The organism is Serratia sp. J2 (assembly GCF_046269175.1).
In the GTDB taxonomy this organism is placed as follows: domain Bacteria; phylum Pseudomonadota; class Gammaproteobacteria; order Enterobacterales; family Enterobacteriaceae; genus Chania; species Chania fonticola_C.
The window spans coordinates 1-56397 of the sequence record NZ_JBKABN010000020.1 but is presented as its reverse complement, the minus strand read 5'-3'; the positions used below and the strand labels follow the sequence as shown (position 1 = coordinate 56397).

Below are 56397 nucleotides of genomic sequence, written 5' to 3'. Positions count from 1 at the left end.
ATGGTTTTGCCATAGACATCGGCATAGATCTCTACCGGTTGTTCGATGCGAATATCACGCAGTTGAGCCTCAGTGAAATTAGCCTCGATCCAGACTTTATCCAGTGGCACGACGGCCATCAGCGCTTCGCCTGGCTGTACTCTCTGGCCCAACTGCACCTTACGTTTGGCGACATACCCCGTGACTGGGGCGACGATGGTGGTGCGTGAGCGATCGAGGAAAGCGATACGCAATGCCGCTATTGCTGCCAGCACTTCGGGGTGTGAAGTCAGGCTGGTGTTATCAACTAATGAGAGATTTTGCTGGTACTGTTGCTCGATAGCGTCGAGCGCGCTCTGTGCTTCCAGAAAGGCGTTGTTGGCATGGGCTAATTCCTCTTTAGATATGGCACCAGAAAGGGTAAGGGCACGGCGTCGTTGGTAATCGGCGCGAGCTTTGTCCCGCGTGGCTTGGCGGACAGCGATTTCGGCCTTGGCACCGCTGACCGCGCTATACAAACCACGTACTTTTCGCACCACATTAGCCAGATGGGCCTCGGCATTGTCCAGTGCCAGTTGGCTGTCACCAGGATCAAGCTTAATCAGCGTATCGCCAGCGAACACCAATTCGCCATCATCGACGTTGATGGAGACCACGGTGCCATGAAACTGTGGCGTGATCTGTACGACATCCCCCTGAACATAGGCGTTATCGGTGCTGGCATACCAGCGACCATACGCACCATACCATCCTCCCCAGAGGATAGCGGTAAGCAGACAGGCTGCCCCCAGTAAATACAGTAGCCAAGGGCGTTTATTGCTCGCAGGGGTGGGGGGAGTGGTCTTAACATCGTTCATTAGGGGGCCTCTGGTTGGTCAAAGAGCGGAGAAAGTATGAATAATGGACAACTGTCGAAAAGTTGGATAACGTTATTTATGCTAAAAATAATGAGAAACAATCATGACGGTAGCATTGCTTGCCAATCATCCATCCGACCTCAGTGAACGTGCCGATGGCCCTTCACTGATCGCTATGTGGGGTGAAGACGATCCGGGTCTTGAGTTTCGTCTGGGGACGCGTGAATACGATTGGCACCAGCATTTGCGGGGGCAGCTGTTCTGCGTGGAGAACGGCTTGTTGCATGTTCGCACCAGGCAAGGCTCCTGGCTGTTACCACCGAATCGTGCCGGCTGGATACCTTCACACGAGCCGCACAAAGTCAGCATCAGCGGCGTCATGAGCGGCTGGACGGTGCTGATTACGCCTGATGCGAGCAAAGACTTGCCCGATCAACCCTGTGTGATTGGCATCAGTGAGTTGATGAATGCGTTAGTACGCCGTGCGGTGTCTTGGTCGTTTGAAGAGACTTTGCAAGTTGAACAGGAGCGAATGATTGCTGTGCTGTTGGATGAAATCCGGCGTTCGCCTCATCAGCCGCTGCATTTGAGAATGCCTACCGACCGGCGCTTATTGCGGATCACCAATGCGATCCTTGCCGCGCCTGATGACACCAGGACCTTGCAAGCCTGGGCGGCTTGGGGAGGGCTTTCGCCTAGCACCCTGTCGCGTTTGTTTATGGCCGAGACGGGCAACAGCTTTGCACAATGGCGTCAACAGGCAAGGTTGTCCCACGCGTTGGAAATGCTGGCTAATGGTATGGCTGTGAGCAGTATTGCTGATGCTCTGGGGTATGCGACCCCCAGCAACTTTATCGCGATGTTCAGACGGTGTTTTGGCGATTCACCCGCCCATTATTTTTCCAAGCGTAAGTCGCTGTGATTCGATCTATTGGTCGTTCACACCGTGATGAGGGACCAAATCCTGACCTTGGTTGCCCGCAAAGCAGGTTTTTACCTATCCCGGCATGAAAATTCACCATTTCGGTGCTTAAAGCAGCAATCAGACAAAATTCGCGTTTTTTTGCTTTCAGGGGCTTGCGGCGAAAAGGATTTCTCGTATAATGCGCACCCCGTACCGATGAAGAATTTCGTTCCATTCACCATCGTTACGCCGGGCGGGAATAGCTCAGTTGGTAGAGCACGACCTTGCCAAGGTCGGGGTCGCGAGTTCGAGTCTCGTTTCCCGCTCCAAATTCAACAATGCTGCTTGATGTAGCATGATGAAGAAAAAGTAGTTAAAGTAGTACCCATGCGACGCGGGAATAGCTCAGTTGGTAGAGCACGACCTTGCCAAGGTCGGGGTCGCGAGTTCGAGTCTCGTTTCCCGCTCCAAAAATTTCAAAGGCCATGTTGTTCATTGTTGGCCGGATGCTTCAAGCATATCAATGCGGGAATAGCTCAGTTGGTAGAGCACGACCTTGCCAAGGTCGGGGTCGCGAGTTCGAGTCTCGTTTCCCGCTCCAATTTTATCTCCAGTTTACATTCAATCCTACGCCGCTTCCGGTGTGACTTTCGCTCGGTTATACATACTCAGAAAATATGTTGTGAACAGAGTTATCCACAGTTTCTGTACATAATACCTTCTGTGCAAAATTGCAACGTTGCACAAATGAAATTTATATCTCATTGATAATCATCAATATTTATTTCTTATAAAACGTTATCTCGATCACTTGCTCTTTTTGTGACGCTTGAAAGACAACGCATTTTTATTTTTATGCACAAATCCACAGGGAGAGTCTGAGGGTTTTCTAAGCATCCCTCGGTAATCCTTTCTCGACCGCCCGAATTAAACGTTTTTTCTGCGTAGTCTGCACCTCAACCGCCAGGGCTTCACGGCGTGCAAGCTGTTGAGCCAGTGCCCAATTGATGTGCTCGTCCAGCATCGGATCCTGACCTTGCCGAGTCTGCAAGCTGATAACGATCTGATCCAGATAAGGGGCGTTGCCGAGTGCTACCGCGATATTGCGTAACCAGCGCAAATGGCCGATACGTCGGATGGCAGAGCCTTCGGTGATACGGAGAAACTTCTCCTCATTCCAGCCAAACAGCTCGATCAGTTGCGGAGCATGCAGCGCAGTGCGGGGGCTGAAATCGTCTTCATCCGTCAACTGCGAGAAGCGGTTCCAAGGGCAAATGAGCTGGCAATCGTCGCAGCCGTAGATTCTATTGCCCATCAGAGGGCGGAATTCTTCTGGAATAGCGCCTTCCAGCTCGATGGTCAGGTAGGAGATGCAGCGCCGGGCATCGACGGTGTAAGGGGCAACTATCGCACCGGTGGGGCAAGTGGTGATGCAGGCGACACAGCGGCCACACTGCTCTTCCTGCGGCTTATCCACCGGCAGGGGCAAATCGATTAACAACTCGCCCAGGAAAAACCAGGAACCAGCGTCGCGGTTGAGGATCAGTGAGTGTTTACCAACCCAGCCGATGCCGGCTTTTGAGGCCAAGGCTCGCTCCATGATGGGGGCCGAATCCACAAAGGGCCGGAAATTCAGTTCACCGCAATAAGCCTGGATTTGATCGCCGAGTTTTTTTAGCCGTTGGCGAAGCAGCTTGTGATAATCACGCCCCAGCGCATAACGGCTAACGTAGCCCAACTGCGGGTTTTTTAACGTACTGGCGAACGCGGCTTTCGCGGGCAGATAGTTCATGCGCACGCTGATCACCCGCAGCGTGCCGGGTAATAATTCATGTGGCCGTGCACGCATCATGCCGTGGCGTGCCATCCACTCCATCTCGCCGTGGTATTGCTTATCCAGCCACGCCTGCAATCTGGGTTCTTCCGCGCTGAGATCGGTATCGCAGATCCCCACTTGCTGGAATCCTAGCGATTGCCCCCATTGCTTGATATGTTGGGCGAGTTGATCGAGATCGAGGGGGTGTGTCATGACGGGCCATAGTGAGAAACAATACTGTTCCAGTTTACCACACTCTGTTTGGTCTGCAGACTGGATCCGCCAGGCAGAACCTGCTGCTGCCGCAACGCTTGGCCTCTCTTTGTATTCGTTAATGCAGCGTGCCGGTGCGGCGGCTTATGAGCTGGCGTGCGACCGCTATCCGGCCAGCAGGCATTGGCTGGTGCTGTGTGGGCATGGCAATAACGGTGGCGATGGTTATGTGGTTGCTCGTCTGGCCCGTGCTGCGGGCATCAAGGTGACGCTCATTGCCTGCGAAGGCGTTCGTCCATTGCCACCAGAGGCCGCCACTGCCCGGCAAGCCTGGCTGGAAAGCGGCGGAGAAGTCCTGCCCGCGACCAGCCGTTGGCCAGAGGATGTTGATCTCATCATTGATGGATTGTTAGGCACCGGGTTGGGGGCGGCCCCCAGAGCGCCCTATGATGCGCTGATCGAGGCGGCCAACCGAGCCGATGCGCCAGTGGTGGCTTTGGATATCCCTTCAGGCCTGCTGGCTGAAAGCGGAGCCGTGCCGGGAGTCTCGATCCGTGCGGCCCATACGCTGACTTTTATTGCACTCAAACCAGGGTTGCTGACCGGGCAGGCGCGTGATTGGGTGGGGCAACTGCATTACAGTACGCTAGGACTGGTGGATTGGTTGGCAACACAGTCTCCACAGATCGAGCGTATTACGGCTGGCGATTTGGCCAGGTGGCTGAAGCCTCGCCGTCCTTGTTCTCATAAAGGGGATCATGGTCGTTTACTGTTGGTCGGTGGCGATCACGGTTTTGGCGGAGCTATCCGCATGGCTGCGGAAGCCGCACTGCGTGCCGGGGCTGGACTGGTGCGAGTGCTTACTCACAGTGAGAACATTGGGCCGCTGCTGACCGCCCGGCCTGAGTTGATGGTGCAGCGCCTGAGTGACGATATTCTGCAACAGGCGCTGGATTGGGCTGATGTGGTCGTGATTGGCCCGGGGCTTGGCCAGGGCGATTGGGGCCGCAATGCGTTGCAACAGCTGCAAGCCAGTGATAAACCAACATTATGGGACGCTGATGCGCTTAACTTACTGGCATTACACCCCGAGAAGCGTCAGAATCGTATTATTACCCCGCATCCTGGTGAAGCCGCGCGATTATTGAGCTGCCGCACCGCTGATATTGAGAGTGATCGCTTACTTGCAACCCGCAGGTTGGTCGCGCAATACGGCGGCGTTGTGGTGCTGAAAGGCGCAGGGACCTTGATCGCTGATGAGCATGGACAGATGGCGATCGCCGACGTTGGCAATGCTGGCATGGCATCCGGTGGCATGGGAGATGTGCTGTCGGGTATCATTGGCGGTTTGTTGGCGCAAAAGCTGCCGCTATATGATGCTGCCTGCGCGGGCTGCGTAGTGCACGGCGCAGCGGCGGATCATGTTGCGGCAAAACAAGGAACAAGGGGATTACTGGCCACCGATCTGCTGGCGGTGATCCCTCATTACGTTAACCCTGAGTTGGCAAAATAGACATTATCGAATGAAAGAACTCGTTTTACCGCTGCCGGATGAGGCAGCCACAGTCGCACTGGGGGCCGTCCTGGCCCAGGCGTGCGATCGTGCCAGCGTGATTTATCTTTATGGGGATTTGGGTGCCGGTAAAACCACCTTCAGCCGCGGCTTTTTGCAGGCGTTAGGCCATCAGGGCAATGTGAAAAGCCCAACCTATACGCTGGTGGAACCTTATGCGCTGCAACCGCTGGCGGTCTATCACTTTGATCTTTATCGCCTGGCTGATCCGGAAGAACTCGAATTTATGGGTATCCGCGACTATTTTGCCCAGGACTCGATTTGCCTGGTGGAGTGGCCGCAGCAGGGTACCGGCGTGCTGCCCGATCCCGATCTGGAACTGCATCTCAGTTACCAAGACGAAGGGCGTCAGGCGAAGCTCCAGGCGGTTTCCGCCTATGGCGAACAATTATTGGAAAGTATTCAGAGGCAACAAGGATGACGCAGCAATGATGTATGGGTTAAGAAGATTTGCTGTGATTGCCTTGCTCGCGTTGCTGGGGCCGTTTGGTGCCTGGGCGGCATCGTCCCTCTCCGACGTCAAAGTGACCAATGCTCAGCGTGAAGCCACGGTGTCAGTGAGCTTTACTGGCCCTCCCTCGTATAGCTTCTCAACCATACATGGTCCAGAACGGGTGGTCCTGGACGTGAATCAAACGGGCAAAGTGGGCGGCCTGCCGTTGAACTTCAGCGGCCAAAACCTGGTAAAAAGCATTCGTTCCAGTAAGCCGAAAGATGCACAAAGCGTACGCTTGGTGTTTGATTTAACCCAACGTGCCAAAACCCGTGTGGCGACGCGTCAAGAGGGCAACAGTTACATCGTCGTCTTCACCATCACCTCAGAAGCCAAAACGACGACAAACACTGTCCGTAAGGCACCGGTGCCTGTGCCGGTGGTGACTGAGCCAGTGCGTAAAGCACCGGTTACGTCGAGTAACGCCAATCCATTTACTCCGAAGTCGGCTGCGGTATCAGGCACGGCAACCAGCATTACCCCACGTAGCAGCCGAGTGTCGGCCGGTTCTGGCGATCGGGTGGTGGTGGCGATCGACGCAGGCCACGGTGGGCAAGATCCTGGCGCTATCGGGCCAAACGGTCTGAAAGAGAAAAACGTCACTATTGCCATCGCGCATCGCCTACGTGCGTTGTTGGATGCCGATCCGATGTTTAAAGCGGTGATGACGCGTAACGGGGATTACTTTATTTCGGTGATGGGCCGTTCAGACGTGGCGCGCAAGCAGGGGGCCAACGTGTTGGTGTCTATCCACGCGGATGCCGCGCCGAATCGCAGCGCCAAAGGGGCTTCGGTTTGGGTATTGTCCAATCGCCGGGCTAACAGCGAGATGGCCGGTTGGTTGGAACAGCATGAGAAACAGTCCGAACTGCTGGGTGGCGCGGGCGATCTGTTGGCCAACAGCCAGGCCGACCCTTATCTGAGCCAGGCGGTGCTGGATCTGCAGTTCGGTCATTCGCAGCGCGTCGGTTATGACGTGGCCGTTAAGGTCTTGCAACAGTTACAGGTCGTAGGTTCATTGCACAAACGCCGTCCGGAACACGCCAGCCTGGGAGTGCTGCGTTCACCGGATATTCCATCGCTGCTGGTGGAAACCGGGTTTATCAGTAATAGCACGGAGGAGCGACTGCTGGGCAGTAGCGCATATCAGGATAAAATTGCACGGGCGATCCACAACGGCCTGCGCAGTTATTTCCTGGCGCATCCGCTACAAGCCGACCCAAAGGTGGAAAACCGCCCGCTGGACGTCGCAGCGGCGGTTAACTCCACAACAGACGATCTCAGACAGCCTGAGCCGGTGACCAGCCCGGCCAGAAGTAGCGCCAGCGTAGGAAAAACGCAGATCCATGTGGTGAAGCGGGCGGAAACGCTTTCCGGCATTGCCGATAGCTATGGCACCAGCATGGCGGCGCTACGTGAGCTGAACAAGCTGAAAAAAGACGGCGTCTGGGTTGGTCAGCGTCTGAAGGTCCCCGCTGGGAAAACGGCGGCAGTACCGGTTCAGGCCAAGGCAAAAAGCACCAAACCGAGCAAACATAAGGTGACTCGCGGTGATACGCTGTCATCCATCGCCGCGCGATATGGCGTCAGCGTCAGCGAGCTTAAACGGGTTAACAAATTAAAGTCGGATGTTGCGCCGCTGGATCGGACGCTGATCATTCCGTAGGCTTGATGCCAACAACAGAGGGAGCCCCATGTCTATCCAGGTGTTACCGCCACAGCTAGCCAACCAGATTGCCGCCGGAGAAGTGGTCGAACGGCCTGCGTCGGTGGTCAAAGAGCTGGTAGAAAATAGCCTGGATGCTGGGGCAACGCGGATTGATATTGATATCGAACGCGGCGGGGCCAAACTGATCCGCATCCGTGATAACGGCTGCGGCATTGCCAAAGCCGACCTGGCCTTGGCCCTGGCGCGCCATGCCACCAGTAAGATCAGTACGCTTGACGATCTGGAGGCCATAGTCAGCCTGGGCTTTCGCGGCGAAGCGTTGGCCAGTATCAGCTCGGTGTCCCGTCTGATGTTGACCTCACGCACGGCGGAACAGAGCGAAGCCTGGCAAGCCTACGCGGAAGGGCGCGATCAGGCGGTCACCGTCAAACCGGCAGCTCATCCGGTGGGCAGCACGCTCGAAGTGCTCGATCTGTTTTACAACACCCCCGCACGGCGCAAGTTCATGCGCACCGAAAAAACCGAATTTGGCCATATCGACGAAGTGGTGCGGCGCATTGCGCTGGCGCGTTTCGATGTGGCGATCAACCTCAGCCATAACGGCAAGCTGATGCGTCAGTATCGCGCGGCAAAAGAAGAAAGCCAGCATGAGCGGCGTCTGGCCAGCATTTGTGGCCCCGCCTTCTTGCAGCATGCGTTGGCGATTTCCTGGCAGCATGGCGATCTCAGCATCCGCGGCTGGGTGGCGGATCCGCAAGGGGCGCGCCAGCTTGGCGAAATGCAGTATTGCTACGTCAACAGCCGGATGATGCGCGATCGGCTGATTAATCATGCCATTCGTCAGGCGTATCAGGATCAGTTGAAAGACGATCAGTTGCCTGCCTATGTGCTGTATCTGGAAGTGGATCCGCATCAGGTGGATGTCAACGTCCATCCGGCCAAGCATGAGGTGCGTTTTCATCAGGCTCGGCTGGTACATGACTTTATCTACCAGGCGGTTACTACGGTGTTGCAGCAGGCGGGTAATGTCGCGTTGCCATTGGCTGAAGAGTCCTCAGAGCAGGAGGCTCCCGTTTGGCAGCCGGAGAACCGCGTTGCCGCCGGTGGCAACCACTTCTCCCAGCCTGCGCCACAGCGTGAACGTCAGCCTGCTGAACCCTCCGCTGCCCGTGAGCGTGCCCCGCAGCCAGCCTATCAGGCCGGTGCGGGTTACCAAAAGCGTGAAGGCGAGCTGTATGGCAAGCTGTTGCAGGCTACGCCGCCAGCAGAAACGGTAAAACAGCCGCTGTTCCCGCCGGTTAACGCCGTGCAGGAAACACCGCTCGCCGGTAGTCAGCACAGTTTTGGCCGCGTTCTGATGATTTGCCCGCCGAGCTATGCGCTGGTGGAACAGCGTCAGCAGTTGGCGTTACTGAACCTGACCATGGCCGAACGTTGGCTGCGTCAGGCTCAGCTTTGCCCGCCTGAAGAGGGATTACGGCCACAGCCGCTGCTGATCCCGATTAAGCTGACGTTGAATAAAAATGAAGCGGCCGCCTGCGTGCAACATCAGGCGCTGCTGGTCAAAATGGGGTTGGAGCTGCAATCCGATCACGGTCGTGTGACTTTGCGCGCAGTACCTTTACCATTACGCCAACAAAATTTACAAAAGTTGATACCCGAGCTGTTAGGCTATCTGGCCGAACATCAGGAGATGTCGCCAACGGTGCTATCCATCTGGATCGCCAGCCAATTAGGCAGCGAACATGAAGTGTGGAACAGCTCGCAAGCGATACAATTGTTGACAGAAGTTGAACGACTTTGCCCGCAACTGGTCAAATCCCCTCCTGCCGCTCTTTTACAACCCGTTGATTTGCAGGCTGCATTGGCAGCGCTTAAGCATGACTGAAATTGAAATGACCCCTCGTCCCCCAGCCATTTTTATCATGGGGCCAACGGCCTCAGGCAAAACCGCCTTGGCGATGGCGCTGCGTGAGCGCTTGCCCGTCGAACTGATCAGTGTCGATTCCGCCCTGATTTATCGCGGTATGGATATCGGCACCGCCAAACCCTCGGCGGAAGAGTTGGCCCTGGCGCCACACCGGTTGATCGATATCCGCGATCCTGCGCAAGCGTACTCGGCAGCCGATTTTCGTGCCGATGCGCTGCGCGAAATGGCTGATATTACTGCCGCTGGGCGTATTCCGCTGTTGGTGGGGGGCACAATGCTTTACTTTAAGGCGTTACTCGAAGGTTTATCGCCGTTACCTTCTGCCGATCCCGCCGTGCGCGAGCAGATTGAGCAGCAGGCAGCGGAACACGGTTGGGAGGCTTTGCACCGCCAATTGCAGGCGATAGACCCGGTTTCCGCGTTACGTATTCATCCGAATGATCCACAGAGACTCTCCAGAGCACTGGAAGTTTTTTTGATTTCGGGTAAAACTTTAACTGAACTGACTAAAATTTCGGGTGAATCGTTGCCGTATCATGTTCACCAATTTGCGATCGCGCCAGTCAGCCGGGAGTTGTTGCATCAACGTATCGAGCTGCGGTTCAATCAGATGTTGGCGGCGGGTTTTGAGGCGGAAGCGCGTGCACTTTTTGCACGGGGTGATTTGCATACGGATTTGCCTTCCATTCGCTGTGTCGGTTATCGCCAGATGTGGTCATATTTTTCTGGCGAGATTAGTTACGATGAGATGGTTTTTCGAGGTATTTGCGCAACACGTCAGTTGGCCAAACGCCAGATGACCTGGTTACGGGGTTGGGAGTCGGTTCGGTGGTTGGACAGTGAAAAGCCGGGAGAGGCTTTAGACTCGGTAACACAGGTTGTTAGTGCATAGGTTGAGTGATTGTGTACAATTGATGAGTATTCAGCGCGCAAATTTTTTAGGTCGTTTATTTTGAGCCGACAGGTTCTTGGTTAAAAACAACAAACAAATAAGGAAAAGATAGAATGGCTAAGGGGCAATCTTTGCAAGATCCGTTCCTGAACGCATTGCGTCGTGAACGTGTTCCGGTTTCTATTTATTTGGTGAATGGTATTAAGCTGCAAGGCCAGATTGAGTCTTTTGACCAGTTTGTCATCCTGTTGAAGAACACGGTGAGCCAGATGGTTTATAAGCACGCTATCTCTACCGTTGTTCCATCGCGCCCGGTATCGCACCACAGCAACACCCCGAGCAGCGGCGGCACCAGCAATTATCACCATGGTAACAACCCGTCTGCGCCGCAACAGCCGCAGCAGGAAAGCGATGACGCTGAATAAAGCGCGTTGCGAGTCAACCATGACGGGGTGCATAAGCAGCGCAGTGCTGTTTATGTCCCCCAAACTCGCGGTTTTGTTCCGTTTGAGAGGTTGCACGCTTGTTTGACCGTTATGAAGCCGGTGAGCAGGCCGTCCTGGTTCATATCTATTTCTCGCAAGACAAAGATACAGAAGATCTCAGTGAGTTCGAATCGCTGGTATCCTCTGCGGGCGTTGAGGCTTTGCAAGTGGTTACTGGTAGCCGCAAAGCACCTCACCCAAAATACTTTGTCGGTGAAGGAAAGGCCGAAGAAATTGCAGATGCGGTGAAAGCCAGCGGCGCGTCTGTTGTCCTGTTTGATCACGCCCTTTCCGCAGCGCAGGAGAGAAATCTCGAACGCCTGTGTGAATGTCGGGTGATCGATCGCACCGGGTTGATTCTCGACATCTTTGCCCAGCGTGCCCGTACCCATGAAGGTAAGCTGCAGGTAGAGTTGGCGCAATTGCGTCATATTGCCACTCGTCTGGTTCGTGGTTGGACTCACCTTGAACGTCAGAAAGGGGGGATTGGCCTGCGCGGGCCGGGGGAGACCCAGTTAGAGACTGACCGTCGCCTGCTACGCGATCGTATCAGCCTGATCCTGCGTCGCCTTGAGCGGGTAGAGAAGCAGCGCGATCAAGGGCGACGAGCACGTACCCGTGCCGATGTGCCAACCGTATCGCTGGTGGGTTATACCAACGCCGGCAAATCAACCCTGTTTAACCGAATTACGTCTGCCGGAGTGTATGTGGCGGACCAGCTATTTGCCACCCTGGATCCTACCCTGCGGCGCATTGACGTGGCGGACGTAGGCGATACCGTGTTGGCGGATACCGTAGGTTTTATCCGGCACTTGCCGCACGATCTTGTTGCCGCGTTCAAAGCGACACTGCAAGAGACGCGCCAGGCCTCTCTGTTGTTACATGTGATCGACGCTGCGGATACCCGGGTGGATGAAAACATTGAAGCGGTGAACTCCGTGTTGGCAGAGATTGAGTCGGATGAGATCCCTACACTGTTAGTGATGAACAAAATAGATATGCTGGATGACTTTGTCCCGCGTATCGATCGCAACGAGGAAAATTTACCGATCCGAGTGTGGCTGTCCGCCGCCAGCGGTGAAGGTATCCCGTTGCTATTTCAGGCGTTGACGGAGCGCTTATCGGGGGAAATCGCGCATTATGAGCTGCGCTTACCGCCACAGGCTGGCCGTCTTCGTAGCCGTTTCTACCAGCTTCAGGCGATCGAAAAAGAGTGGAATGAAGAGGACGGCAGTATCGGCGTGGTGGTGCGTATGCCGATCGTGGAGTGGCGTCGCCTCTGCAAGCAGGAACAGGAACTGATTAACTTTATCGTATGATCATATCCTGTTACATTTGTGTGCCCTCTCAATAGAAGAGTGGGCTAAGCATTAGCCTGAAGTACCCAATCACAGAATAATGGAGCTAAAACATGGCGTGGAATCAGCCCGGTAATAACGGACAGGACCGCGACCCGTGGGGGAGCAGCAATAATAATGGCGGCAACTCTGGCGGTAACAATAAAGGCGGTCGCGATCAAGGACCACCGGATTTAGACGATATCTTCCGCAAGCTGAGCAAGAAATTGAGCAGCCTGACCGGCGGTGGCAAAGGCTCCAACGGCAATAACAGCGGTGGAACGGGTTCAATCGGGCCGGGCTTCAGTGGCAAGATTGTCGGCATTGCTGCGGTTGCGGTGGTGGTGATCTGGGCCGCCAGCGGTTTCTATACCATCAAAGAAGCCGAACGTGGTGTGGTCACTCGCTTTGGTAAATTCAGCCATCTGGTGCAGCCAGGTCTGAACTGGAAACCGACGTTTATCGATCAGGTTCGCCCGGTTAACGTGGAGTCGGTCCGTGACCTGTCCGCGTCCGGTGTGATGCTGACTTCCGATGAGAACGTGGTGCGCGTCGAGATGAACGTGCAGTACCGCGTTTCCGATCCGGCAGCCTATCTGTTCAGCGTAACCGATGCCAACGACAGCCTGAGACAGGCGACAGACAGCGCATTGCGTGGTGTTATCGGTAAATACACCATGGACAAGATCCTGACCGAAGGCCGTACCATCGTCCGTAGCGACACTCAGCGTGTACTGGAAGAAACCATCCGTCCGTACAAAATGGGGATCACTCTGCTGGACGTCAACTTCCAGGCTGCACGTCCGCCGGAAGAGGTGAAAGCCGCGTTTGATGATGCGATCGCCGCACGTGAGAACGAGCAGCAATCCATTCGTGAAGCAGAAGCTTACGCCAACGAAGTTCAGCCGCGTGCCAACGGTGCTGCACAGCGCCTGCTGGAAAATGCGCGCGCCTACCAGGCCCAGACCGTTCTGGAAGCCCAGGGTGAGGTTGCTCGTTTCGCCAAGCTGTTGCCGGAGTACAAAGCCGCACCGGAAATTACCCGTGAGCGTCTGTACCTCGAAACCATGGAAAAAGTGTTGAGCCACACCCGTAAGGTGTTGGTGGCAGACAACAAAGGCAATAACAGTCTGATGGTGCTGCCACTGGATCAAATGCTGCGCGGTGCCGGTAAGCCGGTTACCGAAGGCAGCAAAGATGCCGGACAGAACCTTCTCGCCCCTGCGCCAGCCTCGACTCCTTCATCGGATGCGAGCACTAACAGTTCCAGCAGTGGTTCCATCATGGACCAACGCCGGGCTAATGCGCAGCGTAGCGACAACACACGCGTAGGGAGAGAATAATCAATGCGTAAGTCTTTCATAGTTATCCTCGCGGTGGTGTTGGTAGCCCTTTACGCCTCAATGTTTGTGGTTCAGGAAGGCGAGCGCGGCATCGTGCTGCGTTTCAGTAAAGTTCTGCGCGACAGCGAAAACAAACCGCTGGTTTATGCACCGGGTCTGCACTTCAAGATCCCGTTTATTGAAACCGTGAAAATGCTGGATGCCCGTATCCAGACCATGGACAACCAGGCCGATCGCTTCGTGACCAGCGAGAAGAAAGACCTGATCGTCGACTCCTACCTGAAATGGCGTATTAGTGATTTCAGCCGCTACTACCTGGCGACCGGTGGTGGTGATGTTTCTCAGGCGGAACTGCTGCTGAAACGCAAGTTTAACGACCGTCTGCGTTCCGAGATTGGCCGTTTGGACGTGCGTGACATCGTGACTGACTCCCGTGGCCGTCTGATGGCAGACGTGCGTGAGGCGCTGAACACCGGTACCGTGGGTGACGGCGAAGAAGCCGCCGCCAGCGAAGCCGATGACGCTATCGCATCTGCCGCAGCCCGTGTTGAGCGTGAAACCAATGGCAAACAGCCAGCGGTTAACCCGAACAGCATGGCAGCACTGGGTATTGAAGTGGTGGACGTCCGTATCAAGCAGATCAACCTGCCTGCGGAAGTGTCCGATGCGATCTTCCAGCGTATGCGTGCAGAGCGTGAGGCGGTAGCCCGTCGTCACCGTTCACAAGGTAAAGAAGAGGCTGAGAAGCTCAAAGCGACCGCCGACTACGAAGTGACTCGTACCATCGCGGAAGCCGAGCGTCAGGCACGTATCACTCGCGGTGCGGGCGATGCGGAAGCGGCCAAGCTGTTTGCCGATGCCTTCAGCCAGGATCCGGATTTCTACGCTTTCATCCGTAGCCTGCGTGCTTATGAAACCAGCTTCGGCCCTGGCAATCAGGACGTGTTGGTGCTGAGCCCGGACAGCGATTTCTTCCGCTACATGAAGTCGCCTGTTGCTACGCGCAACAGATAACGTCAGCATGATGGCGATCCCCGATAGCTTTCAGGCCATGGTTTGAAAGAGCAGGGGGAGAACCAAGGCCCGTTTAAACGCGGGCCTTTCTTTTTTGGGGGAAGGATGAATTCGACAATCTGGCTGGCGCTTGGGTTGGTTTTGGTGCTGGAAGGGCTGGGGCCGATGCTGTTCCCACAGGCTTGGCGTAAAATGGTCCAGACGATGTCGCAACTGCCCGATGCCACACTGCGGCGTTTTGGTGGGGGATTAGTGGTTGCAGGCTGTGTGATCTACTACATGTTGCGTGCACGCACGGGGGTTTAAAGTTTAGCCGAAAAAGTACGCAATCGTATGCTAAAAGTGCTGAAACTGAAGAATTAGGGTGGTAGAATCCATTTTTAAGCAACCTGGTGATTTTAAAATGGGTAAGAACGTCGTCGTACTGGGCACCCAATGGGGTGACGAAGGTAAGGGTAAGGTCGTAGACCTGCTGACTGAACGGGCTCAATATGTTGTGCGCTACCAAGGTGGCCATAACGCTGGCCACACTCTGGTTATCAACGGTGAAAAAACCGTTCTTCATTTAATTCCTTCAGGTATCCTGCGTGAAAACGTGACCAGCGTCATCGGCAACGGTGTCGTTCTGGCGCCAGACGCGTTGATGAAGGAAATGGGTGAACTCGAAGCGCGCGGCATCCCGGTACGCGAACGTCTGTTACTGTCTGAAGCCTGCCCGCTGATCCTGCCTTATCACGTCGCTCTGGATAATGCGCGTGAGAAAGCGCGTGGCGCCAAGGCCATCGGTACCACCGGTCGTGGTATCGGCCCGGCTTACGAAGACAAAGTTGCCCGTCGCGGTCTGCGCGTTGGTGACCTGTTCGATAAAGCCACCTTCGCCACCAAGCTGAAAGACATCATCGATTACCACAACTTCCAGCTGGTTAACTACTACAAAGTAGAAGCCGTCGATTACCAGACCACCCTTGACTATGTGTTGTCGATTGCCGATATCCTGACCGGGATGGTAGTAGACGTCTCCGAACTGCTGGACGGTGCGCGCAAGCGTGGCGATCTGATCATGTTCGAAGGTGCACAGGGCACTCTGCTGGATATCGATCACGGTACTTATCCGTACGTGACCTCTTCCAACACCACCGCTGGTGGCGTAGCAACCGGTTCTGGCATTGGCCCACGTTATGTGGACTACGTGCTGGGCATCGTGAAAGCCTATTCTACCCGTGTAGGTGCAGGTCCGTTCCCAACCGAACTGTTCGACGAAACCGGCGAATACCTGTGCAAACAGGGTAATGAGTTTGGTGCCACCACTGGCCGTCGCCGCCGTACCGGCTGGTTGGATGCGGTTGCCGTTCGTCGTGCCGTGCAGATCAACTCCCTGTCTGGCTTCTGCCTGACCAAGTTGGACGTGCTAGACGGCCTGAAAGAAGTGAAGATCTGTGTGGGCTATCGCATGCCGGATGGCCGCGAAATGACCACCACGCCGCTGGCTGCAGAAGGTTGGGAAGGTATCGAGCCAATCTACGAAACCATGCCGGGCTGGAGCGAAACGACGTTTGGTGTGAAAGACTACAGCAAACTGCCACAGGCAGCGCTGAACTACATCAAACGCATCGAAGAGCTGACTGATGTACCGGTAGACATTATCTCTACTGGCCCAGACCGTAGCGAAACCATGATCCTGCGCGATCCGTTCGACGCATAATCTGTTTGCTCTACTGTCACCAAACAAACCGGGCCAAGTCCCGGTTTGTTTGCCTCATGTATCCTCCCGATGGCGTTTTCACCTCACAAAATCCTTTCGTTGCTCCGGTTGAGAGTCGGCTATGTACTAAATAATTAGCTGCGAACTCTCTGGCTGGTTTATCATCCAATAAGATAGTAAAGAAAATCGCCGAAAATCGGCAGATACCCAGAGGTAAACGTGCAGTTAACAAGTTTTACTGACTATGGCCTACGGGCATTGATCTATATGGCATCATTGCCTGCGGACAAAATGACCAGCATCTCTGAGGTTACGGAGGTGTACGGGGTTTCCCGTAACCATATGGTAAAAATTATCAATCAGCTGAGCCGTGAAGGCTTTGTAACCGCCGTGCGGGGTAAAAACGGCGGTATACGCTTGGGTAAACCGGCTGAGAGCATCCGTATTGGCGACGTGGTGCGGGCGCTGGAGCCGCTTTCGTTGGTTAACTGCAGCAGCGATTTTTGTCATATCACCCCAGCCTGCCGTTTGAAGCAAGTGCTCCAGCAGGCGGTAAAGAATTTCCTTGAGGAGCTGGATAGTCACACATTGGCCGACATGGTCGAAGACAATTCACCGCTCTACAAGCTTTTGCTTGTCGAATAAAGCGTTACTGAGAAGACAAGGCTCAGCGACACCCTGCTGATGACAACGGAGGAACCTCAATGTCACAAGATCCATTCCTGGAACGAGAAGCAGAAAAATATGAATCCCCAATTCCTAGCCGCGAATTTATTCTGGCCCATTTGGCGAAACGTGAAACGCCGGCCAGCCGCGAAGAGTTGGGCAATGAACTGAATTTATCCGGCGAAGAAGCGCTGGAAGCCCTGCGCCGTCGCCTGCGTGCGATGGAGCGTGATGGCCAGTTGGTCTTTACCCGCCGCCAGTGCTATGCCCTGCCGGAGCGTCTGGACCTGCTGCGTGGCACGGTGATCGGCCACCGCGATGGCTTCGGCTTCTTGCGGGTTGAAGGGCGTAAAGACGACCTTTATCTCTCCGCCGAGCAAATGAAAATGGCCATCCACGGCGATGTGGTGTTGGCTCAACCGCTGGGCGAAGATCGCAAAGGCCGCCGTGAAGCGCGTATCGTGCGCGTGCTGGTACCCAAAACCAGCCAGATTGTTGGCCGCTACTTCACCGATGCCGGTACCGGCTTCGTGGTGCCGGATGACGGCCGCCTGAGCTTCGATATTCTGATCCCTGCCGACTCGGTCAGCGGGGCGCGGATGGGCTTTATGGTGGTGGTCGAGCTGACCCAGCGCCCAACGCGCCGCACCAAAGCCGTGGGCAAGATCGTCGAGATCCTGGGTGATAAAATGGGGACCAGCATGGCGGTGGATATCGCATTGCGTACCCATGAGATCCCGCATACCTGGCCACCTCAGGTGGAGAAGCAGGTTGCCGACCTCAGTGAGCAGGTGCCGGAAGCCGCCAAGAAAGGGCGTGTGGATCTGCGTCACTTGCCGCTGGTCACCATTGATGGCGAAGACGCCCGCGATTTTGATGATGCCGTGTACTGCGAGAAAAAACGCGGTGGTGGCTGGCGCCTGTGGGTCGCGATTGCCGATGTCAGCTACTATGTGCGCCCGCGCACGGCGCTGGATGACGAAGCCCGTAGCCGCGGCACCTCGGTCTACTTCCCATCGGAAGTGGTACCAATGCTGCCGGAAGTGCTTTCCAACGGCCTGTGCTCGCTCAACCCACAGGTCGACCGCCTGTGTATGGTGAGTGAGATGACCATCTCCGCATCGGGCCGTCTGTCTTCGTTTAAATTCTACGAAGCGGTAATGAGCTCCCATGCGCGCTTAACCTACACCAAGGTCTGGCATATCTTGCAGGGCGATCAGGAGCTGCGCGAGCAGTATCATCCGTTGGTCAAACACCTGCAGGAGCTGCATGCGCTGTATAAAGTGCTGGATCAGGCTCGTGCCGAACGCGGTGGTATCGCCTTCGAAACCGAAGAAGCCAAGTTTATCTTCAACGCTGAACGCCGTATTGAACGCGTAGAACCAACGGTACGTAATGACGCGCACAAACTGATCGAAGAGTGCATGATCATGGCGAACGTTGCGGCGGCACGCTTTGTCGAGAAGCATAACGAACCCGCGCTGTTCCGCGTGCACGATCGTCCAAGTGACGATCACATTTCCGCATTGCGCAGCGTGTTGAGCGAGCTGGGCCTGACGCTGGGTGGCGGCCTGAAGCCGCAGCCGAAAGATTACGCCACTTTGATGGACGAGGTATCTGAACGCCCGGACCGTGAAATGCTGCAAACCATGCTGCTGCGTTCGATGAAACAGGCGATCTACGATCCGGAAAACCGTGGCCACTTCGGCTTGGCGTTGGCCTCTTATGGCCACTTTACTTCACCGATCCGTCGCTACCCGGACCTGTCACTGCACCGCGCCATCAAGTACGTGTTGGCGAAGGAGCATGGCGAACAGAAAGAGCGCTGGACGCCAACCGGAGGCTGGCACAGCGATCTGGAAGAGATGCTGCAACTGGGTATGCACTGCTCGATGACCGAGCGCCGTGCCGATGAAGCTACGCGTAACGTGGCGGACTGGTTGAAGTGCGACTTTATGCAGGATCACGTTGGTGAAGTGTTTAGCGGCGTTATTGCCAGCGTCACCGGCTTTGGTTTCTTCGTCCGCCTGAGCGATCTGTTTATCGATGGTCTGGTACACGTGTCCACGCTGGATAACGATTACTATCGCTACGATAATATCGGCCAGCGTCTGATCGGCGAATCTTCCGGCATGGTCTATCGCCTGGGAGATACGGTGGAGATCCGCGTTGAGGCCGTGCATATGGACGAACGCAAGATCGACTTCGCCCTGGTTTCCAGCACCCGCAAACCGCGTGGTGAAGGAAAAACCGAGCGCGAACGTGCCAAGAATGGCGGCCAGCGTACGCTGCGCGACGGTGCCGGAGCGGGCCGCAGTCAGGCTCAACGTAAACGCCGTGGCGGCAAGACGCCTGCCAACTTTGAACCAGACAGCGCCTTCCGTAAAAAAGATGGGGCCAAGGCCAAACCTGCAGACAAGGTGAAGCCAGACCCGAAGGCGAAAGCGAAAACCGATCCGAAGGCAAAAGCCAAAAAAGCGTCTGATAAAACCAAAAAGATAGCGGCCGCGACCAAAGCCAAGCGTGCCAGTAAGAAGAAAGGTGCCGAGCAGGGTTAACCTGCCGCACGTTATTATCCCCGGCCGGGTCATCCCGGCCGCACAGTTAAAAGAGCATCATGAGCGAAATTATCTACGGTATTCACGCTGTCAAAGCCCTGCTAGACAACGATCCACAACGTTTCCTGGAAGTGTTTATTCTCAAGGGGCGTGACGATCGCCGCTTACAGCCTTTGATTGCCGAGCTGGAAGCGACCGGTATTGTGATCCAGGTGGCTAACCGCCAATGGCTGGATGAGAAGGTCGAAGGGGCCGTCCACCAGGGCATTATTGCGCGGGTGCGTGAAGGGCGGAAATATCAGGAGAACGATTTGCCTGGGCTGCTGGAAAGCGTTGAAACGCCATTCCTGCTGGTGTTGGACGGCGTTACCGATCCCCATAACCTGGGGGCTTGCCTGCGTAGTGCCGATGCTGCCGGTGTCCATGCGGTGATCGTCCCACGCGATCGCTCTGCCCAACTGAATGCGACGGCGAAGAAAGTGGCCTGCGGTGCGGCCGAGAATGTCCCACTGATCACCGTCACCAACCTGGCTCGTACCCTGCGTTTGCTGCAAGAGATGAACATCTGGATCGTGGGCACGGCGGGTGAAGCCGACCACACGCTGTATCAAAGCAAAATGACCGGCCCGATGGCGTTGGTTATGGGCGCGGAAGGCGAAGGTATGCGTCGTTTGACCCGTGAACATTGCGACGAACTGATCAGCATTCCGATGGCCGGTACGGTTTCCTCGCTGAACGTCTCGGTAGCGACCGGTGTCTGTCTGTTTGAAGCGGTGCGCCAGCGCAGCTGATGATTTAATAGGGGTGAAACCTGTCACCCCTACCTCTAATCTCCTATCTTGTGATCCCGCCAGCGGCAGAAATCCAGCTAATGACCATAATTACCCCTGAAGCGTTAATCAGGGAGCAAATTCATGGTCTGGACTACGCATACCGTCTTTAACCAACCCAAGCCCTTGGGGAACAGCAACCTTTTCCTGTCCGATACGCCGTTACGTGAAGCGCTGCAGCGCGAGTTGGCAGGTTGGGATAGTGACGTTCTGGCCTCGCTTGGGCAGCAGTTAGGCACGCAGGAGTCGCTGGAGTTGGGGCGGCTGGCCAATACCAACCCACCAGAGTTGCTGCGCTATGACGCTACCGGGCAACGCCTGGACGACGTGCGCTTTCATCCAGCCTGGCACATCCTGATGCAAGGGCTGGTCGCTAACCGGGTGCATAACCTGCCGTGGCAGGAAGATGCCCGTATTGGCTCCTTGGTGGCCCGCGCCGCCCGCTTTGTGTTGCACGCTCAGGTGGAGGCCGGCACGCTCTGCCCAATCACCATGACCTTTGGCGCTATCCCACTGCTACAGCGTTCCCTGCCAAAGGAGTATCAATCCTGGCTAACCCCGTTACTTTCCGATCGTTATGACCCTCATCTGTTGCCCGGTGCACAAAAGCGCGGGCTGTTGATCGGCATGGGGATGACGGAAAAGCAGGGCGGTTCGGACGTGCTGAGCAATACCACCACCGCCGTGCCGCTCGCCAGTCGTGGCAATGGGGAGGCTTATCGTCTGGTGGGCCATAAATGGTTCTTTTCGGTGCCACAGAGTGATGCCCATCTGGTGCTGGCGCAAACGGAAGGCGGGCTGTCCTGCTTCTTTCTGCCAAGGATCTTACCTGATGGCACGCGCAATGCCATCCGCCTGGAGCGGCTTAAAGACAAGCTGGGCAACCGTTCCAATGCCAGTAGCGAAGCCGAGTTTCAGGACGCCACGGCCTGGCTGTTGGGTGATGAAGGAGATGGCGTCAGGCAAATCCTCAAGATGGGCGGTATGACCCGCTTCGATTGTGCTTTGGGTAGCCATGGGCTGATGCGCCGCAGCCTTTCGGTGGCGTTGTACCATGCTCTGCAACGGCAGGCGTTTGGTAAATGCCTTATTGAACAGCCATTGATGCGGCAGGTATTGGCCCGTATGGCGTTACGGCTTGAAGGGCATACCGCCTTACTCTTTCGTTTGGCGCGAGCCTGGGAAAGTCGGGGGGATGCAGGAGAAACCGTTTATAGCCGCTTACTTACTCCGGCCGCGAAATACAGCATTTGCCGTCAGGGGGCACCATTTATCGCTGAAGCGATGGAGGTGTTAGGGGGTATTGGTTATTGTGAAGAGAGTGAGTTGCCGCGGCTTTATCGTGAGGTTCCGGTTAACAGCATTTGGGAAGGTTCAGGCAACATCATGTGCCTGGACGTGATGCGCAGCCTGCATAAGCTGCCGGGTGCGTTGGAATTGCTGCAGCAGGAGCTGTTGCCGGTGCGCGGGCAGAATCGGTTGTTCGATCGCGCTTGGCGGCAGTGGCAGCAGCGTATGCGCCAGCCGCGTGAAGAAATGGGGCGTTTGTTAACCCAGCAGTTATTCGATCTGTGCTGTGCCGCCCAACTGCTGCAACATGCCAGCCCGCCAATTGGTGAGGCCTGGTGCCATTTAACGCTGGATTATCGTGGGGATAGAATGCTGCCTGCTGAGGTGTGCGATACGCTGCTTCAGCGGGCTATGGGGAACTAAAACAGGAGCTCGGGCTTATCGTCTAGAGAGAAATGCCATCAGATAATATGCTGATGGCATTGGATGTATAATTTCCTGTCTGACTTCAGCTCGAATGATTAATTATAGAAATATCTCGCATGATATTAATTTCGTGTGAGCGCCTAAGATGTGTTCTGCTGTAATTTTAAGGATGATTCTCGTTAATGTGTGGGATATGCCCTTTTTTGGGTTCTGCTTAACTAATTGGCTGAGTGGGTAACAGGTTGTATGTTACATTTTTAATGTAATGGAGACTAAGCACGGCTCGTGAGTGCCAATCTGTGCTAATTATTTATTTGGGGAAGTCTTATTTTTATTGCGGCTTGTTCGCGGCAATCTACTGACTTTCCTATTGTGTAAAAGGAATTAACAGCATGACATATAGTAATCTCTCGTCTACAACCGAATTATCGATACGTAAAGAAAAGAGCAGCTCATCTCTGCAGATGAATCTTTCGCCACTCTACTTTGCCGGGCTGCTGGCTTTTGGCTGCGTCTCCGTGGCTAATGCGGCTATCGTTGCCGATGCCGGGCAGGCATCTAGCCCTGCGGTTAATGCCGGGGCGAATGGTTCGACCGTGGTGAATATCAACGCTGCGGGTAAAGGGGGTGTTTCACATAATATCTTCAACCAGTTCAATGTTGATAAAAACGGTGTGGTGCTGAATAACAGTGTTGACGGGGCTAATAGCCAACTGGCGGGGAGTCTCGCGGGTAATGCGAATTTAAGCGGTGGGGCGGCCTCGGTGATCCTTAATGAGGTCAACACTAATCGGGCCAGCGTGTTAAATGGCATGGTGGAAGTTGCAGGCCAGCAGGCTCAGGTAATTATTGCCAACCCGGCAGGTATTACCTGTAGTGGCTGCGGCTTTATTAATGCCGGCAGAGCAACGCTGACCACCGGTACTGCCCAGATTGCCGATGGTGCCATACAGGGATATAAAACGGAAAAAGGCACCATTGTTATTAATGGCAGTGGCCTGAACAGCGGTGACAGTAATTATACCGATCTGATTGCTCGCTCGGTGGTGATTAATGCCGGCGTCTGGGCCAAGGATTTGAAAGTGACCACTGGCCGTAATAACGTCAATGCGGATAACACCCAGGCGACTGCACTGGCCTCGGCGTTGGGCAGACCTGGCGTTGGGATTGACGTTGCTGCTTTGGGGGGGATGTATGCCGGCAAGATCACCTTGGTGGGGACAGAAAGCGGAGTAGGCGTTCGAAATGCCGGTACCATCGCGGCTTCCACTTCAGATCTGGTGATGGACGTTAATGGTGTGCTGGATAACCGTTCAGGGACCCTATCCGCCGCACGTGCCAACAAGCTGAACACCACCGGCACTATTAATAATACCAGGGGGAAAATCACCGGCGGGAACGGTGGTATCACTATCAATACCCATAAAAACCGCCTTACCAATACCAACGGCAACATAGCGGCCATCGGCTCTGTGAGCATCAATAGCGGGCAATTGAACAATACCAACGGTATGGTGCAAGCCAGTTCACAGGTCACTATCGATACCAATGGGCAGTTGCTGACCAATACTGGCCGCAATAATGACACCGGCATTTACAGCACCTTGGGTATAGTGCTGAAAACGGGTCAGTTGAACAATAACAATGGCCTGATCACCACCAGTGGTAACTCCACTATCATCAGCGGTGAGTTGGATAACCGTAATGGGCAGATTTTTGCCTTTGGCTCTTCGTTGTCCGATCTGTCGATGACCGTTGGCGGCACGCTTGATAACCGTGGTGGCGAAATAGCGGCTCAACATCACGTAAATCTGTCTACCAGCGGTACGTTGAATAATAGCGCTAACGGTAAAATGAGTGCCGGTGACGATTTTAAGCTGACGACAAACAAAGCAGCGCTCAATAACACCAACGGTTTGATTGAGTCGGCTGGGGCGTTGGATATCAACAGTGGGCTACTGACCAATAGAACCGGTAGTTTGCAAGCGACCAAGATGCTGAACGTAAACACCAACGGCAGTAACCTGCTCAACGAGAGTGGGCAGATCTCTGCCATGGGGGATATCCAGCTCGCCAATATCAACGCCATGGACAACCGGGATGGCAGTGTTAGCGGTGAGGGCAAGCTGTTGCTGCAGGCAAACAGCCTGGATAACCGCACGGGTGGGTTAACCCTGGACAAGGGCAATGACGTTCGCATCCAAAATGCCCTTAATAACAACTATGGCGTGATCCGTAGCGAGCTGGGTAGCACGGAGCTATACGCCAGCACGGTCAACAACAATGCGGGCATGTTGGGGGGGCAGGAAGTTCATGTGCATACCGATACATTGCGCAATGACGAGGGGCTGATTTTTGCCGAGAAGACGGCAGAAATAAAGGCGGCGACTCTCTATAACCGTAATGGTGAAAATTTTGGTCGAGTGATGGGCGTGCATATCGATATGCCGGAGGACACTCAGGGGGGCATTATCAGTATGGGCGATCTGAGCATGACCGGTAACCGGGTGTACAACAGTCGGGGTCTGATTGCTGCCAGCGGTGGCAACTTGAACATGAAGTATGCCGGCAACGTGGATAATAACCGCGGCACCCTTTCAAGTGTGGCTTATCTGTCGCTGCTGGCTAACCGCCTGGATAACGGCAATGGCACGATATCTTCAACAGGTAGCAGTAGAGTAGAAGTGGCTTCAGCCTTTACCAACAGCGGCCTAGTCCACGGTAGAGAAGTGCTGGATATTCGCGTTAACGGGGCATTGACCAACAGCGGTCAATTGTGGTCCGACAAGGTCACCACGATCAACAGCCAGAATTTAACTAACCGGCGCGGCGCGGTGATCGGCGGCCTGGAAGGGGTAAAACTGAACCTGACGGGGAGATACACCAATAACGGTGATGTAACTGGGCCGGTAATCAAAGAGTAATCGCGGAAATATCTTTTACGGGTGTCTATTCGGGCACCCGTTTTTACTTATCTCTCAGAGCCCGCACTACCGATAAAGTATCGCCTGTGAATACCACTGGCCCGGCACGATGGTTTCGCTGTTCATGATGATCATGTAATAGCGTGCCCCGCTGGCGTTAGCTTTGCGCTGGATCTCGGCTTCCACGTTCATCGGGCTGCCATGCACTAGCGCGCTGATCGTCCCCATCTTCTCCAACTCGGTGGTTTGGGCACGGGTGATCTCCTGTGCCTGAGCGGTAGGCGGCGGTGGGGGTTTGGGCGTGGTTTTAAATACGCTGCAGCCGGATAACAAACCAAACAGCAATAGGGTGATCAACGAACGGGAAAGATTCATGCTGGCCTCATCGCTATTTAGCATAGAGTAGAACGGTTTGAACTACGGTTTCGGGCCGATATTTGCCATCATAGAGAAGATTGGGCACAGGGGGAATACATGATCGAGATCCATGATGAGCGGGTGGGTGACGTTGCGGTGATCCATGCGGTGCCAGCCGGGCGCTATGAGCAGCCGTTACCCACGATCTTTTTCTATCACGGCTATACCTCATCGAAAGAGGTGTACGCTTATTTTTCCTATGCGCTGGCCAAGGTCGGATTCCGGGTGGTGCTGCCCGATTGTGCGATGCACGGTGAGCGGTTTGATGGTGATGAAGCACGGCGGCTGGCGCATTTCTGGGAAATCCTCAAAAGTAACGTCGATGAGTTACCCGCGCTCAAAACGCACTTTGAGCAGCGTGGGCTAATTGCCGGGGATCGCATTGGCGTGGCGGGCGCTTCGATGGGGGGAATGACCACCTTAGGGGCATTTACCCGTTACCCTTGGGTGAAAGCTGCCGCCAGCCTGATGGGGTCGGGCTACTTTACTTCACTGGCGCAGACGTTGTATCCGCCATTGGATGCGCATGGTCAAGCGCTGGAGCAGTCCGCGCTCAAGGCACGTCTTGCGCCCCTGGTCGCTTATGAGGTTGAACATCATTGGGAGAGTTTTGCCGGGCGGCCACTGCTGTTATGGCATGGTGAAACCGATGATGTAGTACCAGCGTTGGAGAGTGAGCGCTTGGCCGGTGAGTTACGCCGGCGAGGCCTGGATCGTCGGTTGACCTACCTCACTGAAGCGGAAGTACGCCATCGTATTACCCCTGGGGCTTTGAACGCTACCGCCGCCTTTTTCCAGGATTCGCTGTAAAAAGCCCCCGAGGGAGGGGGCAAGGCCTGGCTGTTACTGATCGACCGCCTCTTGGTGCGGCTGGGTTCCCTGGTGCTGCATTTTCGGTTAGCGATAAAGCTCGGCGCTGACGTGGATAGACGCGGTGCTGCCTGGCTCATGTAGCGCAACAATCCGGTAAGCGCTGGCGCCGCGTTGATCGGCAATCTTGTTGATTTGGGACGTTGCGTCGTCGGGCGAAACCACTTCCTGATCGAGGCTGACGAAGCCAATGCTTTGGCGCTCTGCGGCCTGGTGTGCGGTGATCTCAGTGGCGGCCATGGCGTTGGCGGAAAGCAGCAACGCGATAGCGGTAGCGATGGTGATACGTTTCATAGACACCTCTCTTAACCCTTTGCTACGGCGGCGTGTCACTTGGCCCACCGCCGATATACTGTTCATTAAGCAAAAAGTTATTTATCAATCTTGAATAACTGCAACCCTTTATCGCTGCGCTTTCTGCGGCGGATAATTTAACTTTAGTCCGATAGTCAGGATTAAAAAGGGTGAGATTTTGATGGCCTTATTCAAAAAAAATGATAATGATTTCCAGTGGGCTGATGATTTTGTTGAAGGATTTTTAAAACCTATGGATCGGCATACATCGCTTTTTCTGCCAGCAAATCGTGCTATTTCTCGTGGCCTTACGCATAAACCTCAATAAATCCTACTCAGTCCTTGAGTTCCCCCCCTTGCGCCGGTATGATTACGCGTCATTTTTCAGCCGCACACATACACACGTTCCTTGCTTCCATGGGCCGCGGTTGACCCTGACAGGAGGCTGAATAATCCGTAAGGAGCAATTCGATGCGTCATTACGAAATCGTTTTTATGGTCCATCCTGACCAAAGCGAACAGGTTCCGGGCATGATCGAGCGTTACAGTGCTACCATCACTAACGCGCAAGGTCAGATTCACCGTCTGGAAGACTGGGGCCGCCGTCAACTGGCTTACCCGATCAATAAACTGCACAAAGCCCACTACGTTCTGCTGAACGTTGAAGCTCCGCAGGAAGCGATCGATGAGCTGGAAACTAACTTCCGCTTCAACGACGCCGTTATCCGTAGCATGGTTATGCGCGTTAAGCACGCGGTAACTGAAGCATCTCCGATGGTTAAAGCGAAAGACGAACGTCGTGGCGATCGCCGCGAAGACTTCGCTAACGAAACCGCAGATGATGCAGATGCTGGGGATTCTGAAGAGTAATTGCTGTCGTGACGGCTAATCGTCTGGTGTTGTCTGGCACAGTGTGCAAGACGCCGGTGCGAAAAGTGAGTCCTTCCGGGATACCCCACTGCCAATTTGTGCTTGAGCACCGATCGTCGCAGATGGAAGCCGGATTCAGCAGGCAAGCATGGTGCCGAATGCCCGTGGTTGTCAGCGGACAACAGTCACAAGCTTTAACTCAAAGATTAACGGTCGGCAGTCAGGTTACCGTTCAAGGCTTCGTTAGTTGCCATCAAGGGCGCAACGGGCTGAACAAATTGGTCCTGCATGCCGAGCAGATTGAATTGATAGATTCTGGAGACTAGCCAAATGGCACGTTATTTCCGTCGTCGCAAGTTCTGCCGTTTCACCGCGGAAGGCGTTCAAGAGATTGACTATAAAGACATCGCTACGCTGAAAAACTACATCACTGAAAGTGGTAAAATTGTCCCGAGCCGTATCACCGGTACTCGTGCAAAATATCAGCGCCAGCTGGCCCGTGCTATCAAGCGCGCGCGCTACCTGTCTTTGTTGCCGTACACTGATCGTCATCAGTAATCGGCCACTGTCCATTAACGACTTTGAGAGGATAAGGTAATGCAAGTTATTCTGCTTGATAAAGTAGCAAACCTGGGCAGCCTGGGTGATCAGGTTAACGTTAAAGCGGGTTATGCCCGTAACTTCCTGGTACCACAGGGCAAAGCTGTTCCTGCTACCAAGAAAAACGTAGAGTTCTTCGAAGCACGCCGTGCTGAACTGGAAGCCAAACTGGCTGACGTTCTGGCTGCTGCTGAAGCTCGCGCAACCAAGATCAACGAACTGGGTTCAGTCACCATCGCGTCTAAATCAGGCGACGAAGGTAAACTGTTCGGCTCTATCGGCACCCGCGACATCGCTGACGCAGTTACTGCGGCAGGCGTTGAAGTTGCCAAGAGCGAAGTTCGTCTGCCGAACGGCGTTCTGCGTACCACTGGTGAGCACGAAGTGCACTTCCAGGTACACAGCGACGTGTTCGCACAGCTGAATGTAGTTGTGGTTGCTGAAGCTTAATCGGCTTTAGTACACCAAGTTAAAACGCCAGCCTAGTGCTGGCGTTTTGCTTTTCAGCGCCGGGTAAAACGCGCTACTCTGAGGCTATCTGTTGGCAAGGAGAGGCGAAAATGGCAGAAGTTATCTTACAGCGAGTCTACGATTTCAGCGGCCCGGCACCGGAGCACTGCTATCTGACTGACCGGCTATGGCCGCGCGGTGTGAGTAAGGAAAGGTTGCAGGGCGTCATCTGGCTTAAGCAGGTGGCACCGGATACGGCGTTACGCCAGTGGTTTCATCAGCATACTGACCAGTGGGATGAGTTTGTTGCACTCTATCGCCAACAGCTGGCCACTAATGATGCCTGGCAGCCGCTGGTGGCGTTGTTAAGGAAAGGAGAACCGTTGACCCTACTGTATGGCAGCAAGGACACACAGCACAACCAAGGGGTTGTACTGCGTGATTTTCTGCTGGATCAGCTTCAAGATTAGCGAATGCGCAGGTAGCTGCCATCGCTCTGGCGGCGAAACAGGGCTTCACTGTTATCCACGGTGGTGACTGAGAGCGCGGTGATCACACCGTTAGCATTGCGTTCGATACGCACTTCTTGCCCGGCCTTCAGATTGCTGAGCGGCTTATCGTTGCCTTCAACCCGCGCCATGGCAAACACCTCGTTCACCGGCAGGTTGTTGTCACGGAACAGCTGCGCCAGGGTTTGGCCTGCCTGGATCTGATATCGCTGCCAACTATCGCTTTCGCCTGCCGTTTGCTGGCCGTCGTTTTGCAACTGAGCCTGTAACGGTATCTGGTTTTCCTGGCTGGTGACCGGGAACGGACGCGCGTTATCGTCGGAATACGGCCAAAGCAGCGACAGTAGCAGGATAGCACCAAAAATAATCACCCAACGGCGGTGAAAATACGGCAAAGGTTCCATCCAGTGGAGGCTGTCCGGCAGGTGCCATATTTTCAGCAACAACGCTTTGAGCCTTTGCCCCTTGCCGCTCTGCTGTGGCGGTGGTGAGTCTGGCTCATCGGTGGTTGCTGGCGTTTCCGGTGCCGGACCAGGCTTCAGGCGTTGGCTCAGATTCAGCCAGGTGCGTAGCAATGGCTGGTAGACACGGGTGGTTTTCCTTCTCCTGGGCGCGATTCTGCCCATGGTGACCTCTCTTCAACTGCGTAAAATTGTCACTTTACAAAAAGTGTATCGCTGACCCCAGTATACCCTATGGTTTCAAGCCGCAGTGCACTTGTGCACCGTCAGGGGCGAATAGTCTCTGCACTGCGCCACTTCGATGCCAGCCTTGAGCCGTACCGGGTCTATATCGCTAACTGTTTGAAGCGATTGGTAGCCGAGAGAATAATGACACCAAACGTTAACAGCAGGTTATTGTTTCTTTTTCTACGACAAAAGTCATCATTCTCCACACAAGATTTTACCCGGCTTTGCCGCGCTGTTATGCTGCGCTTTCGACTTTTTACAGACTAAAGGAAAACCCCATGACAACCCCTTCTTTTGATAGCGTTGAAGCGCAAGCAAGTTACGGGATTGGTTTACAGGTCGGTCAGCAACTGCAAGAGTCCGGCCTGCAAGGTTTACAACCAGAAGCTCTGCTGGCTGGCCTGCGTGACGCGCTGGAAGGGAATGCCCCGGCGGTTCCGGTAGATGTGGTCCATCGTGCGCTGCGTGAAATCCACGAACGTGCGGATGCTGTGCGTCTTGAGCGCCAGCAGGCGATGGCCGTTGAAGGCCAGAAGTTCCTGGAAGATAACGCCAAGCGTGACGAAGTGACGCTGACCGAGTCTGGCCTGCAGTTCTCCGTGCTGGAGCAAGGCAATGGCCCAATCCCATCACGTCAGGATCGCGTGCGTGTGCATTACACCGGTCGCCTGATCAACGGTGATGTGTTCGACAGCTCCGTTGAACGTGGTCAACCCGCCGAGTTCCCGGTCAGCGGCGTGATCCCCGGCTGGATCGAAGCTCTGACGCTGATGCCGGTTGGCTCAAAATGGCAGCTGTATATCCCTCACAACCTGGCCTATGGCGAGCGTGGTGCAGGCGCATCCATCCCGCCATTCAGCGCGCTGGTGTTTGACGTTGAGCTGCTCGAAATTCTGTAATCTACGTTGTGTCCCTCTCCCTTTGGGAGAGGGTTTAGGGGGAGGGGCTATTTGCCGCTCAGTGCGCGTGGGAACAGTAGGTTGTTCTCCAGATGGATATGCTCCATCAGATCGCTGATAAACGTATTGATACCACTGTACAGCGCCTGCCAGGTATTGCATGCCCCATCAGGTGGCGTGACGTTGTTGGTGAGGAATTTCACCACCTCCAACTGCTCGCCAGCCTCATCATGTTCATGTTCCATCACCGAAATCGGCCCTGCCGCCTGTTGCCCCATGCCTTGTTTAATCAGCGGGAACAGGATCTGTTCTTCCTTCATCATGTGATTTTCCAGATCGAGCCGGATCAGGTTTAGCTGCTTGGCCAGTCCGCGTGGGCAGGTGGGCTTGTCGCCGTGAACGCGTTCAACCTTTTCCGCCATCAACACCAGTTCTGACAGCTGTTCACGGTGGCGTTGGTGGAAGCGTGGCAGGATGTAATCGATGATCTCAGCCAGCGGAGCCCGGCGCCAATCGCGGGTATCCACCGGGTCTGCCGCCAGCGCGGCCAACTCACTTTCCAACTGATCCAGATCCAGTTCTTTGCGGCTGGCAGCGCGCTCCAGGGTTTGTTTACCCCCGCAGCAGAAGTCCAGATCGTAGTCGCGGAACAGCTTGCTGGCACGTGGGATCGCGATGGCGAGTGCGCCTAGGGATTGGTTACGGTAATCCATGATGATGCCCCTTTAAAGTAAGAAAACTATAACATGCATTTTAAATGCAGTTTAAAGGGTGCGCCATGGTTAAAAAGGGGTAGAGGCTAAAAGGCGCGCCGTAACGCGCCTAACGCGCAATTATTTGGCTTGTAGGTCGATCTTATACAGCTCAAAGCCGATGCTGTCGTTACCCGCCGATTTCATAGGATACTGGGCGTTATCCTTAATAAATGCAGCAGCCTTCTCGCTAGGGGAGGTCTCAAAGCGGATATCCAGCGGCTGTGGGCTGTGGAAACTGGCCAAACGCCAGTTATTGTCCGCCTGTGGATGCACCGCGCCGTGTTTCTGGGTTTCTTCGCTGATGTAGGCCGCCAATACCGCGCGGTTCTCATCCGGTGAAGCAAAGGCAATATGCTTATCGCCCGTTCCGGCAAACTTGCCGCCGTAGGCACGGTAGTTGTTGGTCGCAACCAGGAACTGGGCGTCAGGATCGATCGGCTTGCCCTTAAAGGTCAGCTGCTTGATACGCTCCGCCTGGTCATTGATCAGCGTACACTCTCCGTCGTAACGTGCCGGTTGGCTGACGTCGATTTGATAATTGACGCCGTCGATCACGTCAAAATTATAGGTGCGGAAACCGTCCCAATTGATCAGCCCCTGCGGTTTGCTACTGTTAACGTCAATTTGGTTGAACTGCCCGGCGGAGCACTCCAGCCACTCTTTCACTTCCTTACCGCTGGCTTTAACCACCACCAAGGTATTCGGGTAGAGATAGAGATCGGCGGCATTGCGGAAGGTGAGCTGGCCTTTTTCCACCTCGACAAAGCTGGCGGGATCGTTCTTGCGGCCGCCCACTTTGAACGGTGCTGCAGCGGCCAATACCGGCAGATCGGCCAGATCCGGATCGCCTTGAATATAACGCTCGACGTAGGCTCTTTGCGCATTGTTGACGATCTGCACGGTAGGATCGTCCTGGATCAGGGCCAGATAGCTGTACATATTGCCGTCGGACTTGCCGATAGGCTTGCTGACGAACTCACGCGTTCCCTTATGATCTTCCTCTAACACCTTGACCAGCGCGGGATCTTCCGCTGCCAACGAACGCTTGTTCTCTTTGTCATAAACCGGCCTGGCTTGCGCCTTCGCTGCGGTAACCTTCCAATTTCCCTCATCGTTATTCAATTGCAGATCCACGATGCCGAGATGATCGCCCCATTGGCCGGGCATCACCGCAGGTACGCCGTTCAGCAGGCCTTTATCGATATCCGCGCCTTTGATATTGGCGAAATCCTTGCTGGGGAACACCGCGTGCGCATGGCCGAACATGATGGCATCGATGCCTGGAACCTGGCTGAGGTAGTACACCGAGTTTTCCGCCATGGCCTTATAGGGATCGCTGGAAAGGCCAGAGTGGGGGATCGCGACGACCAGATCGGCACCTTGTTTGCGCATTTCCGGTACGTAGCGTTTGGCCGTTTCGGTGATGTCGTTTACGGTCACTTTCCCCTGCAGGTTGGCTTTATCCCATACCAGGATCTGCGGCGGCACAAAGCCGATATAGCCGATACGTAAAGTATGAGCTTGGCCATCACGGTCTTTTACCGGGGTATCGACAATAATGTAGGGAGTGAACAACGGTTTTTGCGTGGTGGCATCAATAACGTTGGCGTTGACGTAGGGGAATTTGGCACCGGCCAGGGCATTCTTCAGATAGTCGAGCCCGTAGTTGAACTCGTGATTACCGATATTGCCCACCACATAATCCAGGGTATTCATCGCCTTGTAGACCGGGTGGGTATCGCCAGGTTTCAAGCCCTTGGCGGCCATATAGTCAGCCATTGGGCTGCCCTGGATGATGTCACCGTTATCGACCAGCACGCTGTTGGTCACCTGCTGGCGAGCGTGTTGGATCAGGCTGGCGGTGCGCACCAGGCCGAATTTATCGGTGGGCTTATCCTTGTAATAGTCGAAGTCCATCATATTGCCGTGCAGATCGCTGGTTTCCAGCACGCGCAGGTCAACCGTGGCTGCCTGCGTTGAGGCGCAAACCAGCAGGGCCAGGGCAGATAGTCCCAAAGGGCGCTTGATCATGGTTATCTCCATTGGATTAATCTTAGAGTGGCATCTCAAAGGGGTATGTAATTACCACTCTCTTTATCAGCAAACTGTGAAGTCTGGCATAAATTGGCCGAATGTAACGGACAGATATGCAAAGTTGTGACAGAGAAGACTTGAATAAATACCGCAGCTTAGCGAGTTGAGATGGATATTCCGCCCAAAAAAAACTAGGCTGCAAGCTATAGAAAGGGGAAATGTCCCACGGAACTTAATGTCTGAGGTGCACTATGTTGGAGCAGATTTGCCAGCTGTCCCGCGAGGCGGGTACGGCGATCATGGCGGTATATCATGGTGAACAACCGCTTGATGTGGCGCAGAAAAAAGATGATTCACCGGTGACTGCCGCGGATTTGGCCGCGCACCATATTATCAAACGAGGTCTGGCGGCACTGACGCCGGAGATCCCACTGCTCTCAGAGGAAGACCCTCCTGCCTGGGAAGTCCGCCGTAACTGGACGCGTTACTGGCTGGTCGATCCGTTGGACGGTACCAAAGAGTTTTTAAACCGTAACGGTGAGTTCACGGTCAATATCGCGCTGATCGAAGAGGGTGAGGCGGTAATGGGAGTGGTCTATGCTCCGGCGATGGACGTGCTGTATCTGGCCGAACGCGGCAAGGCCTGGAAGGAAGAGGGGGGCCGACGTCGTGAGATTAGCGTCAGTAATGCCGAGCTACCGTTGGTAGTGGTCAGCCGCTCTCATAGTGATGAGGAATTACAGGATTATCTGCAACAGTTGGGCGCACACCAAACCATCTCTGTAGGTTCGTCACTGAAGTTCTGCCTGGTGGCGGAAGGGCGGGCGCAGCTTTACCCACGGTTTGGGCCAACCAATATCTGGGATACGGCGGCAGGGCACGCGGTAGCGGTAGCAGCCGGGGCTCAGATCCACGATTGGCAGGGCAAGCCGCTGTTATACACCCCGCGTGAGTCTTTCCTGAACCCTGGCTTTAGGGTTTCTCTGTTTTAGGCTGCGCACCGCGTATCGCCGTGCGGGACGCCGTTTAAGCGCTATTTCAGCAACTGGTGCAGCATCTCCATCACCTGCTGCACCTCTTGCGGCGTCAGTGCGCCATCTTTGGCAAACTGGATCTTGCCTTCTTTATCGAGCACCACAATTGCCGAGCCTTTTGGTTGCAGGTCCCAGGCTTTTTTGACGTTGCCATTACTGTCGACAATGAACTGCGACCAAGGGAACTCTTTCTTGCTGTCTTCAATACTGTTACGCACAAAGATGGCGGTGCCGATGATGGCGTCGTCGGTATTGACGATGGTCGTCGTTTGGTAACGATCGTGCGGTAGCTTAGCGGCTTTGATGGCTTCAATCAGCGGATCGTTGAGCTCTTTGGCCGAAGTGCGGCCAGCAATATGTTGCACCACTCGCACTTTTCCACTGAGCTGCGCGCTATTCCAACCTTTGTAGCTAAACTTATTATCAACATAGTCCAACTCACCTTTATCGCTGACGCCGATAGGTGCCACGCGCTGGTGGAGCTGAAGGTTGTGAGCAGAGGCCAACATCGGGGCCAACAGCAGCGATATTATCAGCATGCTATTTTTCATGCGTTCTCCTGCAGAGGGAAATAAGTCTCAATATGACTCAAGGTGATTAAAGCATAGGTGCTCATCCGAGGTCTGTCCTGTTAACCGGATCGCAGTTTTTCCTTCTGGCGACAATTACGCGCTTTTTGAATAGATATACTGCAAAGGTTATAAATAGGTATACACAATTCTGTCAGAAAGTGTAAATCCAGGATAGAAATCCAGGCGAAGTTGAACGAAATGGTCTTTACTCAGTCTACTAGAAAGCAATCAAGTTGCGCTCCGAATGTCGAGGTGGCCACTTTGGCCGCTCGCTGAGCGCATGGATCCAATGGGAGGAGAGTAACAACTATGAGAATCTTCCAGCGTTATAACCCACTGAAAGTGGCTACGTATGTAAAAACCCTGTTCCGGGGGCGGCTGTACATCAAGGATGTGGGGGCGTTCGAATTCGACAAGGGGAAAATCCTGTTGCCGAAGGTTCGTGACAAACGCCACTTCAATGTGATGTCAGAAGTTAACCGGCAGGTGTTGTTACTGCAGGCCGAAATGGGCTAAAGCGCGATGTATGGAGTACCTGCAAAGCAAAGTAACTGCGGCCCCTTAGGGGCCGCTAATGTTTCTACCGCAGGAGAATTTAGGCCTGAGGTGTTTCATCTGGGGCTTTTGGTAGCACTGTGATCGGTTTGTCGACCAGCCTGGTGACCAATAGCTGATCAATTTTGTAGCTGTCGATATCGACCACTTCAAACTTGTACCCGGCATATTTTACAAAGTCGGTACGTTTCGGGATTTTGCGCAGCATATACATCATAAAGCCGCCAATGGTTTCGTAGTTGCCAGCCTGTGGGAACTCATCGATATGCAGTACACGCATCACGTCTTCGATTGGCGTCCCACCTTCAATCAGCCACGAGTTCTCATCACGCGTCACGATCTGCTCTTCCTGACCTTGGCCTACCAGGTCCCCCATCAGCGTGGTCATCACATCGTTCAGCGTAATAATCCCGACCACCAAAGCATATTCATTGAGGATCACCGCAAAGTCCTCACCGGCGGTTTTAAAGCTTTCCAGCGCTTCTGACAGGGTTAGAGTATCCGGCACGATCAGCGCCGAGCGGATCTGCACACCGCTGCTCAGTACCAGGCTCTGGTTGCCCAAAACGCGGTTCAGCAGGTCTTTGGAGTCAACATAGCCAACGACCTGATCGATATGGCCGTCGCACACCAGGAACTTGGAATGCGGGTGAGTGGAGATCTTTTCTTTAATACTGTCTTCGCTTTCCCGCAGGTCGAAGTAAATCACGCTTTCGCGGGACGTCATTGAAGAGGGCACGGTGCGCGATTCCAACTCGAAGACGTTTTCAATCAGCTCATGTTCCTGTTTGCGCAGTACCCCGGCCAGCGCGCCAGCTTCCACCACCGCGTAAATATCTTCGGAGGTGATGTCGTCTTTACGCATCATCGGCAGCTTGAACATGCGGAAAATCAGGTTGGCCATGCCGTTGAAGAACCAGACCAGCGGGCGGAACAGCATGATCGAGAAACGCATCGGGTTGATGATCCGGACGGCAACCGTCTCTGGTGCAATCATACCGATGCGCTTCGGCGTTAAATCCGCGAACAGGATGAACATGCTGGTCACCATCACAAACGAGCACATAAAGCTTACCTGTTCGGAAATCTCGGGTGACAGAAAACGGTCGAAAATCAATTTGAAACTGGGGGAGAAGGCTGCATCGCCAACGATACCGCCGAGGATGGCCACGGCGTTGAGGCCGATTTGCACCACGGTAAAGAAAATACCCGGGGTTTCCTGCAGCTTAAGGACCCTGGCGGCATTGATGTTACCTTCATCAGCCATCAGTTTGAGTTTGATCTTGCGTGACGCAGCCAGAGAGATTTCTGAAAGCGAGAAAAACGCACTCACTGCGATCAGAAAAAGAATCAGTAAAATACTGTTTAACATAGTCTATCCATTCGTACCGACGGGATGTCGGCGATCTTTCGGAGGGGTAATACCGTTTAAAAAGGTGGATCCAAGGTGCGTTATATCACGCGCCCACAAAAGCGGGCCGCAAACGCGGCCCAACACAGTATAGCAGTTGCCCCGTGAGGGCCGCCAGTGGTTAAAAATTAACAGCTTAACCCTGTGGAGGCAGGCACACCCCAATGCCGCCCAGGCCACAATAGCCGCCTGGATTCTTATGCAGGTATTGTTGGTGGTCATCTTCTGCATAGTAGAAAGGCAGTGCCGGTGCGATTTCGGTGGTGATGGTGCGCTGATCGCCCGCTTTATCCATCGCCTGTTGGAATGCTTGCAGGCTTTGCTCCGCTTCGGCCTGTTGTTCTGCATCCAGGTAGTAAATAGCAGAGCGGTATTGGGTACCGATATCCCCGCCCTGACGCATGCCCTGCGCAGGATCGTGGTTTTCCCAGAATACCTGTAACAGTTGGCGATAGCTGATGACCTGCGGGTCAAAGACTACGCGTACCACTTCGGCATGCCCAGTCTGGCCGCTGCATACCTCCCGATAGGTTGGATTTGGCGTATAGCCACCGCTGTAACCTGCGGCAGTGCTATAAATCCCCGGCTGTTGCCAAAACAGGCGTTCAACGCCCCAAAAGCAGCCCATGCCGAAGATGGCCGTTGCCATCCCCTCGGGTACGAAGGTCATGGAATGGCCGGTCACCTCGTTAAGCGCAGCGACGGGCATTGGCGTTGTACGGCCAGGAAGCGCACTTGCCTTATCGATGTTGTGAGACTTATCAAAAGATTGCATCATGTTTGACTCCCATTGCCATAATAAGAATTAGCCTAATAGGGACGCGTGTCAGTTGTAACTGGCCGCTTCTTTGCCCACAATAAGCCCTATCTAAGGTTTATGTATCAGCTTAACGCAGTATTTTGAGCGCCAAAAGCTAAGAATGCGTCTTGTTTTCGGTAACGGTCGATGCCGCATGGGCAGCGTCTGGGATCTAAAGGTAAGGGGGGCAGTCTGATAGCGCAGCACCGCCCCAGCACCAGAGCAAAGGTACTGACAGGACAGAAAAATCAATTAAGGAGCACCTGTGCCACGATATCGTGTCCTTTGCATGTTATGTGCGCTATTCGTTACGCCGTCGGTGTTAGCAGCGAATGTGCGGCTGCAGGTTGACGGCCTGAGTGGGGATTTGGAGCGCAACGTTCGTGTGCGCCTTTCGGCGATCACGCCGGAAGAGGTTAATGCCGAAGGGCGTTTTCGCGCTCGGGTGGATGCTGCCATCCGCCTGGGGTTGCGGCCGTTGGGCTATTATCAGCCTACGATTGAATTCACCTTTGATGATAACCCGAAGCTTTCGCGGCCGGTATTGATCGCCAAGGTCGATCCGGGTGAACCGGTGCGTATTGCAGGTGTGGATATCCAGCTGCAAGGCGGGGCCAGAACCGACGAAGATTACCTGAATCTGGTCAGAACCGATCGCCCAACGATTGGCGAGATCCTCAACCATGGTCAGTTCGACAGTTTTAAAAGTTCGCTGACCAACCTGGCGCTGCGTAAAGGCTATTTTGATGCTCAAATGCTCAAGAGCCAACTTGGCGTGGCGGAAGAGTTGCATAAGGCGTTCTGGGACATTGATTTCGACAGTGGTGAGCGCTATCACTTCGGCAAAGTGATTTTCAAGGGCTCGCAAATCCGCGAGGACTATCTGCAAAATCTGCTTCCCTTCCATCAGGGGGATTATTACAGTTCGAACGATCTTGCCGAACTTAACCGCCGTTTATCTGCCACCAACTGGTTCAACTCGGTGGTGGTGTCTCCAGACTTTACCGACTCTAAAGAGAGCAAGATCCTGCCGTTAGATGCGGTGGTGACGCCACGAAGCAGCAATATCGTGGAGCTAGGTGGTGGTTTTTCTACCGACATTGGCCCGCGTGTACGGGGAACCTGGCGTAAGCCCTGGCTGAACGATCGGGGCCACAGCCTGACCACCACCGCCAGTATTTCCGCGCCAGAGCAGCAGTTGGATCTGACCTACAAAATCCCGTTGCTGCGTAGCCCGCTGGAACAGTATTACCTGTTGCAGGCCGGTTTCAAACGTACGGACCTGAACGATACTCAATCTGACAGTACCAAGGTCGTGGCTTCTCGTAACTGGGATCTTTCCAGCGGTTGGCAGCGTGCGATCAACCTCAGTTGGCGTCTGGACCACTTTACCCAAGGTACCGTCACCAATACCACCATGCTGCTTTATCCTGGTGTGTCCATCAACCGTACGCGTTCACGCGGTGGCCTGATGCCGGTATGGGGCGATAGCCAGCGCTACTCCATTGACGTGTCGGATACCACTTGGGGCTCCGGGGTCGATTTTGCGCTACTGCAGGCGCAGAACGTCTGGATCCGCACCTTGGGCGAGAAAAACCGCTTTGTGGTCCGTGGCCAGGTCGGCTGGATCGAAACCAACGATTTTGACAAGGTGCCGCCGGATTTGCGCTTCTTCGCCGGTGGCGATCGCAGTATCCGTGGTTATAAATTCCAGGGCATTTCCCCGCGTGGAGATGATGGCAAGCTGACCGGTGCCTCTAAAATGGTGACGGGGTCGCTTGAGTATCAATATAACGTCACCGGCCGTTGGTGGGGGGCGATGTTTGTGGATTCCGGGCAGGCGGTCAATAAATTCTCAGACAGCGATTTCAAGACGGGGGCGGGCGTCGGCGTGCGCTGGCAGTCGCCGGTAGGGCCGGTGAAACTGGATATCGCCGCGCCGGTTGGGGATAAAGAGACCCACGGCCTACAGTTTTATATCGGTTTGGGGCCTGAACTATGAGCCTGATAAAAAAGATTTGTCTGGGATTTTTGATCCTGCTGTTGCTGCTGATCGGCACGTTGGCGTTTTTGCTTGGCACCACGACCGGCTTGCATATGGTAATCAACGGGGCTGCCCGCTGGGTACCCGGGTTAGAAATTGCGGAGGTCAGTGGTGGCTGGCGCGATCTGACCCTGAAAGGCGTGAAGTATCAGATGCCGGGCGTGGCGGTTAACGCCGGGCAGTTCCATCTCTCGCTCGATCTCTCCTGTTTTAAACGCAGTTCATTGTGTGTCAATGCGCTGACCGCACAGGATGTTGATGTGGTGGTGAAAACCGCCGAAATGGCGCCTTCTGCGCCGGTTGAGGAAAGCAGCGAACCGATCGGCGATCTCAGCACGCCTTATCCCATTACCCTGCGTAAGCTGGCGTTGAATAACGTCAAGGTTACCGTGGACGACACGGCGATCTCGCTGGGGGAATTCAGCACTGGCGCACAGTGGCAGGAACGTGCGTTGACGTTGATGCCAACTACGGTTCGCGCTTTGCTGGTCGCCTTGCCAAAAACGCCGGTCAATCCTTTACCGGAAGCGCTGCAGCCAACTGCGGAGAAAGTGGCGGACAAGTTGGCAGAGAAAACGCCGGTTGTGCCAGCATTGGTGCCACCGCCAGTGGAAGAGAAACCGTTGGGCGAAACCCTGAAGGCGCTGTTTGCCAAACCGCTGCTGCCGGATCTGCCAGAAATTCGTCTGCCGCTTGATATTACCGTTGAGGAAATCAACGGCGAGCAACTACATCTGACCGGGGACACTGAGGTGTCGATCACCCGCTTGCAGCTGCAGGCCAGCACCAAAGATCAGCACATTCAGTTGGATCGCTTTGACGTGAGATCGCCGCAAGGCATGATTTCCGCCAAAGGGCAGGCAACGCTGACCGGCAGTTGGCCGGTGGAGATGGTGGCCAACAGCACGCTGAATATCGATCCGCTGAAAGGCGAGAAGATGAAGCTGAATGTGTCTGGTGGGCTTCGTGAAGAGCTGAAAGTAGCGCTTAACCTGTCTGGCCCTGTTGGTGCGCAGCTGGATGTGCAAACCCAGTTGGCAGAGGTGGGGTTGCCCTTGGCGTTGACGCTGCAAAGCAAACAGCTGAAATGGCCGCTGACCGGCGAGGCGCAGTATCAGGTTAATGACTTCCGCCTGCGCTTTAACGGCAAGGCCGCAGATTATGCGTTATCTAGCCGCGCCAATTTCAAAGGCCAGGATCTGCCACCGGCAGTGCTACAGCTGGATGGTAAAGGTAATCTTGAACAGTTCAGGCTCGAGCGCTTGCGGTTGGTTGCGCTGGAGGGGAATACCGATCTGACGGCGCTGGTGGACTGGAGTAAAGCGATCAGTTGGACATCACAACTGACGCTTTCAGGCATTAATACCGCCAAGCAATGGCCGGAATGGCCAGCGCGCTTGGAAGGGAAAATCACTACTCGTGGCAGCCTGCACGGCGGCAGTTGGCAATTACAGGTACCGGTGCTGCAGCTTGACGGCAATGTGAAACAAAACAAGGTATCGGCACGTGGTTCCCTGCGTGGCAATGCGGCCGGGCAGTGGACGATCCCAGGTATCGATCTGGCGTTAGGGCGCAATACGCTCAACGTCAAAGGCCAGTTGGATGAGAAAAGCTGGGTGCTGGATGCCAATGTTGATGCAGCACATCTCGATGGCGCTTTGCCTGGCCTTGCTGGGAATGTCCGCGGGCAGTTGAAGCTGCGCGGGAATATGCAGGCACCACAGTTATTGGCAGACCTGACCGCGACAGGCCTGCAATGGCAGGCGCTGCACATCAATCGGATTAAGGTCAACGGCGATGTCCGTTCCAGCGATCAGATCCAGGGGCAGCTGGCGGTACGGGTTGAACAGCTCAAACAGGATACGTTGCAGGTCAATCTGTTGACGTTGGATGCCAAAGGCAGCGAGCGCCAACATCGGTTGCAATTGAACATCGATGGCAAGCCAGTCTCCGGGCAATTGGCGCTGGAGGGCAGCTTTGATCGCCAGCAACAACGCTGGCGAGGCAACCTGAACAACACTCGCTTTGATACGCCGGTAGGCGAATGGCGTCTTAGCCGTGCCATCGCGTTGGATTACCTGAATACGCAACAGAAGATCAGCGTAGGACCGCATTGCTGGGTGAACCCGAATGCCGAGCTGTGCGTTCCTAGAACCATCGAGGCGGGGGCCAGCGGCCAGGCCAGCGTAGTACTCAACCGCTTTGACCTGGCGATGATCAAACCGTTCCTCGGGCCGGATACCTCCATGAACGGGGTCTTTACTGGTCGAGCTGACGTGAGTTGGCAACCGGGGGGCGCATTGCCACAGGCGAAGGTTTCACTAGTGGGCAAAGGGGTGAAAGTGGTGCAGCAGGTGCAAGGCAACGCATTGCCGATTGCCTTTGACACGCTAAACCTCAATGCAGGTCTGAACAATGGCCGGGCGCAGGCAGACTGGCTGATCAAGCTGACCAATAACGGCCAGTTTAACGGCAACGTTCAGATCGCCGATCCGCAGGTACGCCGCACTATCAGCGGCAACGTAAATATCACCAATGTGTCGCTGGCGCTGCTTAACCCGATACTGACGCAGGGCGAGAAAGCTGCGGGGATGCTGAATGCCAACCTGCAATTAGGCGGTAATGCGCAGAACCCCCTGGTGTTTGGCCGTCTGGCGTTGGATAAGGTGGCGATCGTTGGCCACTGGATGCCGTTTGATATGACCGAAGGCCGCCTGGCGATGAACTTCAACGGGATGACCTCGACCCTGGAGGGATTGCTGGCGACCACTCATGGGCAGCTCAACCTTGCCGGGGATGCCGACTGGCGGGATATCAATGCCTGGCGTGCACGTATTGCAGCCAAGGGCGATCGGCTACGGGTGACCCTGCCGCCAATGATACGTATTGATGTTTCGCCGGATGTGGTATTTGAAGCCACGCCGCAGCTGTTCTCACTCAACGGTAGCGTAGCTATCCCTTGGGCGCGCATCACGGTGCAGGAGCTACCAGAAAGTGCGGTCGGAGTTTCTCCTGATGAAGTGATGTTGAATAACCAGCTCAAGCCGATCCAACCGGCGACGGCAGGGATCCCAATCAACAGTAACCTGACGATCCGCGTGGGTAACGACGTGCGTCTGGATGCATTTGGTCTGAAAGCCAGCCTGCGTGGCGATCTGCGTGTGGCACAGGACCGAAATGGTCTGGGGGTGCATGGCCAGATTAATATTCCATCGGGGCGCTTCCATGCTTATGGTCAGGATCTGCTCGTGCGCAAAGGCCAACTGATCTTCTCTGGGCCACCGGATCAACCGCTGCTGAATATTGAGGCGATCCGTAATCCGGACGCCACGGAAAATGATGTGACCGCCGGTGTCCGCGTGACCGGCATGGCCGATGCGCCAAGGCTGGAAGTGTTCTCCGATCCGGTCATGTCTCAGCAAGAAGCGCTGTCTTACCTGCTGCGCGGCCAGGGATTAGGGGCTGGCGGTGCCGATGGCAACGCCATGACCTCAATGTTAATTGGCATGGGGGTTGCACAAAGTGGTCAACTTGTGGGTAAAATCGGCGAGGCGTTTGGCGTAAGTAATCTGGCCCTGGATACCGAGGGAGTTGGCGACAGCTCTCAGGTAGTGGTGAGCGGCTATGTCCTCCCTGGCTTACAAGTAAAATATGGGGTGGGGATCTTCGACTCATTGGCCACGCTGACGTTGCGATACCGCCTGATGCCTAGGTTGTATCTGGAAGCGGTGTCTGGTCTCGACCAGGCACTGGATGTGCTCTATCAGTTTGAGTTTTAGCTATGCGAATAATTGTCTACGGCAGTTTACGACGCAAACAGGGAAACAGCCATTGGATGACCAACGCCCAATGGTTGGGTGAACATGAGTTAGAAGGCTACCAGCTGTATAATCTGGGCCACTACCCGGCGGCGATCCCTGGAGAGGGCACGGTACACTGCGAAGTGTATCGTATTAACTCATCGATTCTGGCCGAGCTGGACGAGTTGAAAAGCAATACCAAAGACTACAAGCGCGAGCTGATCCGTACGCCTTATGGCAGTGCGTGGATCTACCTGTATAGACACAGCGTGGACGGTTTCCCGCGGATTGAAAGCGGTGACTGGCTGAAGCGTCTTGACGAAAAGCAGTAAAAAAAAACACCGCTCATTTGGGCGGTGTTTTTTTATCAGTTCGGGCGAGACTTACTTCTTGGCGCGCTCGAAAGAGGCAACGATCTCAGCTTTGGCTGCGGCAGCGTCTGCCCAACCTTCTACTTTGACCCATTTGCCTTTTTCCAGATCTTTGTAGTGTTCAAAGAAGTGGCTGATCTGCGCTTTCAGCAGTTCTGGCAGGTCGTTCACATCTTTAATGTGATCGTACTCTTTGGTCAGTTTGCTGTGCGGTACGGCAATCAGTTTGGCATCTTCACCGGCTTCGTCGGTCATTTTCAGCACGCCAACTGGGCGGCAGCGGATCACAGAGCCTGGTTGCAGTGGGTATGGGGTCGGCACCAACACGTCTACCGGATCACCATCCAGTGACAGGGTGTGGTTGATGTAACCGTAGTTGCACGGGTAGAACATCGCCGTGGACATGAAACGGTCAACGAACAGCGAGCCGGTTTCCTTGTCGATTTCGTATTTGATTGGATCGGCGTTAGCCGGGATTTCGATAACTACGTAGATGTCTTCTGGCAGGTCTTTGCCAGCAGGGACCAGGTTCAAGCTCATGTCGGTTTCCTTTAATCAAACCAGAAATGGAGTGGCGGCTATTATAGCGGAGTCTTTTGTGATTTCCCGCCCTTTTCATCATTGAGCTGCTGCCTGGTCGATAACAGCAACTTTTCCAGATTAATCCCTTAATGATTGAAGTTTACTCCCCGCCTGCCGATAACTTCCTCAAATAATAACGGTCCAGCAGCTAGCTGAGCCTGCCTTCTTGCCTCCTCTACATCTGAAGCTACTTTTTTCTAAAGCCGGGAAACACTCATGTTAAAGAAGATCACCGTTAAGGCCGGGCTGATTGCCCTGTTGAGCCTGATGACGTTGCTGTTGATTGTTGTCAGTATCATCGGGGTTAAAGCCATTAACGACGGAACACGTTCGCTACAGACTCTGAACCAGATCCTGGGGGAAGAACTGGGTTCGTTGGCCAACAGTTCCAACCTGGCGCTACGGGCCAGAACGGCGGCCTCGCTTGCAGTACGCCAGCGCGAGATTGGTCAAATTGAGGTTGCTGACGCCTCGGTGGGGCGTATTTATGGCTATCTGGAACAGTCGAAAAAGGAAATGGCACGCTTTGTCGACGTGGGAACGGTGACCGAACGGGGTCGCCAATTCTCAATGCGGATGCAGGAGAGCTATCGCGCCTATCTGGAGCAAGGCATTGCGCCCATGGCGGCAGCGATAAAGGCGGGGAAGTTGGATGACTATTACGCCATTCAAGAAAATCATATCTCTAAGCTGAGCATTGCTTTTGAAGCCGACCTCAGTGAGTTCCGCGCGTTTGCCATGGAGATTGGCCAGCAGCATGCGCATGAGGCAGAAAGTAATGCCAGCACCAAGATTATCCTGATCGTAGCGGCTGGGCTGCTCAGCGTGTTACTGGCGGTGCTGGCCTGGTTTGCTATGCGTGTGATCTTGCTGCGCCCGTTAGATGAGTCGATCGTCCAATTGGAGCATATCGCCGCCGGAGATCTGACCCACGAAATCAGCGGTGAAGGTGATACCGAAATGGGGCGCTTGGTGAGTGCCATGCAGCGTATGCAGCAGTCGCTGGTGATGTCGGTCAGTAAGGTCCGCGATGCCAGCAGCCAGATCGATACCGGCTCCCGCGAGTTGGCTGCGGGTAACCTTCATCTGGCGCAGCGTACGGAGGAATCGGCCGCTTCGCTGGAGCAAACCGCAGCCAGCATGGAGCAGTTGACCTCTACGGTGAAAATGAATGCTGAAAACTGTGAACAGGCTAACCAGTTGGCAATGAGCGTCTCCGATATTGCCGAGCAGGGCAGTGACGTGGTCAGCCAGGTGATGAACAAGATGCAGGCCATTACCGATAGCTCCCGACGGATTGCCGACATCATCAGCGTGATGGACGGTATCTCCTTCCAGACTAATATTCTGGCGCTTAACGCGGCGGTAGAGGCGGCACGTGCCGGTGAGCAAGGTCGAGGTTTTGCTGTGGTGGCCGGTGAGGTACGCAGCCTGGCCCAACGTAGTGCGCAATCGGCCAAAGAGATCAAAGGGCTGATCGAAGTGTCACAACACCGCGTGCGGGAAGGTGAACAGATGGCGGCTACGGCGGCGAAGACCATGAACGGAATAACCGGGGAGGTCGGGCGCGTCACGGCGCTGATGCGTGAAATCTCTGCGGCCACTCGCGAGCAAAGCAGTGGTATCGAGCAGGTCAACCAGGCGGTAGTGCAAATGGATCAGGTGGCACAGCAGAATGCGGCGCTGGTGGAAGAGTCAGCGGCGGCAACTCGCTCTTTGGAAGAGCAGGCGCAGCTATTGGCACAGAGTATGGCTGTGTTCAAACTGTGATGTGAAGGGGCGGCATGCCGCCCCTTTTATAGCGTTACTGGTCCGGGAAATCAGCAATAAAGCGTTCGGCGTCTTCTACCATCGATTTGGTGCCGACGAAGAATGGCGCACGTTGGTGCAGTTGTTGCGGCACGATATCCAGAATGCGGTTTTTGCCATCGCTGGCTTTACCCCCGGCCTGTTCAGCCAGGAACGCCATCGGGTTGCATTCATACAGCAGACGCAGCTTGCCCTGTGGGTGGCTGGCGGTGCTTGGGTAGATATAGATGCCGCCTTTGAGCAGGTTACGGTGGAAGTCGGCAACCAGTGAACCGATATAGCGTGAGGTATAAGGGCGCTGGGTGGCTTCATCCTGCTCTTGGCAGTATTTGATGTATTTCTTCACCCCGAGCGGGAACTTGATGTAGTTACCTTCGTTGATGGAATACATATTGGCTTTTTCCGGGAAGCGCACTTTCTCGTGGGAGAGGCAGAACACCCCCAGAGACGGATCGTAGGTGAAGGCATGTACGCCATAACCGGTGGTGTAAACCAGCATGGTGGAGGAGCCATAAACCACATATCCGGCCGCTACCTGTGCATGGCCAGGCTGCAGGAAATCTTCTTCGGTGACTGGCGTGCCAATCGGGGTGATGCGGCGATAGATAGAGAAGATCGTCCCGACCGAGACGTTCACATCAATGTTGGACGAGCCGTCCAACGGATCCATTAGCACCACATACTTGCCATTCTCAGCTCGCTCGCCGTCGAAAATCACGATCTCGTCTTCTTCTTCCGAAGCGATGCCCGCAACTTCACCACGAGCCTTCAACGCGGCTTTCAGCTTTTCGTTCGCGAACAGGTCCAGCTTCATCTGAACTTCGCCCTGAACGTTTGAAATGCCGTTAGTCCCCAAGATATCAACTAAACCCGCCTTGTTGATATCACGGTGAATGATCTTGGCACCCAGTTTGATGGCAGAAAGCAATGAGGTCAGCTCACCGGTGGCGTGAGAGAAGTCGTGTTGTTTCTCGACGATAAATTCGCCTAACGTTTTCATGACACAATCCCTGAATCTACGGATGGATAGCGGCTTGTTAACATACCGCCAACGTTTTCGTCAGCAGTGTAGCCCAAAGCAACTTGCGATTCATAGGCAAATCCATTTCTTCTGAGCGATTCTGAGCGCTAGAATAGGCAGTAAATCGATGCACTAAAATGAGAAACCTAATGCGCATACATATTCTTGGGATCTGCGGCACCTTTATGGGTGGGCTAGCCATGTTGGCTCGTTCACTGGGGCACGAGGTGACCGGTTCAGATGCCAACGTCTATCCTCCGATGAGCACCTTACTGGAAAAGCAGGGGATCGATCTGATCCAGGGTTACGATCCTGCTCAGTTAGATCCGGCTCCGGATCTGGTGATTATCGGCAATGCCATGAGCCGTGGTAATCCGTGCGTAGAAGCGGTATTGGAACAGAGCATTCCTTACATGTCTGGTCCTCAGTGGTTGCATGATTATGTCCTGCGCGATCGCTGGGTGCTGGCGGTAGCGGGAACACACGGTAAAACCACCACTGCCGGGATGGCGACCTGGATCCTGGAAGCCTGCGGCTATCAGCCGGGTTTCGTGATCGGCGGCGTACCGGGTAATTTTGATGTCTCGGCCCGTCTTGGCGGCAGCCCGTTCTTTGTCATCGAAGCCGATGAGTATGACTGTGCCTTCTTCGACAAACGCTCCAAGTTCGTTCATTACTGCCCACGCACGTTGATCATGAACAACCTCGAGTTCGATCATGCCGATATCTTTGACGATCTGAAAGCCATCCAGAAACAGTTCCACCACCTGGTGCGCCTGGTGCCGGGCCAAGGCAAGATCATCCTGCCGGAAAACGATACCCATCTGAAACAGGTGATGGCGATGGGATGCTGGAGCGAACAGGAATGGGTCGGGGAAGGGGGCGCGTGGCGTGCACACAAACTGACGACAGATGCCAGCCATTACGAAGTGTTTCTCAACGGCGAGAAGGTGGGTGAGGTTAACTGGGCGCTGGTGGGCGAACACAACATGCATAATGGCCTGATGGCGATCGCCGCCACCCGCCATGTTGGCGTGCAGCCAGCCGATGCTTGCCGAGCGCTGGGTGACTTTATCAATGCCCGCCGCCGTCTGGAATTGCGTGGTGAAGCCAATGGCGTCACGGTGTATGACGACTTTGCCCATCATCCGACCGCCATTTTGGCTACCTTGGCGGCACTGCGTGGCAAAGTGGGCGGCACCGCACGCATCCTGGCCGTGCTAGAGCCTCGCTCAAACACCATGAAAATGGGGATCAGCAAAAACGATCTGGCGCCCTCACTTGGCCGTGCCGACGAAGTGTTCCTGTTCCAGCCTCACCACATTCCTTGGCAGGTAGCGGAAGTTGCCGAAGCTTGCGTCCAACCCGCGCACTGGAGTGCCGATCTGGATACGCTGGTGGAGATGATTATGAAAACCGCGCAGCCGGGTGACCATATTCTGGTGATGAGCAACGGCGGGTTTGGCGGCATTCATGACAAACTACTGGCAGGGCTGGCTAACAAGGCCGAACCGAAAGAAACCTACTGACGTTTAGCTAAACGGGCGCCGCATGCGGCGACCCTAGCAATATGAGGCCGCTGATGCGGCCTTTTTTACGCCCATAAAAAAGCCCTCGCGAGCGAGGGCAATGGGGTTCGTCGGATAGGACGACGATAATTTCCAAGGTACTAGCGTTTACCTGAGAACTCGGCAGTGGCAGTGACGAGGGTAGTCAGTTCAGTAAACGCGGCCTCGGTTTTTTACTTGTAGATTTCAGCCGTTGCGTGCCAGTTACCATTTTCATAGGCTTCGATCACACGGTAGGCTTTGGCCCCTTGCTGGTCCGCTTTATCAGACAGCGCCTGACGGATATCAGAAGGTGCGCCACCCACGCCGCTAGCGGTAATGGTGCCGACGGACTGCAGATTACTGGCTTGGGCATCAGTGACCAGGTTAGCCGCAGAAGCACCGAAAGAAACGGCAGACAGCAGGCTAAGTGCAACGAGAGTAGTTTTCATGTTCATGATACTTCGATCCTTAATCGTTCAGAGATAACGGCCTGGAAGGGCTTTACAGCGTTTTTTATACTTGAAGGCGGTTATCTGCTTGTTTTTTACCAGAGAGTTGTCGTGCAATGCTCACATCACATCTTGTACTTATTTGTAAATCTCGGCAGTAGCGTGGTAGTTGCCTTCGTTACGAGCTTCGATCACGCGGTAAGCGGTCGCGCCTTGGGCATCGGCTTTGGCAGACAGCGCCTGACGGATATCAGAAGGTGCTGCACCGACGCCGCTCACGGTGATGGTACCGGCAGACTGCAGTTTTTCAGCCTGTGAGGCATCAATGGATTGTGCTGCGAATGCACCGAAAGACAGCATGGACAGCAGGCTAATTGTTGCTACGGTAGTTTTAATTTTCATGATTTATCCTCTTCGTATTCTTTTATCAGTTCCGATGAACTGTGATTTACGTCACGAAAATGAGTATACATCTAGTAACGGTAAAAATTAATAGCTGACTAACAGTTTCTAGTGAAACTTTATTAGGGTGAACGTTACTTTTAATAACCTAATGGAATAAAAAGCGGCGATAAAATACACTTTTGATGTTAAATTTTTGTAATTTCAATGAGCTAAGTGCTTTTAACTAAAAGTGCGGAAACTTCCAGTCACTATCGCTAGCTACATAAAAATGTCATTGATATGTGCTGCAGGTCGGCTTTTTCGAAGATTTAAACGTGGTAGGCAGCGCGGAAGAAGTAAATGAAGGGTTAATAAAGGATGAGCGGCCCGCGACGGAGAGCCGCAGGCTGCGCTGAATGCATCAAAGTTCCTGTTCGAACAAGGAGAGAATGGCTTCAAACAGTTGGCGTGCGGTAAATGAACTGGCCGGAGTGACAAAAATGGTGTCGTCACCGGCAATGGTGCCCAGGATCCCTTCGGATTTGCCCAGTGAGTCCAACAGGCGGGCAATCAGCTGCGCCGCACCAGGGCTGGTATGGATCACCACCACCGCGTCGTTATGGTCCACGTCCAGCACCAGATTCTTGAGCGGGCTGGTGGTGGTTGGGACACCAAGTTCGGCCGGGAGGCAGTACACCATTTCCATTTTTGCATTACGCGTGCGTACCGCTCCGAACTTGGTCAGCATGCGCGATACCTTGGACTGGTTAATGTTCTCGAAGCCTTCTTCTTGCAGCGCCAAAACGATCTCGCCTTGAGAACTGAATTTTTCTTCTTTCAATAACGCCTTAAACGCCTTGATCAGATCTTCCTGCTTTGCGGGATTACGCATTTTGCACCGTGGAATGTTGGTAATAGAGTTGATTATTATGCATATAAATGCATTTTTATGCAATATGGGGGCCGTCTGGAAAATCAAAAATGCCCAGACAGAAAGGCAAGAGCGCGATTTTAACAAAATCCGTTGCTCATGAATATGCCCTTTCGGTGCGGGAAGCGAGTCAGCTCTCCGGTAACGAAAATGTTATTAAAATGATGTTGTTCTGATGTTACGTAAGGGTGTAATGTAACCGCCGGTTAACGCGATCGTGAAAAGCTTGGCACTATTTTCGATTAGTGTGCGCTATGCCCTTAATGCATAAGCTATTTACTTTAAAATGCTCGCAACATCGGCCATTTTATTGCGCCAGATCTAAAACCGACTGTTAAGAGGTTGTTTTTAAAGGCGTGATAAATTAAGGTCCGTGACCAAAGAATTCACGGCGCTTTTATATTTAAGACAATAAAGGAGTATAGGATGAAAGTTGCAGTTCTCGGTGCTGCTGGCGGTATTGGCCAGGCCCTCGCCCTTCTACTCAAGACCCAGCTTCCTTCAGGTTCTGAACTCTCCCTCTACGACATTGCCCCTGTTACCCCAGGCGTTGCCGTTGACTTAAGCCACATCCCAACCGCAGTTAAAATCAAAGGCTTCAGTGGCGAAGATGCAACCCCTGCGCTGCACGGTGCGGACGTGGTGCTGATTTCTGCTGGCGTTGCGCGTAAACCAGGGATGGATCGTTCCGATCTGTTCAACGTTAACGCTGGCATCGTACGTAACCTGATTGAGCAAGTGGCCAAAACCTGCCCGAAAGCCTGCATCGGTATCATCACCAACCCGGTGAATACCACGGTGGCCATTGCGGCAGAAGTGTTGAAGAAAGCGGGTGTGTACGACAAAAACAAACTGTTTGGCATCACATCGCTAGACATCATCCGTTCCAACACCTTCGTCGCGGAACTGAAAGGCAAACAACCGGAAGAACTGAACGTACCGGTGATTGGCGGCCACTCAGGCGTGACCATCTTGCCTCTGCTGTCGCAGATCCCAGGCGTAAGCTTTAGCGATCAGGAAGTGGCTGATTTGACCAAACGTATCCAGAACGCGGGTACCGAAGTGGTTGAAGCCAAAGCCGGTGGCGGCTCTGCAACCTTGTCTATGGGCCAGGCTGCTGCACGTTTTGGCCTCTCTCTGGTGCGTGCGTTGAGCGGTGAGAAAGGCGTAGTGGAATGTGCCTATGTTGAAGGGGATGGCAAATATGCCCGCTTCTTTGCACAGCCACTGCTACTGGGTAAAAACGGTATCGAAGAGCGTAAAGACATCGGTACTCTGAGCGCCTTCGAGCAAAAAGCGCTGAGCGAAATGCTGGACGTACTGCACAAAGATATCGAACTGGGCGAGAAGTTTATCAACAACTGATCCCTCAGTATGTGATGTTTTGATAAGCCGCCGGGCCGAATCCGGCGGCTTTCTTATGTTTATCATGATTTGATTCGACTTTTCCGATCTCGCAGATGATGGGTAAGCGGATCAAAATACCTGCTCGGCCAGATCTCTGCCGGGTGTACGTTCAGTGCATCAGCAATCAACCACTCTCCCTTGGGCCAAGGACGTGACAGCGCGTTGGCCAACGTCGATGAACTTAGCCCTGCCCCCCGTGAAACCGCTGCCAGAGTGGTACCTCTCTTCTTCAAAGCCGCGATGACGTCTGCTGGATGCCAATCTGGGTCCCGTGAATTCATATTTTCATTCCTTTTTTGATTAGAGAAAGTTCTGTTAGTGGTATAACTAACAGGTCAGTATTAATCGTTTGAACAACGTGAAGCGTTTATTCAGAAACTAGGATACCACCAAGTTTCCCAAAAATACCTTATGGTTTCTGAAAAATTTGTCTTGCCACACTATTGTCCCGAGATCATGGCTATGAAAAACGAGTGGTTTGCTGCCAAGGAGCTGATAGGCATCGCAGGATTACCGTCCTCTACACAGGGAATCAATCTGATGGCCCGGCGCGAAAATTGGCTCAGCCGTCGCCGCAAAGGCGTGCAAGGCAAGGCGCTGGAATATCATATCGACAGCTTGCCAACCGGCGTCAAAAATCTGCTGGTAATGCGCGAAGAGCCTGCGATCTACGAGGCCGGGCGTCAGGACCCACTTGCCGTGTGGGTTGAATACTATTACCAACTTTCAGACAGTGAGCGTGGCAAAGTGATGGCGTTTTTGATGCGCGAAGGTATGGATAGCCTGCTGACCTGGATTGCTGAAAAAAATAAGCAGTGAGTCATTCCTCAACTGACCTGCGCTACATAGGGGCGCTGTATGCTGCGCCCAACAAGTTACTTTCTGCACCGCCTCTGTGTTTCCCTTTCCTTGTTTGATAAACATTTCTTGAGTATTTCGCCAAATTTTTGGTTATTGGCAGCGGTCTGGTTAATGTTATAACTAACTCATTGGCATTAGTTGTTCATGCAACTGGAAGGTCTGATAAGTCAGTTAGAGGCAACGCCGAGATCAAGGAGCGGGAATGGACAAGGAGTGGTTTACTGCCAACGAACTGAAAGAGAAGGGCGAATTGGGCAGCTCCCCGCAAGGGATCAATAAGCGAGCACGTGAGCAAAACTGGCGATGGCAGCGGCGTTTTGGCAAGCAGGGGGTGACTAAGGAGTATCATATCAGCAGCCTGCCCCTCTCGACTCAAAACGAGTTGTATCCCCAGAGATATCCCCTTGCCGCAGAGGAACCGGCGGCTTATACCGTTTCCCGTGATGGCGTTCCTTGGGCACGTTTGCAGAGCTATCTGACGGGTATGAAACCAGAAGAATACGCGGTTTTATTGAGTTTTCTGGCGAAGAATGGGGCTGCGGGGCTACTGGATCTCATTAGCAAGGCAAATAAATAGGCCTGTAAAACAGGCCTGTTTGAATATTAAGAAACTTAAATTTCTTAAAAGTCTCGTTGAACCGCCAGATGCGCTAATCCTTCCAGTGCGGTTCGATAAGGAGAGTCTGGCAAAATCTGCAATGCGGCGATCGCCTTATCCGCTTCTTCTTCTGCGCGCTGACGTGTATAGGTGAGTGAACCACACTCCTGCATGGTAGCCAGAACCGGCTCCAGCAGATGGCGGCCATTCCCCTGTTCAATCGCGCCACGGATCATCGCAGATTGCTCGGCATTGCCATTATGCATCGCATGCAACAACGGCAGCGTCGGCTTGCCCTCGTTCAAATCATCGCCGGTATTTTTACCCAGGGTCACGCCGTCTGCACTGTAGTCCAGCAGATCGTCGATCAGTTGGAATGCCGTACCAAGATAGCGGCCATAGTCTTGCAGCGCCTGCTCTTCGGCCGGGTTAGCCTCGGAGAGGATGGCTGATGACTGGGCTGCCGCTTCAAACAGACGAGCGGTTTTGCTGTAGATGACCCGCATATAGTTTTCTTCACTGATATTCGGATCGTTGACGTTCATCAACTGCAGCACTTCACCTTCGGCGATTACGTTGACCGCTTCGGACATGACTGCCAGCACGCGCAGCGATTCCAGGCTGGTCATCATCTGGAAAGCACGCGTATAAATGAAATCACCCACTAGCACGCTGGCAGCATTGCCAAACGCCGCGTTGGCAGTCGCCTTGCCACGGCGCATGTCGGACTCATCCACCACGTCATCATGCAACAGGGTAGCGGTATGGATGAACTCTATCAGGGCTGCGACGGCAATGTGTTTATCACCTTGATAGTGCAAGGCCCGTGCCGCCAGAACGGCGATCATCGGGCGAATGCGCTTACCGCCACCGCTGATAATGTAATAGCCAAGTTGATTGATGAGCGTGACATCAGAATTCAACTGTTCGAGAATTGTTGCGTTCACGGCCGCCATATCTTGCGCGGTTAACTCAGTAATTTGTTCTAGGTTCATTGTATTTTTTTCAGCTGTGTTTCTGTTGACCGCGATGAGAACGCTGCTCACATCGGTACATGGCGGTAACTGTCCTGTTGATTGTACTTGAAAATCGGCGCAGATAAACGTTGTGAGAGAAACTGTGTTTTTTTTCTTCTTTTTTCACCTTCTGGCCCTAATCTGCTCTTGTCATATGCGGGATTATTGCGTAGAATTCGCGCCCTATTGTGAATATTTATAGCGCGCTCTGTACTGAACAGTTGGGCACGCGGAAAGCGGAGTTTTATATGTACGCGGTTTTCCAAAGTGGTGGTAAACAACACCGAGTAAGCGAAGGTCAGACCGTTCGCTTGGAAAAGCTGGACATCGCAACTGGTGAAGCGGTTGAGTTTGACCAGATTCTGATGATCGCTAATGGCGAAGATATCAAAATCGGCGTTCCTTTCGTCGATGGCGGTAAGATCAAAGCTGAAGTGGTTGCTCACGGTCGTGGCGAAAAGATCAAGATTGTTAAGTTTCGTCGTCGTAAGCACTATCGTAAGCAGCAAGGTCACCGTCAGTGGTTCACTGATGTTAAAATCACCGGCATCAGCGCTTAAGTTAGGAGAGCGGATTAATGGCACACAAAAAGGCTGGCGGCTCGACTCGTAACGGTCGCGATTCAGAAGCTAAACGTCTGGGCGTAAAACGCTTTGGCGGCGAAGCAGTACTGGCAGGCAGCATCATCGTTCGTCAGCGCGGCACCAAATTCCACGCTGGTACCAACGTGGGTTGCGGCAAAGACCACACTCTGTTTGCTTTGAAAGACGGTAAAGTCAAATTCGAAGTTAAAGGCCCGAGCAATCGTAAATTTATCAGCATCGAAGCTGAATAATTTTTCGAGCCTTACGAAATAGATGTTAAGCCCCGCAATTCGTTGCGGGGCTTTTTACATTTATAGATTGCTTGTGCCTGGCGGCACAACGCACAGACAGTGAGAAGATGGAAAAAAAACAGCAGGCTGGCGTTGGTATTTTTCTGGCGGTCACCACAGCGGTTTGCTGGGGCGCGCTGCCTATCGCAATGAAAGAAGTGCTGGAAGTGATGGAGCCGTTTACCATCGTCTGGTATCGCTTTACGATTGCCGCCATCGGCCTGGGGATGATCCTGGCAGTGCGCGGGCGTTTACCCCCGGTGAAAATGTTCCGTCAACCCCGCTGGTTGCTGTTGCTGGCGATCGCCACTGCCGGGTTGTTGGGCAACTTTGTCTTCTTCAGCTCTTCGCTGCAATATTTGAGTCCGACGGCCTCGCAGGTTATCGGCCAACTCTCGCCGGTGGGCATGATGTTCGCCAGCGTATTGATCCTGAAAGAAAGGATGCGTATCACTCAGGTGATTGGCGCTCTGATGCTGATCTGCGGGCTGATGCTGTTTTTCAACGTCAGCCTGATCGAGATCTTCACTCAGTTCACAGACTACACGCTCGGTGTGTTGTTGGGCGTGTGTGCAGCCATGGTTTGGGTGACCTATGGCGTGGCGCAGAAAGTATTACTGCGTCGATTGGCCTCACCGCAGATCCTGGTCTTGTTGTACACTTTATGTGCGATCGCGTTATTTCCGCTTGCGAAGCCAGCGGTGATTTTCCAGCTCAGTGGCTGGCAATTGGCCTGTCTGCTGTTCTGTGGTGCTAACACGCTGATTGGTTATGGTGCGCTGGCGGAAGCGATGGCGCGCTGGCAGGCGGCCCAGGTGAGTGCGTTAATCACGCTGACTCCCCTGTTTACCCTGCTGTTTTCAGATTTATTGGCGCTGGCCTGGCCACAGGTATTTACGGCCCCGGCATTGAATGTCGTTGGTTATGTAGGTGCTTTTGTGGTGGTTGCAGGCGCCATGTTTTCCGCAATTGGTCACCGTTGGTGGCCGCGACGGGCAGAAACCAACCTGGTTGCTTCTTTGAAGCGGCCCGGTGAATGAG

At 54.1% G+C, this 56397-nt stretch carries 55 protein-coding genes and 3 tRNA genes (1 of these 58 only partly in view); 41 read left to right on the top strand and 17 right to left on the bottom strand.

Annotated elements, in window-relative coordinates; all coding sequences use genetic code 11:
* Window positions 1-836 carry the 5' portion of an efflux RND transporter periplasmic adaptor subunit gene (locus ACKWMY_RS19520; protein ID WP_409486854.1) on the bottom strand. Its footprint begins 331 nt before the window's first position, so 836 of the gene's 1167 nt are visible here — the first part of the coding sequence; it begins with the start codon at window positions 834-836; its stop codon lies off the left edge, out of view.
* Between the two features lie 103 nt (window positions 837-939).
* Between ACKWMY_RS19520 and ACKWMY_RS19515 the strand changes: the two genes are divergently transcribed.
* The 4 genes from ACKWMY_RS19515 to ACKWMY_RS19500 all read left to right on the top strand — a co-directional run bounded on the left by ACKWMY_RS19515 (window position 940) and on the right by ACKWMY_RS19500 (window position 2341).
* Window positions 940-1758 carry an AraC family transcriptional regulator gene (locus ACKWMY_RS19515; protein WP_074032079.1) on the top strand — a complete coding sequence of 273 codons (819 nt, stop codon included), beginning with the start codon at window positions 940-942 and terminating at the stop codon, window positions 1756-1758.
* Between the two features lie 235 nt (window positions 1759-1993).
* Window positions 1994-2069: transfer RNA gene (locus tag ACKWMY_RS19510), tRNA-Gly, on the top strand.
* Between the two features lie 65 nt (window positions 2070-2134).
* A tRNA-Gly gene (locus ACKWMY_RS19505) sits at window positions 2135-2210 on the top strand.
* Window positions 2211-2265: 55 nt separating this feature from the next.
* Window positions 2266-2341: transfer RNA gene (locus ACKWMY_RS19500), tRNA-Gly, on the top strand.
* Between the two features lie 288 nt (window positions 2342-2629).
* On the opposite strand, the gene queG is transcribed toward ACKWMY_RS19500, so the two are convergent.
* Window positions 2630-3769: a tRNA epoxyqueuosine(34) reductase QueG gene (gene queG / locus ACKWMY_RS19495; RefSeq protein ID WP_409486853.1), complete on the bottom strand. Its 1140-nt coding sequence runs from the start codon at window positions 3767-3769 to the stop codon at window positions 2630-2632.
* On the opposite strand from queG, the gene nnr reads away from it, so the two are divergent.
* From nnr to ACKWMY_RS19415, 16 genes are all read left to right on the top strand, one after another.
* Entirely contained in the window at window positions 3768-5282 is a 1515-nt protein-coding gene (gene nnr, locus ACKWMY_RS19490; RefSeq protein WP_211135323.1) for a bifunctional ADP-dependent NAD(P)H-hydrate dehydratase/NAD(P)H-hydrate epimerase, read from the top strand. The two genes, queG and nnr, sit on opposite strands and share 2 nt — an antisense overlap.
* Before the next feature lie 10 nt (window positions 5283-5292).
* Entirely contained in the window at window positions 5293-5763 is a 471-nt protein-coding gene (gene tsaE / locus ACKWMY_RS19485) for a tRNA (adenosine(37)-N6)-threonylcarbamoyltransferase complex ATPase subunit type 1 TsaE (protein ID WP_021178997.1), read from the top strand.
* A gap of 7 nt (window positions 5764-5770) precedes the next feature.
* The gene (gene amiB / locus ACKWMY_RS19480) at window positions 5771-7501 is read left to right on the top strand and encodes an N-acetylmuramoyl-L-alanine amidase AmiB (RefSeq protein ID WP_211135371.1); all 1731 of its coding nucleotides are present in this window, start codon (window positions 5771-5773) and stop codon (window positions 7499-7501) included.
* A gap of 28 nt (window positions 7502-7529) precedes the next feature.
* Window positions 7530-9392: a DNA mismatch repair endonuclease MutL gene (mutL, locus tag ACKWMY_RS19475; protein WP_024530189.1), complete on the top strand. Its 1863-nt coding sequence runs from the start codon at window positions 7530-7532 to the stop codon at window positions 9390-9392.
* On the top strand, window positions 9385-10326 hold the full coding sequence (gene miaA / locus ACKWMY_RS19470; protein WP_199062803.1) for a tRNA (adenosine(37)-N6)-dimethylallyltransferase MiaA: 942 nt from the start codon (window positions 9385-9387) through the stop codon (window positions 10324-10326). The genes mutL and miaA overlap by 8 nt, the downstream gene beginning before the upstream one ends.
* Before the next feature lie 113 nt (window positions 10327-10439).
* The gene (gene hfq / locus ACKWMY_RS19465; RefSeq protein ID WP_021179001.1) at window positions 10440-10751 is read left to right on the top strand and encodes an RNA chaperone Hfq; all 312 of its coding nucleotides are present in this window, start codon (window positions 10440-10442) and stop codon (window positions 10749-10751) included.
* A 98-nt stretch (window positions 10752-10849) separates the two neighbouring features.
* A complete protein-coding gene (gene hflX / locus ACKWMY_RS19460; RefSeq protein WP_024483336.1) occupies window positions 10850-12130 on the top strand; it encodes a ribosome rescue GTPase HflX in 1281 nt (426 codons plus the stop codon).
* Between the two features lie 92 nt (window positions 12131-12222).
* Window positions 12223-13491: an FtsH protease activity modulator HflK gene (gene hflK / locus ACKWMY_RS19455; protein WP_074032084.1), complete on the top strand. Its 1269-nt coding sequence runs from the start codon at window positions 12223-12225 to the stop codon at window positions 13489-13491.
* Between the two features lie 3 nt (window positions 13492-13494).
* Window positions 13495-14505 (top strand): protease modulator HflC, encoded by a 1011-nt coding sequence (gene hflC, locus ACKWMY_RS19450; protein ID WP_024530186.1) that lies wholly within the window; start codon window positions 13495-13497, stop codon window positions 14503-14505.
* Between the two features lie 105 nt (window positions 14506-14610).
* Window positions 14611-14811, top strand: a complete 201-nt coding sequence (locus ACKWMY_RS19445; RefSeq protein WP_074032085.1) for a DUF2065 domain-containing protein — start codon at window positions 14611-14613, stop codon at window positions 14809-14811.
* A gap of 97 nt (window positions 14812-14908) precedes the next feature.
* Window positions 14909-16207, top strand: coding sequence for an adenylosuccinate synthase (locus tag ACKWMY_RS19440; protein ID WP_024483338.1), 1299 nt, complete (start codon window positions 14909-14911; stop codon window positions 16205-16207).
* Window positions 16208-16426: 219 nt separating this feature from the next.
* Window positions 16427-16852, top strand: coding sequence for a nitric oxide-sensing transcriptional repressor NsrR (nsrR, locus tag ACKWMY_RS19435; protein ID WP_024483339.1), 426 nt, complete (start codon window positions 16427-16429; stop codon window positions 16850-16852).
* A gap of 59 nt (window positions 16853-16911) precedes the next feature.
* A complete protein-coding gene (gene rnr / locus ACKWMY_RS19430) occupies window positions 16912-19431 on the top strand; it encodes a ribonuclease R (protein ID WP_199062805.1) in 2520 nt (839 codons plus the stop codon).
* A gap of 59 nt (window positions 19432-19490) precedes the next feature.
* Entirely contained in the window at window positions 19491-20222 is a 732-nt protein-coding gene (gene rlmB, locus ACKWMY_RS19425) for a 23S rRNA (guanosine(2251)-2'-O)-methyltransferase RlmB (RefSeq protein ID WP_021179009.1), read from the top strand.
* A 123-nt stretch (window positions 20223-20345) separates the two neighbouring features.
* Window positions 20346-21974 (top strand): isovaleryl-CoA dehydrogenase, encoded by a 1629-nt coding sequence (locus tag ACKWMY_RS19420; protein WP_024530182.1) that lies wholly within the window; start codon window positions 20346-20348, stop codon window positions 21972-21974.
* 395 nt (window positions 21975-22369) lie between these two features.
* Window positions 22370-24901: a filamentous hemagglutinin N-terminal domain-containing protein gene (locus ACKWMY_RS19415; RefSeq protein ID WP_409486852.1), complete on the top strand. Its 2532-nt coding sequence runs from the start codon at window positions 22370-22372 to the stop codon at window positions 24899-24901.
* A gap of 66 nt (window positions 24902-24967) precedes the next feature.
* On the opposite strand, the gene bsmA is transcribed toward ACKWMY_RS19415, so the two are convergent.
* Window positions 24968-25276 (bottom strand): biofilm peroxide resistance protein BsmA, encoded by a 309-nt coding sequence (bsmA, locus tag ACKWMY_RS19410; protein WP_024530180.1) that lies wholly within the window; start codon window positions 25274-25276, stop codon window positions 24968-24970.
* Between the two features lie 99 nt (window positions 25277-25375).
* On the opposite strand from bsmA, the gene yjfP reads away from it, so the two are divergent.
* On the top strand, window positions 25376-26128 hold the full coding sequence (yjfP, locus tag ACKWMY_RS19405) for an esterase (RefSeq protein WP_409486851.1): 753 nt from the start codon (window positions 25376-25378) through the stop codon (window positions 26126-26128).
* 87 nt (window positions 26129-26215) lie between these two features.
* Here the strand turns inward: yjfP and ACKWMY_RS19400 are convergent, their stop codons facing one another.
* Window positions 26216-26482, bottom strand: coding sequence for a DUF1471 domain-containing protein (locus ACKWMY_RS19400; RefSeq protein ID WP_024530178.1), 267 nt, complete (start codon window positions 26480-26482; stop codon window positions 26216-26218).
* 181 nt (window positions 26483-26663) lie between these two features.
* Between ACKWMY_RS19400 and ACKWMY_RS19395 the strand changes: the two genes are divergently transcribed.
* The 6 genes from ACKWMY_RS19395 to ACKWMY_RS19370 all read left to right on the top strand — a co-directional run bounded on the left by ACKWMY_RS19395 (window position 26664) and on the right by ACKWMY_RS19370 (window position 28872).
* Window positions 26664-26810 (top strand): hypothetical protein, encoded by a 147-nt coding sequence (locus ACKWMY_RS19395; protein WP_161629501.1) that lies wholly within the window; start codon window positions 26664-26666, stop codon window positions 26808-26810.
* A 143-nt stretch (window positions 26811-26953) separates the two neighbouring features.
* Window positions 26954-27352: a 30S ribosomal protein S6 gene (gene rpsF / locus ACKWMY_RS19390; RefSeq protein WP_004933634.1), complete on the top strand. Its 399-nt coding sequence runs from the start codon at window positions 26954-26956 to the stop codon at window positions 27350-27352.
* Between the two features lie 8 nt (window positions 27353-27360).
* Window positions 27361-27678: a primosomal replication protein N gene (gene priB, locus ACKWMY_RS19385; RefSeq protein WP_065684090.1), complete on the top strand. Its 318-nt coding sequence runs from the start codon at window positions 27361-27363 to the stop codon at window positions 27676-27678.
* 4 nt (window positions 27679-27682) lie between these two features.
* A complete protein-coding gene (gene rpsR, locus ACKWMY_RS19380) occupies window positions 27683-27910 on the top strand; it encodes a 30S ribosomal protein S18 (RefSeq protein ID WP_000135199.1) in 228 nt (75 codons plus the stop codon).
* Between the two features lie 39 nt (window positions 27911-27949).
* Window positions 27950-28402, top strand: coding sequence for a 50S ribosomal protein L9 (gene rplI, locus ACKWMY_RS19375; RefSeq protein WP_004933629.1), 453 nt, complete (start codon window positions 27950-27952; stop codon window positions 28400-28402).
* 110 nt (window positions 28403-28512) lie between these two features.
* Complete coding sequence (locus ACKWMY_RS19370; protein WP_024529094.1) at window positions 28513-28872, top strand: DUF488 domain-containing protein; 360 nt, start codon at window positions 28513-28515, stop codon at window positions 28870-28872.
* Here the strand turns inward: ACKWMY_RS19370 and ACKWMY_RS19365 are convergent.
* Window positions 28869-29537 carry an OapA family protein gene (locus tag ACKWMY_RS19365; protein ID WP_024529093.1) on the bottom strand — a complete coding sequence of 223 codons (669 nt, stop codon included), beginning with the start codon at window positions 29535-29537 and terminating at the stop codon, window positions 28869-28871. The two genes, ACKWMY_RS19370 and ACKWMY_RS19365, sit on opposite strands and share 4 nt — an antisense overlap.
* 341 nt (window positions 29538-29878) lie before the next feature.
* Between ACKWMY_RS19365 and ACKWMY_RS19360 the strand changes: the two genes are divergently transcribed.
* The gene (locus ACKWMY_RS19360; RefSeq protein ID WP_021179017.1) at window positions 29879-30499 is read left to right on the top strand and encodes a peptidylprolyl isomerase; all 621 of its coding nucleotides are present in this window, start codon (window positions 29879-29881) and stop codon (window positions 30497-30499) included.
* A 47-nt stretch (window positions 30500-30546) separates the two neighbouring features.
* On the opposite strand, the gene ytfE is transcribed toward ACKWMY_RS19360, so the two are convergent.
* Together ytfE and ACKWMY_RS19350 are read right to left on the bottom strand one after the other, a co-directional pair.
* Window positions 30547-31212 carry an iron-sulfur cluster repair protein YtfE gene (gene ytfE, locus ACKWMY_RS19355; RefSeq protein WP_211135361.1) on the bottom strand — a complete coding sequence of 222 codons (666 nt, stop codon included), beginning with the start codon at window positions 31210-31212 and terminating at the stop codon, window positions 30547-30549.
* Between the two features lie 120 nt (window positions 31213-31332).
* Window positions 31333-33285: a bifunctional 2',3'-cyclic-nucleotide 2'-phosphodiesterase/3'-nucleotidase gene (locus ACKWMY_RS19350; RefSeq protein ID WP_211135363.1), complete on the bottom strand. Its 1953-nt coding sequence runs from the start codon at window positions 33283-33285 to the stop codon at window positions 31333-31335.
* Between the two features lie 254 nt (window positions 33286-33539).
* Here ACKWMY_RS19350 and cysQ point away from each other — a divergent pair, with 254 nt between their 5' ends.
* Complete coding sequence (gene cysQ / locus ACKWMY_RS19345; protein WP_024529090.1) at window positions 33540-34280, top strand: 3'(2'),5'-bisphosphate nucleotidase CysQ; 741 nt, start codon at window positions 33540-33542, stop codon at window positions 34278-34280.
* A gap of 41 nt (window positions 34281-34321) precedes the next feature.
* Here the strand turns inward: cysQ and ACKWMY_RS19340 are convergent, their stop codons facing one another.
* Complete coding sequence (locus ACKWMY_RS19340; protein ID WP_024529089.1) at window positions 34322-34873, bottom strand: YtfJ family protein; 552 nt, start codon at window positions 34871-34873, stop codon at window positions 34322-34324.
* A 330-nt stretch (window positions 34874-35203) separates the two neighbouring features.
* Between ACKWMY_RS19340 and ACKWMY_RS19335 the strand changes: the two genes are divergently transcribed.
* Window positions 35204-35410, top strand: a complete 207-nt coding sequence (locus tag ACKWMY_RS19335) for a DUF1107 domain-containing protein (protein WP_021179022.1) — start codon at window positions 35204-35206, stop codon at window positions 35408-35410.
* 79 nt (window positions 35411-35489) lie between these two features.
* Here ACKWMY_RS19335 and ACKWMY_RS19330 read toward each other — a convergent pair whose 3' ends face one another.
* Together ACKWMY_RS19330 and msrA are read right to left on the bottom strand one after the other, a co-directional pair.
* Window positions 35490-36821, bottom strand: a complete 1332-nt coding sequence (locus ACKWMY_RS19330; protein WP_021179023.1) for a hemolysin family protein — start codon at window positions 36819-36821, stop codon at window positions 35490-35492.
* 175 nt (window positions 36822-36996) lie between these two features.
* Window positions 36997-37635 carry a peptide-methionine (S)-S-oxide reductase MsrA gene (gene msrA, locus ACKWMY_RS19325; RefSeq protein ID WP_199063289.1) on the bottom strand — a complete coding sequence of 213 codons (639 nt, stop codon included), beginning with the start codon at window positions 37633-37635 and terminating at the stop codon, window positions 36997-36999.
* 289 nt (window positions 37636-37924) lie between these two features.
* On the opposite strand from msrA, the gene ACKWMY_RS19320 reads away from it, so the two are divergent.
* From ACKWMY_RS19320 to ACKWMY_RS19310, 3 genes are read left to right on the top strand one after another with little or no spacing between them, the layout of a single operon-like run.
* Complete coding sequence (locus ACKWMY_RS19320; protein ID WP_024529086.1) at window positions 37925-39661, top strand: autotransporter assembly complex protein TamA; 1737 nt, start codon at window positions 37925-37927, stop codon at window positions 39659-39661.
* Window positions 39658-43482, top strand: coding sequence for a translocation/assembly module TamB domain-containing protein (locus tag ACKWMY_RS19315; protein WP_409486850.1), 3825 nt, complete (start codon window positions 39658-39660; stop codon window positions 43480-43482). The genes ACKWMY_RS19320 and ACKWMY_RS19315 overlap by 4 nt, the downstream gene beginning before the upstream one ends.
* Before the next feature lie 2 nt (window positions 43483-43484).
* Window positions 43485-43835, top strand: coding sequence for a gamma-glutamylcyclotransferase (locus tag ACKWMY_RS19310; protein WP_024483355.1), 351 nt, complete (start codon window positions 43485-43487; stop codon window positions 43833-43835).
* A gap of 51 nt (window positions 43836-43886) precedes the next feature.
* Here the strand turns inward: ACKWMY_RS19310 and ppa are convergent, their stop codons facing one another.
* Entirely contained in the window at window positions 43887-44414 is a 528-nt protein-coding gene (gene ppa, locus ACKWMY_RS19305) for an inorganic diphosphatase (protein ID WP_021179028.1), read from the bottom strand.
* Between the two features lie 258 nt (window positions 44415-44672).
* On the opposite strand from ppa, the gene ACKWMY_RS19300 reads away from it, so the two are divergent.
* Window positions 44673-46226 (top strand): methyl-accepting chemotaxis protein, encoded by a 1554-nt coding sequence (locus ACKWMY_RS19300; RefSeq protein ID WP_074031607.1) that lies wholly within the window; start codon window positions 44673-44675, stop codon window positions 46224-46226.
* A 34-nt stretch (window positions 46227-46260) separates the two neighbouring features.
* Here ACKWMY_RS19300 and fbp read toward each other — a convergent pair whose 3' ends face one another.
* Window positions 46261-47265 carry a class 1 fructose-bisphosphatase gene (gene fbp, locus ACKWMY_RS19295; RefSeq protein WP_029711176.1) on the bottom strand — a complete coding sequence of 335 codons (1005 nt, stop codon included), beginning with the start codon at window positions 47263-47265 and terminating at the stop codon, window positions 46261-46263.
* A 170-nt stretch (window positions 47266-47435) separates the two neighbouring features.
* Between fbp and mpl the strand changes: the two genes are divergently transcribed.
* Complete coding sequence (gene mpl, locus ACKWMY_RS19290) at window positions 47436-48815, top strand: UDP-N-acetylmuramate:L-alanyl-gamma-D-glutamyl-meso-diaminopimelate ligase (protein WP_409486849.1); 1380 nt, start codon at window positions 47436-47438, stop codon at window positions 48813-48815.
* Between the two features lie 212 nt (window positions 48816-49027).
* Here mpl and yhcN (ACKWMY_RS19285) read toward each other — a convergent pair whose 3' ends face one another.
* The 3 genes from yhcN (ACKWMY_RS19285) to argR form a co-directional block, all read right to left on the bottom strand.
* Window positions 49028-49291, bottom strand: a complete 264-nt coding sequence (gene yhcN / locus ACKWMY_RS19285) for a peroxide/acid stress response protein YhcN (protein ID WP_021179031.1) — start codon at window positions 49289-49291, stop codon at window positions 49028-49030.
* Window positions 49292-49423: 132 nt separating this feature from the next.
* The gene (gene yhcN / locus ACKWMY_RS19280; protein ID WP_021807531.1) at window positions 49424-49687 is read right to left on the bottom strand and encodes a peroxide/acid stress response protein YhcN; all 264 of its coding nucleotides are present in this window, start codon (window positions 49685-49687) and stop codon (window positions 49424-49426) included.
* A 403-nt stretch (window positions 49688-50090) separates the two neighbouring features.
* The gene (gene argR / locus ACKWMY_RS19275) at window positions 50091-50561 is read right to left on the bottom strand and encodes a transcriptional regulator ArgR (RefSeq protein WP_021179033.1); all 471 of its coding nucleotides are present in this window, start codon (window positions 50559-50561) and stop codon (window positions 50091-50093) included.
* Between the two features lie 465 nt (window positions 50562-51026).
* Between argR and mdh the strand changes: the two genes are divergently transcribed.
* Window positions 51027-51965, top strand: coding sequence for a malate dehydrogenase (gene mdh / locus ACKWMY_RS19270; protein WP_021179035.1), 939 nt, complete (start codon window positions 51027-51029; stop codon window positions 51963-51965).
* Window positions 51966-52027: 62 nt separating this feature from the next.
* On the opposite strand, the gene ACKWMY_RS19265 is transcribed toward mdh, so the two are convergent.
* Window positions 52028-52288, bottom strand: a complete 261-nt coding sequence (locus ACKWMY_RS19265) for a helix-turn-helix domain-containing protein (protein ID WP_071783710.1) — start codon at window positions 52286-52288, stop codon at window positions 52028-52030.
* Window positions 52289-52469: 181 nt separating this feature from the next.
* Between ACKWMY_RS19265 and ACKWMY_RS19260 the strand changes: the two genes are divergently transcribed.
* Window positions 52470-52826 carry a DNA-binding protein gene (locus ACKWMY_RS19260; protein ID WP_309047418.1) on the top strand — a complete coding sequence of 119 codons (357 nt, stop codon included), beginning with the start codon at window positions 52470-52472 and terminating at the stop codon, window positions 52824-52826.
* A gap of 244 nt (window positions 52827-53070) precedes the next feature.
* On the top strand, window positions 53071-53445 hold the full coding sequence (locus ACKWMY_RS19255) for a DNA-binding protein (RefSeq protein ID WP_024529082.1): 375 nt from the start codon (window positions 53071-53073) through the stop codon (window positions 53443-53445).
* A gap of 44 nt (window positions 53446-53489) precedes the next feature.
* Here the strand turns inward: ACKWMY_RS19255 and ispB are convergent, their stop codons facing one another.
* Window positions 53490-54461: an octaprenyl diphosphate synthase gene (gene ispB / locus ACKWMY_RS19250; RefSeq protein ID WP_021807527.1), complete on the bottom strand. Its 972-nt coding sequence runs from the start codon at window positions 54459-54461 to the stop codon at window positions 53490-53492.
* Window positions 54462-54730: 269 nt separating this feature from the next.
* On the opposite strand from ispB, the gene rplU reads away from it, so the two are divergent.
* The 3 genes from rplU to ACKWMY_RS19235 all read left to right on the top strand — a co-directional run bounded on the left by rplU (window position 54731) and on the right by ACKWMY_RS19235 (window position 56396).
* The gene (gene rplU / locus ACKWMY_RS19245; RefSeq protein WP_004955927.1) at window positions 54731-55042 is read left to right on the top strand and encodes a 50S ribosomal protein L21; all 312 of its coding nucleotides are present in this window, start codon (window positions 54731-54733) and stop codon (window positions 55040-55042) included.
* Window positions 55043-55059: 17 nt separating this feature from the next.
* Window positions 55060-55317, top strand: a complete 258-nt coding sequence (gene rpmA / locus ACKWMY_RS19240) for a 50S ribosomal protein L27 (protein ID WP_004933559.1) — start codon at window positions 55060-55062, stop codon at window positions 55315-55317.
* A 107-nt stretch (window positions 55318-55424) separates the two neighbouring features.
* On the top strand, window positions 55425-56396 hold the full coding sequence (locus ACKWMY_RS19235; protein ID WP_021807524.1) for a DMT family transporter: 972 nt from the start codon (window positions 55425-55427) through the stop codon (window positions 56394-56396).
* The last annotated feature ends 1 nt before the right edge of the window (window position 56397 follow it).

Bases quoted from the DNA above. Each gene is read 5' to 3' on its own strand.
- msrA (WP_199063289.1), bottom strand. From the start codon at position 37,635: ATGCAATCTTTTGATAAGTCTCACAACATCGATAAGGCAAGTGCGCTT.
- rnr (WP_199062805.1), top strand. From the start codon at position 16,912: ATGTCACAAGATCCATTCCTGGAACGAGAAGCAGAAAAATATGAATCC.
- ACKWMY_RS19515 (WP_074032079.1), top strand. From the start codon at position 940: ATGACGGTAGCATTGCTTGCCAATCATCCATCCGACCTCAGTGAACGT.
- rlmB (WP_021179009.1), top strand. From the start codon at position 19,491: ATGAGCGAAATTATCTACGGTATTCACGCTGTCAAAGCCCTGCTAGAC.
- ACKWMY_RS19330 (WP_021179023.1), bottom strand. From the start codon at position 36,821: ATGTTAAACAGTATTTTACTGATTCTTTTTCTGATCGCAGTGAGTGCG.
- ACKWMY_RS19315 (WP_409486850.1), top strand. From the start codon at position 39,658: ATGAGCCTGATAAAAAAGATTTGTCTGGGATTTTTGATCCTGCTGTTG.
- yjfP (WP_409486851.1), top strand. From the start codon at position 25,376: ATGATCGAGATCCATGATGAGCGGGTGGGTGACGTTGCGGTGATCCAT.
- ytfE (WP_211135361.1), bottom strand. From the start codon at position 31,212: ATGGATTACCGTAACCAATCCCTAGGCGCACTCGCCATCGCGATCCCA.
- mpl (WP_409486849.1), top strand. From the start codon at position 47,436: ATGCGCATACATATTCTTGGGATCTGCGGCACCTTTATGGGTGGGCTA.
- queG (WP_409486853.1), bottom strand. From the start codon at position 3,769: ATGACACACCCCCTCGATCTCGATCAACTCGCCCAACATATCAAGCAA.
- ACKWMY_RS19440 (WP_024483338.1), top strand. From the start codon at position 14,909: ATGGGTAAGAACGTCGTCGTACTGGGCACCCAATGGGGTGACGAAGGT.
- ACKWMY_RS19350 (WP_211135363.1), bottom strand. From the start codon at position 33,285: ATGATCAAGCGCCCTTTGGGACTATCTGCCCTGGCCCTGCTGGTTTGC.
- ACKWMY_RS19365 (WP_024529093.1), bottom strand. From the start codon at position 29,537: ATGGGCAGAATCGCGCCCAGGAGAAGGAAAACCACCCGTGTCTACCAG.
- ACKWMY_RS19340 (WP_024529089.1), bottom strand. From the start codon at position 34,873: ATGAAAAATAGCATGCTGATAATATCGCTGCTGTTGGCCCCGATGTTG.
- bsmA (WP_024530180.1), bottom strand. From the start codon at position 25,276: ATGAATCTTTCCCGTTCGTTGATCACCCTATTGCTGTTTGGTTTGTTA.
- miaA (WP_199062803.1), top strand. From the start codon at position 9,385: ATGACTGAAATTGAAATGACCCCTCGTCCCCCAGCCATTTTTATCATG.
- nnr (WP_211135323.1), top strand. From the start codon at position 3,768: ATGACGGGCCATAGTGAGAAACAATACTGTTCCAGTTTACCACACTCT.
- ACKWMY_RS19260 (WP_309047418.1), top strand. From the start codon at position 52,470: ATGAAAAACGAGTGGTTTGCTGCCAAGGAGCTGATAGGCATCGCAGGA.
- ACKWMY_RS19360 (WP_021179017.1), top strand. From the start codon at position 29,879: ATGACAACCCCTTCTTTTGATAGCGTTGAAGCGCAAGCAAGTTACGGG.
- ACKWMY_RS19445 (WP_074032085.1), top strand. From the start codon at position 14,611: ATGAATTCGACAATCTGGCTGGCGCTTGGGTTGGTTTTGGTGCTGGAA.
- rplU (WP_004955927.1), top strand. From the start codon at position 54,731: ATGTACGCGGTTTTCCAAAGTGGTGGTAAACAACACCGAGTAAGCGAA.
- tsaE (WP_021178997.1), top strand. From the start codon at position 5,293: ATGAAAGAACTCGTTTTACCGCTGCCGGATGAGGCAGCCACAGTCGCA.
- amiB (WP_211135371.1), top strand. From the start codon at position 5,771: ATGATGTATGGGTTAAGAAGATTTGCTGTGATTGCCTTGCTCGCGTTG.
- ACKWMY_RS19395 (WP_161629501.1), top strand. From the start codon at position 26,664: ATGGCCTTATTCAAAAAAAATGATAATGATTTCCAGTGGGCTGATGAT.
- mdh (WP_021179035.1), top strand. From the start codon at position 51,027: ATGAAAGTTGCAGTTCTCGGTGCTGCTGGCGGTATTGGCCAGGCCCTC.
- ACKWMY_RS19415 (WP_409486852.1), top strand. From the start codon at position 22,370: ATGACATATAGTAATCTCTCGTCTACAACCGAATTATCGATACGTAAA.
- rplI (WP_004933629.1), top strand. From the start codon at position 27,950: ATGCAAGTTATTCTGCTTGATAAAGTAGCAAACCTGGGCAGCCTGGGT.
- ACKWMY_RS19400 (WP_024530178.1), bottom strand. From the start codon at position 26,482: ATGAAACGTATCACCATCGCTACCGCTATCGCGTTGCTGCTTTCCGCC.
- ppa (WP_021179028.1), bottom strand. From the start codon at position 44,414: ATGAGCTTGAACCTGGTCCCTGCTGGCAAAGACCTGCCAGAAGACATC.
- hflC (WP_024530186.1), top strand. From the start codon at position 13,495: ATGCGTAAGTCTTTCATAGTTATCCTCGCGGTGGTGTTGGTAGCCCTT.
- argR (WP_021179033.1), bottom strand. From the start codon at position 50,561: ATGCGTAATCCCGCAAAGCAGGAAGATCTGATCAAGGCGTTTAAGGCG.
- ACKWMY_RS19265 (WP_071783710.1), bottom strand. From the start codon at position 52,288: ATGAATTCACGGGACCCAGATTGGCATCCAGCAGACGTCATCGCGGCT.
- ACKWMY_RS19310 (WP_024483355.1), top strand. From the start codon at position 43,485: ATGCGAATAATTGTCTACGGCAGTTTACGACGCAAACAGGGAAACAGC.
- yhcN (WP_021807531.1), bottom strand. From the start codon at position 49,687: ATGAAAATTAAAACTACCGTAGCAACAATTAGCCTGCTGTCCATGCTG.
- ACKWMY_RS19235 (WP_021807524.1), top strand. From the start codon at position 55,425: ATGGAAAAAAAACAGCAGGCTGGCGTTGGTATTTTTCTGGCGGTCACC.
- ACKWMY_RS19370 (WP_024529094.1), top strand. From the start codon at position 28,513: ATGGCAGAAGTTATCTTACAGCGAGTCTACGATTTCAGCGGCCCGGCA.
- ACKWMY_RS19300 (WP_074031607.1), top strand. From the start codon at position 44,673: ATGTTAAAGAAGATCACCGTTAAGGCCGGGCTGATTGCCCTGTTGAGC.
- fbp (WP_029711176.1), bottom strand. From the start codon at position 47,265: ATGAAAACGTTAGGCGAATTTATCGTCGAGAAACAACACGACTTCTCT.
- rpmA (WP_004933559.1), top strand. From the start codon at position 55,060: ATGGCACACAAAAAGGCTGGCGGCTCGACTCGTAACGGTCGCGATTCA.
- yhcN (WP_021179031.1), bottom strand. From the start codon at position 49,291: ATGAACATGAAAACTACTCTCGTTGCACTTAGCCTGCTGTCTGCCGTT.
- ACKWMY_RS19420 (WP_024530182.1), top strand. From the start codon at position 20,346: ATGGTCTGGACTACGCATACCGTCTTTAACCAACCCAAGCCCTTGGGG.
- hfq (WP_021179001.1), top strand. From the start codon at position 10,440: ATGGCTAAGGGGCAATCTTTGCAAGATCCGTTCCTGAACGCATTGCGT.
- rpsR (WP_000135199.1), top strand. From the start codon at position 27,683: ATGGCACGTTATTTCCGTCGTCGCAAGTTCTGCCGTTTCACCGCGGAA.
- ACKWMY_RS19335 (WP_021179022.1), top strand. From the start codon at position 35,204: ATGAGAATCTTCCAGCGTTATAACCCACTGAAAGTGGCTACGTATGTA.
- cysQ (WP_024529090.1), top strand. From the start codon at position 33,540: ATGTTGGAGCAGATTTGCCAGCTGTCCCGCGAGGCGGGTACGGCGATC.
- rpsF (WP_004933634.1), top strand. From the start codon at position 26,954: ATGCGTCATTACGAAATCGTTTTTATGGTCCATCCTGACCAAAGCGAA.
- ACKWMY_RS19255 (WP_024529082.1), top strand. From the start codon at position 53,071: ATGGACAAGGAGTGGTTTACTGCCAACGAACTGAAAGAGAAGGGCGAA.
- hflK (WP_074032084.1), top strand. From the start codon at position 12,223: ATGGCGTGGAATCAGCCCGGTAATAACGGACAGGACCGCGACCCGTGG.
- ispB (WP_021807527.1), bottom strand. From the start codon at position 54,461: ATGAACCTAGAACAAATTACTGAGTTAACCGCGCAAGATATGGCGGCC.
- mutL (WP_024530189.1), top strand. From the start codon at position 7,530: ATGTCTATCCAGGTGTTACCGCCACAGCTAGCCAACCAGATTGCCGCC.